51 protein-coding genes and 4 tRNA genes (2 of these 55 only partly in view) are annotated in these 56,551 nt (G+C 69.8%); 16 read left to right on the top strand and 39 right to left on the bottom strand.

Annotated elements, in window-relative coordinates; all coding sequences use genetic code 11:
- Both AB0M30_RS08715 and AB0M30_RS08710 read right to left on the bottom strand, forming a co-directional pair.
- Positions 1-294 carry the start of a zinc ribbon domain-containing protein gene (locus AB0M30_RS08715; protein WP_233226161.1) on the bottom strand. 348 nt of this gene lie to the left of the window's left edge, so the window shows 294 of its 642 coding nt (coding positions 1-294); the start codon lies at positions 292-294; its stop codon lies beyond the left edge, outside the window.
- A gap of 61 nt (positions 295-355) precedes the next feature.
- On the bottom strand, positions 356-1,534 hold the full coding sequence (locus AB0M30_RS08710) for an MFS transporter (RefSeq protein ID WP_364581628.1): 1,179 nt from the start codon (positions 1,532-1,534) through the stop codon (positions 356-358).
- Positions 1,535-1,629: 95 nt separating this feature from the next.
- On the opposite strand from AB0M30_RS08710, the gene AB0M30_RS08705 reads away from it, so the two are divergent.
- Together AB0M30_RS08705 and AB0M30_RS08700 are read left to right on the top strand one after the other, a co-directional pair.
- Positions 1,630-2,130, top strand: coding sequence for an Lrp/AsnC family transcriptional regulator (locus AB0M30_RS08705; protein WP_013222590.1), 501 nt, complete (start codon positions 1,630-1,632; stop codon positions 2,128-2,130).
- Between the two features lie 46 nt (positions 2,131-2,176).
- Entirely contained in the window at positions 2,177-2,962 is a 786-nt protein-coding gene (locus AB0M30_RS08700; protein ID WP_364581625.1) for a M15 family metallopeptidase, read from the top strand.
- A gap of 54 nt (positions 2,963-3,016) precedes the next feature.
- Here AB0M30_RS08700 and AB0M30_RS08695 read toward each other — a convergent pair whose 3' ends face one another.
- The 16 genes from AB0M30_RS08695 to rplJ all read right to left on the bottom strand — a co-directional run bounded on the left by AB0M30_RS08695 (position 3,017) and on the right by rplJ (position 26,099).
- Complete coding sequence (locus AB0M30_RS08695) at positions 3,017-4,780, bottom strand: hypothetical protein (RefSeq protein ID WP_364581622.1); 1,764 nt, start codon at positions 4,778-4,780, stop codon at positions 3,017-3,019.
- A gap of 163 nt (positions 4,781-4,943) precedes the next feature.
- A complete protein-coding gene (locus tag AB0M30_RS08690; protein WP_364581620.1) occupies positions 4,944-8,855 on the bottom strand; it encodes a DNA-directed RNA polymerase subunit beta' in 3,912 nt (1,303 codons plus the stop codon).
- Positions 8,856-8,943: 88 nt separating this feature from the next.
- Positions 8,944-12,447, bottom strand: a complete 3,504-nt coding sequence (locus AB0M30_RS08685; protein ID WP_364581618.1) for a DNA-directed RNA polymerase subunit beta — start codon at positions 12,445-12,447, stop codon at positions 8,944-8,946.
- Between the two features lie 821 nt (positions 12,448-13,268).
- Positions 13,269-14,243 carry a hypothetical protein gene (locus AB0M30_RS08680; RefSeq protein WP_364581881.1) on the bottom strand — a complete coding sequence of 325 codons (975 nt, stop codon included), beginning with the start codon at positions 14,241-14,243 and terminating at the stop codon, positions 13,269-13,271.
- Between the two features lie 82 nt (positions 14,244-14,325).
- Positions 14,326-14,913 (bottom strand): hypothetical protein, encoded by a 588-nt coding sequence (locus AB0M30_RS08675; RefSeq protein WP_364581615.1) that lies wholly within the window; start codon positions 14,911-14,913, stop codon positions 14,326-14,328.
- 37 nt (positions 14,914-14,950) lie between these two features.
- Positions 14,951-16,216: an MlaD family protein gene (locus AB0M30_RS08670; protein ID WP_364581612.1), complete on the bottom strand. Its 1,266-nt coding sequence runs from the start codon at positions 16,214-16,216 to the stop codon at positions 14,951-14,953.
- Positions 16,216-17,388 (bottom strand): MCE family protein, encoded by a 1,173-nt coding sequence (locus AB0M30_RS08665; protein ID WP_364581610.1) that lies wholly within the window; start codon positions 17,386-17,388, stop codon positions 16,216-16,218. The genes AB0M30_RS08670 and AB0M30_RS08665 overlap by 1 nt, the downstream gene beginning before the upstream one ends.
- Positions 17,385-18,569: an MCE family protein gene (locus tag AB0M30_RS08660; protein ID WP_360177614.1), complete on the bottom strand. Its 1,185-nt coding sequence runs from the start codon at positions 18,567-18,569 to the stop codon at positions 17,385-17,387. The genes AB0M30_RS08665 and AB0M30_RS08660 overlap by 4 nt, the downstream gene beginning before the upstream one ends.
- Entirely contained in the window at positions 18,566-19,552 is a 987-nt protein-coding gene (locus AB0M30_RS08655; RefSeq protein WP_364581606.1) for an MCE family protein, read from the bottom strand. Before AB0M30_RS08655 ends, AB0M30_RS08660 begins: the two co-directional genes overlap by 4 nt.
- Positions 19,549-20,577 carry an MCE family protein gene (locus tag AB0M30_RS08650; protein WP_103342387.1) on the bottom strand — a complete coding sequence of 343 codons (1,029 nt, stop codon included), beginning with the start codon at positions 20,575-20,577 and terminating at the stop codon, positions 19,549-19,551. The genes AB0M30_RS08655 and AB0M30_RS08650 overlap by 4 nt, the downstream gene beginning before the upstream one ends.
- The gene (locus AB0M30_RS08645; protein WP_364581604.1) at positions 20,574-21,899 is read right to left on the bottom strand and encodes an MCE family protein; all 1,326 of its coding nucleotides are present in this window, start codon (positions 21,897-21,899) and stop codon (positions 20,574-20,576) included. Before AB0M30_RS08645 ends, AB0M30_RS08650 begins: the two co-directional genes overlap by 4 nt.
- Positions 21,896-22,732 carry an ABC transporter permease gene (locus tag AB0M30_RS08640; RefSeq protein WP_364581602.1) on the bottom strand — a complete coding sequence of 279 codons (837 nt, stop codon included), beginning with the start codon at positions 22,730-22,732 and terminating at the stop codon, positions 21,896-21,898. Before AB0M30_RS08640 ends, AB0M30_RS08645 begins: the two co-directional genes overlap by 4 nt.
- A 4-nt stretch (positions 22,733-22,736) precedes the next feature.
- Entirely contained in the window at positions 22,737-23,489 is a 753-nt protein-coding gene (locus AB0M30_RS08635; RefSeq protein ID WP_013222532.1) for an ABC transporter permease, read from the bottom strand.
- Positions 23,490-23,527: 38 nt separating this feature from the next.
- Entirely contained in the window at positions 23,528-24,706 is a 1,179-nt protein-coding gene (locus AB0M30_RS08630; RefSeq protein ID WP_103342385.1) for an ABC transporter ATP-binding protein, read from the bottom strand.
- A gap of 405 nt (positions 24,707-25,111) precedes the next feature.
- Positions 25,112-25,495 (bottom strand): 50S ribosomal protein L7/L12, encoded by a 384-nt coding sequence (gene rplL, locus AB0M30_RS08625; protein ID WP_103342384.1) that lies wholly within the window; start codon positions 25,493-25,495, stop codon positions 25,112-25,114.
- A 49-nt stretch (positions 25,496-25,544) separates the two neighbouring features.
- Positions 25,545-26,099, bottom strand: coding sequence for a 50S ribosomal protein L10 (rplJ, locus tag AB0M30_RS08620; RefSeq protein ID WP_103342383.1), 555 nt, complete (start codon positions 26,097-26,099; stop codon positions 25,545-25,547).
- Between the two features lie 309 nt (positions 26,100-26,408).
- On the opposite strand from rplJ, the gene AB0M30_RS08615 reads away from it, so the two are divergent.
- Positions 26,409-27,347, top strand: a complete 939-nt coding sequence (locus AB0M30_RS08615; protein ID WP_364581598.1) for a hypothetical protein — start codon at positions 26,409-26,411, stop codon at positions 27,345-27,347.
- Here AB0M30_RS08615 and AB0M30_RS08610 read toward each other — a convergent pair.
- The 6 genes from AB0M30_RS08610 to AB0M30_RS08585 all read right to left on the bottom strand — a co-directional run bounded on the left by AB0M30_RS08610 (position 27,344) and on the right by AB0M30_RS08585 (position 31,081).
- Positions 27,344-28,117: an alpha/beta hydrolase gene (locus tag AB0M30_RS08610; RefSeq protein WP_364581595.1), complete on the bottom strand. Its 774-nt coding sequence runs from the start codon at positions 28,115-28,117 to the stop codon at positions 27,344-27,346. The genes AB0M30_RS08615 and AB0M30_RS08610 overlap by 4 nt on opposite strands.
- Positions 28,118-28,187: 70 nt before the next feature.
- Positions 28,188-28,907: a 50S ribosomal protein L1 gene (gene rplA, locus AB0M30_RS08605; protein ID WP_086842353.1), complete on the bottom strand. Its 720-nt coding sequence runs from the start codon at positions 28,905-28,907 to the stop codon at positions 28,188-28,190.
- 200 nt (positions 28,908-29,107) lie between these two features.
- Positions 29,108-29,545, bottom strand: coding sequence for a 50S ribosomal protein L11 (rplK, locus tag AB0M30_RS08600; protein WP_003079266.1), 438 nt, complete (start codon positions 29,543-29,545; stop codon positions 29,108-29,110).
- Positions 29,546-29,619: 74 nt separating this feature from the next.
- Positions 29,620-30,468 (bottom strand): transcription termination/antitermination protein NusG, encoded by an 849-nt coding sequence (nusG, locus tag AB0M30_RS08595; protein WP_364581593.1) that lies wholly within the window; start codon positions 30,466-30,468, stop codon positions 29,620-29,622.
- Positions 30,469-30,541: 73 nt separating this feature from the next.
- Positions 30,542-30,982 (bottom strand): preprotein translocase subunit SecE, encoded by a 441-nt coding sequence (gene secE, locus AB0M30_RS08590; protein ID WP_103342379.1) that lies wholly within the window; start codon positions 30,980-30,982, stop codon positions 30,542-30,544.
- Positions 30,983-31,008: 26 nt separating this feature from the next.
- A tRNA-Trp gene (locus AB0M30_RS08585) sits at positions 31,009-31,081 on the bottom strand.
- Positions 31,082-31,287: 206 nt separating this feature from the next.
- On the opposite strand from AB0M30_RS08585, the gene AB0M30_RS08580 reads away from it, so the two are divergent.
- Genes AB0M30_RS08580 through AB0M30_RS08565 form a run of 4 tightly spaced genes read left to right on the top strand, consistent with a single transcriptional unit; the run spans position 31,288 to position 34,518 of the window.
- On the top strand, positions 31,288-32,214 hold the full coding sequence (locus AB0M30_RS08580; protein ID WP_364581591.1) for a TIGR03619 family F420-dependent LLM class oxidoreductase: 927 nt from the start codon (positions 31,288-31,290) through the stop codon (positions 32,212-32,214).
- Between the two features lie 59 nt (positions 32,215-32,273).
- Positions 32,274-32,624: a GntR family transcriptional regulator gene (locus AB0M30_RS08575; protein WP_103342377.1), complete on the top strand. Its 351-nt coding sequence runs from the start codon at positions 32,274-32,276 to the stop codon at positions 32,622-32,624.
- Positions 32,621-33,577, top strand: coding sequence for a hypothetical protein (locus AB0M30_RS08570; RefSeq protein WP_364581588.1), 957 nt, complete (start codon positions 32,621-32,623; stop codon positions 33,575-33,577). The genes AB0M30_RS08575 and AB0M30_RS08570 overlap by 4 nt, the downstream gene beginning before the upstream one ends.
- A 35-nt stretch (positions 33,578-33,612) precedes the next feature.
- The gene (locus AB0M30_RS08565; RefSeq protein WP_364581585.1) at positions 33,613-34,518 is read left to right on the top strand and encodes an SGNH/GDSL hydrolase family protein; all 906 of its coding nucleotides are present in this window, start codon (positions 33,613-33,615) and stop codon (positions 34,516-34,518) included.
- Between the two features lie 12 nt (positions 34,519-34,530).
- On the opposite strand, the gene AB0M30_RS08560 is transcribed toward AB0M30_RS08565, so the two are convergent.
- From AB0M30_RS08560 to AB0M30_RS08535, 6 genes are all read right to left on the bottom strand, one after another.
- Positions 34,531-34,977 carry a MaoC family dehydratase gene (locus AB0M30_RS08560; RefSeq protein WP_364581583.1) on the bottom strand — a complete coding sequence of 149 codons (447 nt, stop codon included), beginning with the start codon at positions 34,975-34,977 and terminating at the stop codon, positions 34,531-34,533.
- Complete coding sequence (locus AB0M30_RS08555) at positions 34,974-35,423, bottom strand: MaoC family dehydratase N-terminal domain-containing protein (protein WP_364581581.1); 450 nt, start codon at positions 35,421-35,423, stop codon at positions 34,974-34,976. The genes AB0M30_RS08560 and AB0M30_RS08555 overlap by 4 nt, the downstream gene beginning before the upstream one ends.
- An 82-nt stretch (positions 35,424-35,505) precedes the next feature.
- Positions 35,506-35,670, bottom strand: coding sequence for a 50S ribosomal protein L33 (rpmG, locus tag AB0M30_RS08550; RefSeq protein ID WP_005152047.1), 165 nt, complete (start codon positions 35,668-35,670; stop codon positions 35,506-35,508).
- A gap of 50 nt (positions 35,671-35,720) precedes the next feature.
- Positions 35,721-35,793 (bottom strand) — tRNA-Met (locus tag AB0M30_RS08545).
- A 50-nt stretch (positions 35,794-35,843) separates the two neighbouring features.
- Positions 35,844-35,916: transfer RNA gene (locus tag AB0M30_RS08540), tRNA-Thr, on the bottom strand.
- Positions 35,917-35,996: 80 nt separating this feature from the next.
- Positions 35,997-38,642 carry an EAL domain-containing protein gene (locus AB0M30_RS08535; RefSeq protein WP_364581579.1) on the bottom strand — a complete coding sequence of 882 codons (2,646 nt, stop codon included), beginning with the start codon at positions 38,640-38,642 and terminating at the stop codon, positions 35,997-35,999.
- Between the two features lie 236 nt (positions 38,643-38,878).
- On the opposite strand from AB0M30_RS08535, the gene AB0M30_RS08530 reads away from it, so the two are divergent.
- From AB0M30_RS08530 to lon, 3 genes are all read left to right on the top strand, one after another.
- Entirely contained in the window at positions 38,879-39,817 is a 939-nt protein-coding gene (locus tag AB0M30_RS08530) for a GNAT family N-acetyltransferase (RefSeq protein WP_364581578.1), read from the top strand.
- 71 nt (positions 39,818-39,888) lie between these two features.
- Positions 39,889-40,740: an SAM-dependent methyltransferase gene (locus AB0M30_RS08525; RefSeq protein WP_364581575.1), complete on the top strand. Its 852-nt coding sequence runs from the start codon at positions 39,889-39,891 to the stop codon at positions 40,738-40,740.
- Positions 40,741-40,840: 100 nt separating this feature from the next.
- Positions 40,841-43,282, top strand: coding sequence for an endopeptidase La (gene lon, locus AB0M30_RS08520; RefSeq protein ID WP_364581573.1), 2,442 nt, complete (start codon positions 40,841-40,843; stop codon positions 43,280-43,282).
- A gap of 59 nt (positions 43,283-43,341) precedes the next feature.
- Here the strand turns inward: lon and AB0M30_RS08515 are convergent, their stop codons facing one another.
- Positions 43,342-44,172 carry a class I SAM-dependent methyltransferase gene (locus AB0M30_RS08515; RefSeq protein WP_364581571.1) on the bottom strand — a complete coding sequence of 277 codons (831 nt, stop codon included), beginning with the start codon at positions 44,170-44,172 and terminating at the stop codon, positions 43,342-43,344.
- Positions 44,173-44,621: 449 nt separating this feature from the next.
- Positions 44,622-44,704: transfer RNA gene (locus AB0M30_RS08510), tRNA-Tyr, on the bottom strand.
- Positions 44,705-44,833: 129 nt separating this feature from the next.
- On the opposite strand from AB0M30_RS08510, the gene AB0M30_RS08505 reads away from it, so the two are divergent.
- Positions 44,834-45,325 carry a YajQ family cyclic di-GMP-binding protein gene (locus tag AB0M30_RS08505; RefSeq protein ID WP_103337374.1) on the top strand — a complete coding sequence of 164 codons (492 nt, stop codon included), beginning with the start codon at positions 44,834-44,836 and terminating at the stop codon, positions 45,323-45,325.
- Positions 45,326-45,424: 99 nt separating this feature from the next.
- Here the strand turns inward: AB0M30_RS08505 and AB0M30_RS08500 are convergent, their stop codons facing one another.
- A complete protein-coding gene (locus AB0M30_RS08500) occupies positions 45,425-46,093 on the bottom strand; it encodes a hypothetical protein (protein ID WP_364581568.1) in 669 nt (222 codons plus the stop codon).
- A 140-nt stretch (positions 46,094-46,233) separates the two neighbouring features.
- Between AB0M30_RS08500 and AB0M30_RS08495 the strand changes: the two genes are divergently transcribed.
- Positions 46,234-47,370: a sialidase family protein gene (locus tag AB0M30_RS08495; protein WP_364581565.1), complete on the top strand. Its 1,137-nt coding sequence runs from the start codon at positions 46,234-46,236 to the stop codon at positions 47,368-47,370.
- A 51-nt stretch (positions 47,371-47,421) separates the two neighbouring features.
- The gene (gene rfbA, locus AB0M30_RS08490; RefSeq protein WP_364581562.1) at positions 47,422-48,303 is read left to right on the top strand and encodes a glucose-1-phosphate thymidylyltransferase RfbA; all 882 of its coding nucleotides are present in this window, start codon (positions 47,422-47,424) and stop codon (positions 48,301-48,303) included.
- Between the two features lie 2 nt (positions 48,304-48,305).
- Here the strand turns inward: rfbA and AB0M30_RS08485 are convergent, their stop codons facing one another.
- From AB0M30_RS08485 to htpX, 5 genes are all read right to left on the bottom strand, one after another.
- On the bottom strand, positions 48,306-48,794 hold the full coding sequence (locus tag AB0M30_RS08485; protein ID WP_364581560.1) for a hypothetical protein: 489 nt from the start codon (positions 48,792-48,794) through the stop codon (positions 48,306-48,308).
- A gap of 131 nt (positions 48,795-48,925) precedes the next feature.
- A complete protein-coding gene (locus AB0M30_RS08480; protein WP_364581557.1) occupies positions 48,926-49,948 on the bottom strand; it encodes a helix-turn-helix domain-containing protein in 1,023 nt (340 codons plus the stop codon).
- 105 nt (positions 49,949-50,053) lie between these two features.
- Complete coding sequence (locus AB0M30_RS08475) at positions 50,054-51,364, bottom strand: NtaA/DmoA family FMN-dependent monooxygenase (protein ID WP_364581556.1); 1,311 nt, start codon at positions 51,362-51,364, stop codon at positions 50,054-50,056.
- Between the two features lies 1 nt (position 51,365).
- Complete coding sequence (locus AB0M30_RS08470) at positions 51,366-52,451, bottom strand: LLM class flavin-dependent oxidoreductase (protein WP_364581553.1); 1,086 nt, start codon at positions 52,449-52,451, stop codon at positions 51,366-51,368.
- 52 nt (positions 52,452-52,503) lie between these two features.
- Complete coding sequence (htpX, locus tag AB0M30_RS08465; protein ID WP_360177679.1) at positions 52,504-53,355, bottom strand: zinc metalloprotease HtpX; 852 nt, start codon at positions 53,353-53,355, stop codon at positions 52,504-52,506.
- A 136-nt stretch (positions 53,356-53,491) separates the two neighbouring features.
- On the opposite strand from htpX, the gene AB0M30_RS08460 reads away from it, so the two are divergent.
- The gene (locus AB0M30_RS08460; protein ID WP_364581550.1) at positions 53,492-54,460 is read left to right on the top strand and encodes a YncE family protein; all 969 of its coding nucleotides are present in this window, start codon (positions 53,492-53,494) and stop codon (positions 54,458-54,460) included.
- Between the two features lie 40 nt (positions 54,461-54,500).
- Positions 54,501-55,376, top strand: a complete 876-nt coding sequence (locus AB0M30_RS08455; protein ID WP_364581549.1) for an LLM class F420-dependent oxidoreductase — start codon at positions 54,501-54,503, stop codon at positions 55,374-55,376.
- A gap of 40 nt (positions 55,377-55,416) precedes the next feature.
- On the opposite strand, the gene AB0M30_RS08450 is transcribed toward AB0M30_RS08455, so the two are convergent.
- On the bottom strand, positions 55,417-55,785 hold the full coding sequence (locus AB0M30_RS08450; protein ID WP_364581547.1) for a YrdB family protein: 369 nt from the start codon (positions 55,783-55,785) through the stop codon (positions 55,417-55,419).
- 198 nt (positions 55,786-55,983) lie between these two features.
- On the opposite strand from AB0M30_RS08450, the gene AB0M30_RS08445 reads away from it, so the two are divergent.
- A protein-coding gene (locus AB0M30_RS08445) for a class I SAM-dependent methyltransferase (protein WP_364581545.1) crosses the window boundary here: on the top strand, positions 55,984-56,551 show its 5' end (the start). The gene runs 665 nt beyond the window's last position; 568 of the gene's 1,233 nt are visible here — the first part of the coding sequence; the start codon lies at positions 55,984-55,986; its stop codon lies beyond the right edge, outside the window.

Here is a 56,551-nt window from a genome sequence, read left to right as displayed (position 1 = left end):
CTGGCGGAAGCTCGGCGTGATCTCCTCGACCGCCGCCGCCAGGGCCTTGTCCTTGGCCGGTGAGTTCGTCGCGCGGTCGTAGCGCCACTGGTCGGCCGAATTGCTCAGGTCGCGCAGCGTGCCGCCGAAGAACGAGCCCACCGCGCGAAGCACGCTTCGGCCGGTCTCGACGTTGTCGCGCTGGAAGGCGGAGCGGAAGCCGTTGCCGCAACGCTCGCAACGGAATTCGAACTGGTACCCCTGCGTGTTCGAGAGGTCCGAGAAGTTGTCCGTGAAGGGCACAGAGTCAGCCACGGCCCATCTTCGCCGCCCGGCGGCCGCCGCGGTGACGAGAGATTTGCCGACAACGGCCCGGCTACCGGCCGTCACGGGCGGCGGAGAACGCCAGCGGGAGCAGGGCCAGCACGCCGCCGACCACCGCGACCAGCCCGTACCCGCCGCCGGCGAACAGCGCCCCCGACCCCAGCCCGGCCAGCGCGGACGCCGACCAGACGACCGCGTCGACGGTGCCCTGCACCCCCCGGCGCGTCTCCGGCGCGAGGTCCCGGCTGAGCTGCGCGCTGCCGCCGACGAACACCAGGTTCCAGCCGTAGCCCAGGAGGAACAGCGCGATCGGCAGGCCGGACGTGTGCGCCGTCGGCGCCGCGAGCGCGGTCGCCGCCGCCAGCGCGAGGACGCCGAGGCCCGCGTTGACGGCGACGTGCGGACCCCAGCGGTCGGCGATCCGCCCGGACAGCGGCGCCAGCGCGAACATCCCGAACAGGTGCGCGCTCAGCACCCAGCCGACGACGCCGAGGCCGTGCCCGTGCGCCTGCAGTTGCAACGGCGTCATCGTCATCACCGCGCCCATCGTGAGCTGCGCGACCACCATCGCGACCAGCGGCCGCGCGAACCCGGCCGGCCGCACCGGGCCGGGGACGGCCGCGGTGAGCTCCCGCGGCGGGGGCACGTGCCGCGGGAGGAACGCCGCCGCCAGCGCCGCGCCCGCCGTGGCCAGGACCGCCACCGCGGCCGGGCCGGACAGCGACGGCCAGCCGAAGCCGGCCGCGGCGTCGGCCGCCGGAGCCATCAGGGCCGGCCCGGCGAGCGCGCCGACGGTCCCGCCCCAGACGACGGTCGCGAGCGCGCGCCCCCGGCGGTCCTCCGGGTACAGGTCCGCGGCCAGGTACCGCGAGAGCTGCGCCCCGCCGTTGCCCAGCCCGACCAGCAGGATGCCCAGCAGCAGCGGCACGACCGACGTCGCCAGCGCGCCCGCGAACGCCACCAGCGCGCCGGCCGCGGCGAGGCCGTAGCCACCGGCCAGCACCCGGCGGCTGCCCTGGACCGGCAGCAGCCTCCCGGCGCCGAGCGCGCCCGCCGCGGTGCCGAGCACGTTCGCCACGCTCGGCAGCCCGCTCCAGACCGCGCCGCTGCCGGCGGCGACGATCAGCGTGGCCGCCGTGCCGAGGCCGGCCGTGGCCGTGTTGAGCAACGCGACACCGGTGAACAGTGCCCCCATCGACCGGGTCCGCCCGGTCACCGTCGAAGTCCCCATGAGCAGCAACGTTAGGGAAATCCGGCCGCGGTTCGAAGGGCCGATGCACGGGATTTCGCTCGCCCCGGGCGCGCATCGGAAGGAAGATGAGGCCCATGACCTTCCGTTCGGAAAAGGCGCTGGACGACGTCGACTGGCGGCTGCTGGACCTGCTGCAGGCCGACGGCCGGCTGTCGTTCAAGGAGCTCGGGCGGCGGATCAACCTGTCGGCGCCGGCGGTGGCCGAGCGGGTGCGGCGGCTGGAGGAGACCGGGGTGATCACCGGCTACCGCGCCCAGGTCGACGCGCGGCGCGCGGGCCAGCCGCTGCAGGCGTTCGTCGAGATGCGGTGCGCGCTGAGCAGCTGCCTGCTGAAGACGTCGAAGTCCGAGGACTACCCGGAGGTCGTCGAGATCCACCGGCTGAGCGGCGACCACTGCACGATGCTGAAGATCCGGGCGGCGTCGCTCGAGCACTTCGAGGGGCTGCTGGAACGGCTGGGCAAGCACGGCGAACTGCGGTCGTCGGTGGTGCTGTCGACGCAGTTCGAAGGACGGCCGGTGCAGCCGCCGTCGGACGACTTCCTGCGCGCGACGACCTCGGAAGGCTGGTCCTGACCCCGACGGCGGCTGCGCGCCCGGGGCGAGCTGATAGACGAGAGGGATGCCGATCTTCACTCGCCGGGTGCGCGCTCTCGCCGTCACCCTCGCCGCGACGGCCGGTCTCGCCGTCCCCTCCCCCGCGCAGGCCGGCACTTCCGGGGCCTTCGTCGCACTCTCCGACGTCGCACCGTCGATCCTGCAGGACATCCGCTACGACACGCGGCACAACTTCGTCGGCCGCCGCATCGACGGGTACCGCCGGCCCATGTGCATCCTCACCCGGCAGGCCGCCGAAGGCCTGCGGCAGGCGCAGGCCCAGCTGCTCAAGCGCGGTTACACGCTCAAGGTCTACGACTGCTACCGGCCGCAGCGCGCCGTCGACCACTTCGTGCGGTGGGCCAAGGACCTCGCCGACGAGAAGATGAAGGCCGAGTTCTACCCGAACGTCGCCAAGGACCGGCTCTTCGCCGACGGGTACATCGCCGAGAAGTCCGGGCACAGCCGCGGCAGCACGATGGACCTCACCCTCGTGCGGATCCCGCCGCGGTTCCAGCGCCCGTACATCCCGGGCGAGCCGCTCGAGGCGTGCTTCGCGCCGCGGGACCAGCGGTTCCCCGACAACACCGTCGACATGGGCACCGGCTACGACTGCTTCGACCCGCTCGCCCACACCGACAACCCGGCGATCACCGGCGTCGCCCGGCAGCACCGCGACCTGCTGCGTTCGACGATGGCCGCGGCGGGCTTCCGCAACCTGCCCGAGGAGTGGTGGCACTTCACGCTGAACGGCGAGCCGTTCCCGGACACCTACTTCGATTTCCCGGTGTCCCGGGGAAGCCTGCACTGACAAGGAAAAGCGCCCCGCGGTCCACTGTGGACCGCGGGGCGCTCTGCTCGTGGTTTACGCCGAGCGGCGTCGGCGGGCGCCGAACACCAGGCCGCCGCCGAGGGCGAGCGCCAGCAGCGCGAGCGCGCCGAGGCCGAACGCGTCGACGCCGGTGCTGGCCAGCCCGGAAGCGCCGCTCTGGCCACCGCCGGAGCCGCCGGCCGCGGCGGTGGTCGTCGAGGTCGGAGCGGCGGCGGTGCAGTCGGCCGGGTTGGTGGGCACCGTCGGGAGCGGCGCGTCGCCCTCCTCGGCATCGACCCGCTGCGCGCGGCGATTCTCCGGCCCGCCCCAGACGCTGATCCACATCGGGTTCTCGTACTTGATCTTCCAGCCCGCCGGAGGCAGCAGGTACAGGTGGAACTCCGGCCCGGGTGCGACATCGAGGAACTCGAAGTGGCCCTTCGCGTCGGTGGTCCGCTCACCGACGACCGGGCAGTGCTGGTCGGACACCAGCACGACCTTGACCCCGGCGAGCCCCTGCTTCACGGCGCCCTGGTCGTCGAAGACGCCGATGTTGCCCTCGACGACGGCCTTGCCGCCCGGGACAGCCGCCTGCGTGTAGGTATCCGCGTGGTTTTCGCCGTCGACCTCGGAGTAGCCGAAGTCGCAGGCGGCCATGACGAATCCGCGGTTGAACGCAGCCTGCGGGACGGCCTCGGACACGTCGATCACGCGGGTCTCCCCGGGAGCGATCGTCACCCCGTTTCCGGCGAGGTCGCCCCAGCCGGGGGTCCTGCCGCTGAGCATGTAGGGGTCGCCGATGCGGTTGCAGGCGGCCACGATGCCGACGAGCGGGATCGGCCCGGAGTTGGACAGGGTCACGGTGACGTGCGCGAGATCGCCGACCTTGTAACTGTCCTGGGTGAACTTCATCGACGCCGTGAGTGCGCCGTTGAGCGGTGGTGCGCCGCGGAGATCCAGCTTCGTGCCCGCACCGATGCGGACGGTGTGCCACGGGAACAGCCAGCCGTTGACCACGTCGCCGCCGAGGTAGTAGTCCGCGGCCGGGACCTTGAAGGTGAGGTTGCCGTTCTCGTCGCTCGTCGCGGTGTAGCTGACGTCGCCGTGGACGTACCGGAGGGTGAGCTTGATCCCGGCCAGCTGCTCGCCCTTGTCGAAGGCGCCGTTGCCGTTCTTGTCGCCGTACACGACACCCGACGCCTCGCCGGGGGCCTGGACGACCTTCCTCGGCTCGTCGAAGGTGCCGATGCCGAAGCGGGAGTCGTCGAACACGACGCCCTTCACGCGCAGGGTGTTCTTGCTGATGTCCCGGACGTGCCCGGTCACCGTCAGCTCGTAGGTCTGCCCCGGCTCGAGCTTGATCCCCCGCCCGAGGGTCAGGTCACCCCAGCCCGGGTCCCACGCGACATCCAGGTCGGTTGGATCGTAGATTTCCTGGGAAACCCAGACGCCGGTCGCCGTGACGGTGCCGGTGTTCGTCAGCTTGAACTTGAAAGTGACGTCCTCGTTGGACGCGTACTCATCCTTGAGGCCGGTGATCAAGACGTCGACCTTCGCGCGTGGCGCGGGCTCGGCCTGCGGCTGCGCCGCCGGCTTGTTCTCCGGCTGGGTGGAACTCGGCGCCGTGCTCGGCTCCGGTGCTTCCGAACCCGCCGGTGCCTCCGATGTGGACGGCGCTTCGGACGTCGCCGGTGCGGTGGCGGTCGGTGTCGGCTCGTCCGCGGCCGCCGGGCCGGCGAACACGCTGGTCAGCACGGCCGCGGCCGTCAGCGCGGCGAAACCGCGCGCGAGAGATCTCGCGCTTCTGGATATGTTCACGAACAGTCACCCCTGATTACCCGTTGGAAACGCGCAAAGCCCCCGAACCGCGTGAACCGGCTCACTCTAGCGAAAGTCCGGACAGGTGAACACCTGATGGGGTGACGAAAGGAGGAAAGGCCCCCGCCGGAAACCCGGCAGGGGCCTTTCCTGTGACTCAGCTTCAGCGGAAGTCGCGGCCGAAGTCGTAGTCGTCCAGCGGAACCGCGGCACCGGTACCCGTACCGAACACGTCCGGGGTGTAGTAGCCGTCGTCGTAGGACGGGATCGCGTACGCCGCGACCCGGGCCTCCTCGGTCGGCTGCACCTGGATGTTGCGGTACTTGTTGATGCCCGTACCGGCCGGGATCAGCTTACCGATGATCACGTTCTCCTTGAGGCCCACGAGCTTGTCCGAGCGGCCGTTGATCGCCGCGTCGGTCAGGACTCGCGTGGTCTCCTGGAACGACGCCGCCGACAGCCACGAGTCCGTGGTGAGCGACGCCTTCGTGATGCCCATCAGCACCGGACGGCCCGAAGCCGGCTCGCCGCCTTCGGCGACCGCGGCCCGGTTCGTCGCCTCGAACTTGGTCCGCTCGGGCAGCTCGCCCGGCAGGAAGTCCGTGGCCCCGGAGTCGATGATCGTCACCCGGCGCAGCATCTGCCGGACGATGACCTCGATGTGCTTGTCGTGGATCGACACACCCTGCGCCCGGTACACCTTCTGGACCTCGTCCACCAGGTGGATCTGCGCCTCGCGCGGCCCCATGACCCGCAGCACCTCGTGCGGGTCCGGGGTGCCCTCGAGCAGCTGCTGACCGACGTGCACGTGGTCACCGTCGCCCAGCGGGCCGTTCGGGGTGTTCGCGAGCCGCTGCCGCTTGGACAGCTTGTCGAAGACGATCTCCTCGCCCCCGTCGTCCGGGATGAGGGTGATCTTCCAGAACCGCTCGCTCTCCTCGATCCGCACGCGGCCGTCGACGTCGGCGATGGGCGCCTTGCCCTTCGGGACGCGGGCCTCGAACAGCTCCTGGACACGCGGCAGACCGGTCGTGATGTCGTCACCGGCCACACCACCCTGGTGGAACGTACGCATCGTCAGCTGCGTACCCGGCTCACCGATCGACTGGGCCGCGACGATACCCACGGCCTCGCCGACGTCGACCAGCAGACCGGTCGCCATCGAGCGGCCGTAGCAGGTCGCGCAGATGCCGACGACCGACTCGCAGGTCAGCACCGAGCGGACCTTGACCTTCGAGATGCCGCTGGAGATCAGCTTGTCGATGGCCGGGTCGCCGATGTCGTCAGCGGCGTTCAGCACGACGTTGCCCTTGGCGTCCACCGCGTCCGTCGCGAGGTTCCGCGCGTACACGGAGGTCTCGACGTGCTGGTCGCGCAGGACCTTGCCGTCGCCGATGTCCTCGCCGATCGGCATCATGATGCCGCGGGTGGTGCCGCAGTCGGTCTCGCGGACGATGACGTCCTGCGAGACGTCCACCAGACGCCGGGTCAGGTAACCCGAGTCGGCGGTCCGCAGCGCCGTGTCCGCCAGACCCTTACGGGCACCGTGCGTCGCGATGAAGTACTCCGCCACCGACAGGCCTTCACGGAAGTTGGCCTTGATCGGACGCGGGATGTACTCACCCTTCGGGTTCGACACCAGGCCACGCATGCCGGCCAGCGACCGGACCTGCGTCATGTTGCCCGCCGCGCCCGACTTCACGATCACCGCGATCGGGTTGTCGTCCGGCAGCGCCGTCTCCATGATCTTGTGGACCTCTTCGGTGGCCTGCGTCCACACCTTGACGAGCTCGTTGTTGCGCTCGGCGTGCGACAGCTGACCGCGCTGGTAGCGCTTCTCCACCTGGGACGCCTTGCCCTCGTACTCGTCGAGGATGGCGGCCTTGCCCACCGGGGTGAGCACGTCCGAGATGGCGACGGTGACGCCCGAGCGGGTCGCCCAGTAGAACCCGGCGTCCTTCAGGCGGTCCAGGGTCTGCGCGACCTGGGTCATCGAGTACCGCTCGGCGAGGTCGTTCACGATCGCGGCCTGCCGCTTCTTCGGCATCGGCTCGTTGATGAACGGGTAGTCCGCCGGCAGCAGCTCGTTGAACAGCACGCGGCCCAGGGTGGTCTCGGCCAGCCAGGCCTTGCCCGGCTCCCAGCCCTTCTCCGCGAGCCGCGCCTCGTCGGCCTTCGCCGGCTGACGGTCGGTGATGCGGATCTTGACCGGAGCGTGCAGGCTCAGCGCCTTGCGGTCGTAGGCCATGATCGCCTCGGCCGGCGACGAGTACGCGTTGCCCGCGCCCTCGGCCGTCTCGGTGAGGCGGGTCAGGTGGAACAGGCCCGTGACCATGTCCAGCCGCGGCATGGCGAGCGGACGGCCCGACGCCGGCGACAGGATGTTGTTCGCCGACAGCATCAGGATCCGGGCCTCGGCCTGCGCCTCGGCCGACAGCGGCAGGTGCACCGCCATCTGGTCACCGTCGAAGTCCGCGTTGAACGCCTCGCAGACCAGCGGGTGCAGCTGGATGGCCTTGCCTTCGACCAGCTGCGGCTCGAAGGCCTGGATGCCGAGGCGGTGCAGCGTCGGCGCGCGGTTCAGCATCACCGGGTGGCCGGTGATGACCTCTTCCAGCACGTCCCACACCTGCGGCCGCGAGCGCTCCACCATCCGCTTGGCGGACTTGATGTTCTGCGCGTGGTTCAGGTCGACCAGCCGCTTCATGACGAACGGCTTGAACAGCTCGAGCGCCATGTCCTTCGGCAGACCGCACTGGTGCAGCTTCAGCTGCGGGCCGACGATGATGACCGAACGGCCCGAGTAGTCGACGCGCTTGCCGAGCAGGTTCTGGCGGAACCGGCCCTGCTTGCCCTTGAGCAGGTCGGACAGCGACTTCAGCGGCCGGTTGCCCGGGCCGGTGACCGGACGCCCGCGGCGGCCGTTGTCGAACAGCGCGTCGACGGCCTCCTGCAGCATCCGCTTCTCGTTGTTGACGATGATCTCGGGCGCGCCGAGGTCGATCAGCCGCTTGAGGCGGTTGTTCCGGTTGATCACCCGGCGGTACAGGTCGTTCAGGTCGGAGGTCGCGAAGCGGCCACCGTCCAGCTGCACCATCGGGCGCAGGTCCGGCGGGATCACCGGGACGGCGTCGAGCACCATGCCGCGCGGGTCGTTGCCGGTGGCCTGGAAGGCCGCGACGACCTTGAGCCGCTTCAGCGCGCGGAGCTTCTTCTGCCCCTTGCCGTTGCGGATGGTGTCGCGCAGGTTGTCGGCCTCCGCGGAGACGTCGAACTCGGTGGCCAGCTTTTGGATGGCCTCCGCGCCCATGCCGCCGGTGAAGTACTCGCCGTAGCGGTCGACGAGCTCGCGGTAGAGCAGCTCGTCGGCGATCAGCTGGCGGGTGTCGAGCTTCGTGAAGGTCGTCCAGACCTCCTCGAGGCGGTCCAGCTCGCGGCCGGCGCGGTCGCGCAGCTGGCGCATCTCGCGCTCGCCGCCCTCCTTGACCTTGCGGCGGACGTCGGACTTGGCGCCCTCCGCCTCCAGCGCGGCCAAGTCGGCTTCGAGCTTCTGCGCGCGGGCCTCGATGTCGGCGTCACGCTTGGTCTCGAGGTTCTTGCGCTCGACGCCGATCTCGTTCTCGAGGGTCGGCAGGTCGTTGTGGCGCAGCTCCGTGTTCACGCCCGTGATGACGTAAGCAGCGAAGTAGATGATCTTCTCGAGGTCCTTCGGCGCCAGGTCCAGCAGGTAGCCGAGGCGCGAGGGAACACCCTTGAAGTACCAGATGTGGGTGACCGGGGCGGCCAGCTCGATGTGGCCCATCCGCTCGCGGCGCACCTTCGCGCGGGTCACCTCGACGCCGCAGCGCTCACAGATGATGCCCTTGAAGCGAACGCGCTTGTACTTGCCGCAGTAGCACTCCCAGTCCCGGGTCGGGCCGAAGATCTTCTCGCAGAAGAGGCCGTCCTTCTCGGGCTTGAGCGTCCGGTAGTTGATGGTCTCCGGCTTCTTGACCTCGCCGTAGGACCACTGACGGATGTCGTCGGCGGTGGCGAGGCCAATCCGGAGCTCATCGAAAAAGTTGACGTCCAGCACGTCTAGATCCCCTTGGGGTTGTTTCGGCTAGAGGGGGTTGGCGGGCGAGCCGGGGCCCACGGGAGGTAGGCCCCGGCTCAGCTCGCGATCAGTGCACGACGTCGTCCACCGAGGGCGACTCGTTGCGGGACAGGTTGATGCCGAGGTTGGCCGCGGCGCGCTCGAGGTCCTCGTCGTCGGAGTCGCGCATCTCGATCGAGGAGCCGTCGCTGGAGAGCACCTCGACGTTGAGGCACAGCGACTGGAGCTCCTTGAGGAGCACCTTGAACGACTCCGGGATGCCCGGCTCGGGGATGTTCTCCCCCTTGACGATGGCCTCGTACACCTTGACGCGGCCGACCACGTCGTCCGACTTGATCGTCAGCAGCTCCTGCAGCGTGTAGGCGGCGCCGTACGCCTGCATCGCCCAGCACTCCATCTCACCGAAGCGCTGGCCACCGAACTGCGCCTTACCACCCAGCGGCTGCTGCGTGATCATCGAGTACGGACCGGTGGAGCGGGCGTGGATCTTGTCGTCGACCAGGTGGTGCAGCTTCAGGATGTACATGTAGCCGACCGCGACCGGGTACGGGTACGGCTCGCCGGAACGGCCGTCGAACAGGTTGGCCTTCCCGTTCTCCTTCACCATCCGCTCGCCGTCGCGGTTCGGCTTCGTGCTGCTGAGCAGACCGGTGAGCTCGTCTTCCTTGGCGCCGTCGAACACCGGGGTGGCGGTGTTCGTGCCGGGCTCGACGTCACGGAGCTCGGGCGACAGGTTCTTCGCCCAGTCCGGGTTGCCCTCGATCGTCCAGCCCTGCGAAGCCAGCCAGCCCAGGTGCAGCTCGAGGATCTGGCCGATGTTCATCCGTCGCGGGACACCGTGGGTGTTCAGGATGATGTCGACCGGGGTGCCGTCCTCCATGAACGGCATGTCCTCGACCGGCAGGATCTTGCCGATGACACCCTTGTTCCCGTGCCGGCCGGCGAGCTTGTCGCCCGGCTGGATCTTGCGCTTCTGGGCCACGTAGACGCGGACCAGCTCGTTGACACCCGGGGGCAGCTCGTCGTCGTCCTCGCGCGAGAACACGCGGATGCCGATGACCTTGCCGGTCTCGCCGTGCGGCACCTTCAGGGAGGTGTCGCGGACCTCGCGGGCCTTCTCGCCGAAGATCGCGCGGAGCAGGCGCTCCTCCGGGGTCAGCTCGGTCTCGCCCTTCGGCGTGACCTTGCCGACCAGGATGTCGCCGTCGCGGACCTCGGCACCGATCCGGATGATGCCGCGCTCGTCGAGGTCGGCCAGGACCTCTTCGGAGACGTTCGGGATGTCCCGGGTGATCTCCTCGGCGCCCAGCTTCGTGTCGCGGGCGTCGATCTCGTGCTCCTCGATGTGGATCGACGTCAGCACGTCGTCCTGCACCAGGCGCTCCGAGAGGATGATCGCGTCCTCGTAGTTGTGGCCCTCCCACGGCATGACCGCGACCAGCAGGTTCTTGCCGAGCGCCACCTCACCGTTTTCGGTGGACGGGCCGTCGGCGATGACCTGGCCGGCTTCGATCCGGTCGCCCTCGTTGACGATCGGGCGGTGGTTGAAGCAGGTGCCGTGGTTCGAGCGGCGGAACTTGTAGAGGCTGTAGCTCTTCCGCGTGCCGTCGTCGTGCATGACCGTGATCAGGTCCGCCGACAGCTCCTCCACCACGCCCGACTGCTCGGCGACCAGCATGTCGCCGGAGTCGATCGCGGCCCGCAGCTCCACGCCGGTGCCGACGTACGGCGCCTGGCTGCGCAGCAGCGGCACGGCCTGACGCTGCATGTTCGCGCCCATCAGCGCGCGGTTCGCGTCGTCGTGCTCGAGGAACGGGATCATCGCCGTCGCGATCGAGACCATCTGCCGCGGCGAGACGTCCATGTAGTCGACGTCGAGCGGGTCGATCAGCTCGACCTCGCCGCCCTTCCGGCGGACCAGGACGCGGTCTTCGATGAAGGTGCCGTCGTCGGAGATCGGCGCGTTGGCCTGGGCCTTGACGAACCGGTCTTCTTCGTCCGCGGTCAGGTAGTCGATCTGGTCGGTGACCCGGCCCTCGACGACCTTGCGGTACGGCGTCTCGATGAAGCCGAACGGGTTGACCCGCGCGTACGAGCAGAGCGAGCCGATCAGGCCGATGTTCGGGCCTTCCGGCGTCTCGATCGGGCACATCCGGCCGTAGTGCGACGGGTGGACGTCGCGGACCTCCATGCCGGCGCGCTCACGCGACAGACCACCCGGGCCCAGCGCGTTGAGGCGGCGCTTGTGGGTCAGGCCGTCAATCGGGTTCGTCTGCTGCATGAACTGCGACAGCTGCGAGGTGCCGAAGAACTCCTTGATCGCCGCGCCGATCGGGCGGATGTTGATCAGGGTCTGCGGGGTGATCGCCTCGACGTCCTGCGTGGTCATGCGCTCGCGGACGACGCGCTCGGTGCGCGACAGGCCGACCCGGATCTGGTTCTGGATCAGCTCGCCGACGGTCCGGATCCGGCGGTTGCCGAAGTGGTCGATGTCGTCGGTCTCGACCGGGATCTCGGTGTTGTTCGCCGCGGTCATCTTGTCCTCGCCGGCGTGCAGCCGGACCAGGTACTCGATGATCGTGACGATGTCCTCTTCGGTCAGCGTGCCGTTCTCGATCGGGGTCGAGAGGCCCAGCTTCTTGTTGACCTTGTACCGGCCGACCTTGGCCAGGTCGTAGCGCTTCGCCTTGAAGAACAGGTTCTCCAGCAGGGTCTGCGCGCTCTCCTTCGTGGGCGGTTCGCCCGGGCGGAGCTTGCGGTAGATGTCGAGCAGCGCCTCGTCGGTGCCGGCGGTGTGGTCCTTCTCGAGGGTGGCGAGCAGCGTCTCCGAGAAGGAGAAGCGCTCGCGGATCGCCTCGGTGGTCCAGCCGAGCGCCTTCAGCAGCACGGTGACCGGCTGGCGGCGCTTGCGGTCGATGCGGACGCCGACGGTGTCGCGCTTGTCGACGTCGAACTCCAGCCAGGCACCGCGGCTCGGGATGACGCGGACGCTGAAGACGTCCTTGTCGCTCGTCTTGTCGATGTCCTTGGAGTAGTAGACGCCCGGCGAGCGGACCAGCTGGGACACCACGACACGCTCGGTGCCGTTGATGACGAAGGTGCCCTTGTCGGTCATCACCGGGAAGTCGCCCAGGAAGACCGTCTGGCTCTTGATCTCGCCCGTGTTGTTGTTGACGAACTCCGCCGTGACGAACAGCGGGGCCGCGTACGTCATGTCCTTGTCCTTGCACTCCTCGATCGAGGCCTTGACCTCGTCGAAGCGCGGAGCGGAGAAGGACAGGGACATCGAACCGGAGAAGTCTTCGATCGGGGAGATCTCGTTGAGGACCTCTTCGAGGCCGCCGACCGGGTTCTCTTCACCTTCCTCGACACGGCGCTGGAACCACGCTTCGTCCCCGGTGAACCACTGGAACGACTGGATCTGGACGTCGAGCAGGTTGGGGGTGTTCAGGGGTTCGCGAATCTTTGCGAAGGAAACCCGCTTGGGCGCGCCGGGGATTCCCGTGGCCTCCGAGCGAGATTCAGCCGAGGTGGTCGCAGCAGTGGCCTGGTTCGCGGGAGAGACTGCCAAGATGCGTCCTTCCGGGGACAATGAGCGGTGACGGCCGCCATAGCAACAGCTATGAGCGACTGTCAAGGGTGCCGTGTGCCCACTATCCTAACTACCGGCTCCGGGCAGCCTGAAAGAGGGCAGCGCAAAGAGACAGTCTAGCCCGAACGTCGCGGTCTGTCCAGGGGGCGCTCCCGATGGGGCCCAGCCTGCTTCGCAACGTCTTCAGGTATGCCTCCGGGCGAGCCGGAGGTCCCTCCCGCAAGGGCCCCGGTTTCGCCGTTGGGAGTAAGCGTGACCCCACCGGAGCTTCCAGTCAAGATGCCACACGGGGGTCCCGCCGGTTGGCGCAGCGTGGAAGAGGGTCAGCGGAGCGTGAGCGGCCGAATATCATTCCAGCTACCCGCCGGTAACGCCACCTTGCGGGGCTCTACCTGGGGTTTCATGGGGTTCGAGGGGTATGGCGCAGGCCACTCGGGCTGAGTGGATCCGGGCGTGTCGGGAGCGGAGATTTCGCGGATCGGGGACGGATCGGGGGCTTCGGAGGTCCGGTTCGGAGGCGCGAGAGAGCGCTTACGGCCGTCCGCGGCGGTGTGAACGCGTGAGGCTCGCGGGGCCGCACCCACCCCGCCCACGCCTCACCCGCGGCGGCGTGAGTGCATGAGGCTCTCGCGGCGGCACCCACCCCGCCCCTCGCGCCACCCATGGCGGCGCGAGCACGCCACAACGCGCGGCGAGCCCTCCAGGGCCCGCGCGGCGTACCGCAGCGGCGTGACCACCCTTCGTGCCCGCACGACTACCCGGACCCGCCGTGCGAGAGACGCGGAGACCGCCCGGTGGACCTACTTGGACGGCGAGGGGGACGCCGGCGCCGACGAGGGTGCCTGCGACGCCGCCGGGACCTTTGGGGCGTTGTAGGTGTCCATGTCGGTGATCTTCCACTTGTCGCCCTGGAGCTGGGCGTTCAGGTGGAGCTGGGCCGTGCCCGCCGTCGTCTTCTTCGTGTCCGTGCGGGTCGAGGTCTGGTCGACGAAGACCATCACCTTCGCCAGGTCGCCGTTGAGCATGATCACCGCCGCGCGCGTCACCTTGCACGTCACGATCATCTTCTGGGCCGGCGCCAGCCGCTTCACCTCGCCCATCAGCGAGTTGTACTTGTTCTTGACGTCGTCGTTGGCGAGCAGGTCGTTCGCCGCGTCCTCGGTCTTCTTGATGTTGTTGAAGTCGTAGGAGAACAGCGCCTCGGCCGCCTTCGACACCGCGTCCTTGACCTGCGCGGTCTTCGCGACGTCCAGCAGGGCCGTGTTGCTCGTCGCCGAGGAGACCTGCACCTCTTCGGACTTGAACCAGAACGCCAGCCCGCCCAGGACCAGCGCGACCAGCACCAGCGCACCCGCCACGAGGTAGGGCCTCGGCACCTTCGAGCCCGCGGGCTTCTCCGGCTCCGGAGCCGCGTCCGAGACCGGGACCTCGGATTCCTCGGTCGGCTTCGCGATCCCGGTGTCCCGCTTCTTCCGCCGCGGCGCCGGCCGCGCCGGGGCTTCCTCCTCGTCGGCCGCGGGCTCACCGGTGAGCGCGTCGACCTGCGGCTCCTCTTCGGCACCGGTGCCGGTCTCGACCGGCGCGAACACCTGCGTGTCCTCGGCGGGCGCCAGGTCGTCGAGCCGCCCGCTGGTGGACTCCACCGGCTCGGCGGCCGGCCGGGGTGCCGGACGCGGTGCCGGCCGCGGACGCGGCTTCGCGGGCGGCACGGCGGGCAGCTGACCGGTCCGCTCGGCGGCGGTCTCGTCCGTCGGGGGCTTGCGCAGCCCGGCCACGCGGGGACGCCGCGACGGCGACGGGGTGCTGCGCGGCGGCTGGCGGCGGGAGGGGGGCACTACGGGCTCCTTCTGGGTAACGCTACTGGCCGGCCGCGACGAGCGGGACGCTGTCGATGCCGGACAGCTTCCAATCATCGCCCACCCGGGTCATCGAGACTTCGAGGCGCAACGGCTTCGCGCTGCTCTTGTCCCCTTGGGTGACGGTGGTGGCGATCGCGGCGAGGAAGCTGGCCTTGCCTTCGTGGTCGTCCAGCTCCTCGACGGCGACGTCCTGCACGTCCGTCGTGACCTTCGTCTTGGCGTCGGAGAGCGCCTTGCGGAACGTCGGCGCCGACTGGTCGATCTGCTGCGCCATCTTGTCGTCCGACACGGCCTTCTGCCGGGCGAAGAAGCCGTCGAGGTCGTTGTAGTCGACCTCGGTGTAGGCCTTCAGCGCGTTGGTGCCCGCCTTGACCACGGCATCGCGCGACGCCGCCAGGCCGGCGTTGTCGTCGTTCGCGGCCACCCACCACTGGACGCCGAAGATCGCCGCCGCGATGAGGCCGGCCAGTGCCAGTGCCGCGGCGCCGAGCACCAGGGTCCGCGAGGGATCCTTCGACGGCACCCCGGAAGACTCTGCGGAGGGCTCCTCCTCCACTGCCGTGGCGGCCGGCTCGTCCGTGCTCATGACACTCCAGGGTAGGTAACGGTCGTCAAAATCGGCGTCAGGTCAGGCCGAGCAGCGAGCCCAGGCTGGTGAGGCTGACGCCGGGGCTGCCGACGATGCCCGGCACACCCCGGGTGTTCCGCTCCTCGGCCAGCTCTTCGGCCGGCCGGTTCGCGTTGGCCGAGACGTCGCTGTCCGACGGCGCGACCGGCACCCCGCCGTAGGGCGCGTTCTGCGCCCCGCGGACGTTGATCGGGCTGCCCTTCGGTTCGGCACAGTACGCGTCTTCCTTCGCCGGCTTCGCGGAAAGGTCGTTCCCGGTGCGGAACTTCGAATACGGGAGGTACCCCTTGGTGCAGGCCGGCGGGTTGAACAGGTTGAGCACCAGGCCGAGATGCGCGGTGCCGTCGCCGGGCGCCACGCTGCTCGCCGCCCCGGCCAGCGCCGGGTAGGTGACCAGGCCCTGCTCGATCCCGTCGAGGCGGGTCACCGTCAGGTTGGCCGTGGTGAGCAGGTTCGCCGTCAGCGCGCCCAGGCCCGGGCCGGACTCCTGCAGCACCTGGCTGATCTGCGACGCCACCTGCGGCGTGACGCCGATGAGCTTGCGCAGGTCGCCGTCGGAGTTCTTCAGCGTGCCGGTGAGCTCGTTGAGGCTCTTGCTGAACGAGGCGAAGTTCGCCGCCTCGGCGTTCTGCGTGTCCAGCACCTGGCCGCCGGCGTCCAGCAGCTGGATCGTCTGCGGCAGGTACTGCTGCGCCGTCGTGGTGAAGCTGCGCGCGGTGTCCAGCAGCTTCTGCAGGTCGCCGCCGGTGCCGCGGAAGGCGTCGTAGGACTCGTCGACGACCGTGCGCAGCGAGTCCACCGGGACCGACGCGGCGAGCGAGTCGAGGTCGCCGATCAGCCGGTCGGTGCTCACCGGGGTGGTCGTCTTCGACGCCGGGATGACCGAGCCCGACGCCAGGTACGGGCCCTTGTCGGCCTTCGGCTTGAGGTCGACGTACTGCTCGCCGACCGCCGACCGGTTGGCGACGACGGCGTCGAGGTCCGCGGGCACCTTCGGCGCCGACGGGTCGATGTTCAGGTCGGCCTCGAGCCCGGTCTGGGTGAGCCGCATTTCGCCGACCCGGCCGATGTTGTAGCCGCGGTAGGTCACCTCGGCGTTGGTGAAGATGCCGCCCGACTCGTTGAGCTGCAGCTTCACCGTGTAGCCGTCGTTGCCGAACACGCTGCCGAGCCCGGCGAACCGGATCAGCGCGTAGACGATCGCGACGACCGAGATCACCACGAAGGCGATCAGCTGGATCTTCGTCCGGCGGATCAGCATCAGCCCGCACCTCCCGGCAGGAGCCCGAAGAGGTTGCCCAGGCCCGGCTTCGACTGCTGTTGCCCGGTGCCGGGGATCGGCAGCGGCGGCGGCTGGTTGGCCGGTGTGCCCTGGACCCCGCCGGTCAGGCCGGCCAGCGGCAGCTGCCCCGACAGGGCGTTCTGCCGGCTGTTGCCCAGGTTCTCGACGACGGTCTTCAGGTTCAGGTCCACCTTCGCGAACAGGTTGAAGTAGTCGCCCTTGACGCCGTTGACGGCCTGGTCGCTGAACGGGAACGTCAGCAGGATCTCCAGCGCCTTCGGCAGGTCGTTGCCCGCCTCGCCGAGCTTCTGCAGCGTCGGCGTCAGCGCCTTGAGGTCGGCGACGAGGTCCTTCTGCGACTTGTTGACCGTGTCGGTGGCGACGCCGGAGAGGTTGTCCAGCGCCTGCAGCATGGTGACCAGCTGGCCGCGCTGCTGCTCCAGCACGCCGAGCCCGGGCCCGAGGTTGTCGACCGCGCCGACCAGCTTGTCCTTCTGGTCGTTGAGGGTCGAGGAGAGCCGGTTCAGCCCGTCGATGGCCCGGGTGATGTTCTTCGACTGCCGGTCGAGGTTCGTCACCAGCTGGTTCGCGTTGTCCAGCAACGCCTTGATGTCCGGCTCGCGGCCGGACGTGGCGTTGTTGAGCTCCTTGGTGATGGTGTTCAGCTGGTCGACGCCCCCGCCGTTGAGCAGCAGGGACAGCGCCCCGAGCAGCTCTTCGACCTCGACGCTGCGGTTCGTGCGGGCCAGCGGGATGGTCGCGTTGTCGGCGAGCTTGCCGTGGGCCTGGTCGGCGCCGGGCGAGGCCAGTTCGACGTACTTCTCACCGAGCAGGCTGGACTGCTTGACGTTGGCGATCGCGTTGGCCGGCAGCTTGATGCCGCCGTTGACCCGCAGCGTGACCAGCGCGTGCCAGCCGTCCTTGGTGAGCCCGACGTTCTCGACCCGGCCGACCGGCACCTCGTCGACCTTCACCCCGGCCTGCGGGGTCAGGTCGAGCACGTCCCGGAACTCGACGTTCACCGTGTACGGGTGGTCGCCGAGGTCGGCGCCACCGGGCAGCGGCAGGTCGTAGATGCCCTTGAAGGCACAGCCGGACAAAGCGAGCGCGGACACGGTCGCCAGCGCTCCGACGGTCAGGAGCTTCTTCACTGGCCACCTCCGTAAAGCTGCCCGGCGATGGGCAGCGGCAGCGGCGGCAGCTGACCGGACTGCAGGGCCTGCACGGTCTGCGCCACGGACGGCAGCGGGATCACCTTGTCGACCACGCCGGCGATGCTCTCGCAGGCGTTGCCGAGCACGTCCGGGATGCTGTTGGTGCCGACCTGCTTGAGCAGCCGGCAGATCATCACCAGCGGCGGCTGGGTCAGCTCGTTGAGGTTCGGCCGGGCGTCGAGCGTGCCCGCCGCGCCGTTGTAGGTGTTGACCAGGTTGCTCAGGCCGACCGGGGCGACGTCCAGGATCTCGGCGAGCGAGCTGCGCTGGTCGACGAGCACCTTGGTGATGCCGGCCAGCTTGTCCACATTGGACTTCAGCCGGTCGTGGTTCTGGTCGATGAACGCCTGCACCGCGGTGAGCGTCGTGCCCAGCTGCTGCACGGTCGCGGCCAGGTTGTCCTTTTCGGACGCCAGGTAGCCGCTGACGTCGGCGAGCCGGCCCTCGAAGGTGCGGACCTGCTTGTCGGAGTCGGCCAGCGTCTGCGAGAACTTGCCGAGGTTCTCCACGGTGGAGAACAGGTCGTCCTTGTTGCCCGACAGCGTGCCGGCCGCCTGGCCGAGCTTGGTGATCGTGTCGTGCAGGGCCTGGCCGTTGCCGTCGACGTTGGCCGCCGCGGTGTTCAGCAGGTTCGACAGCGACCCGGACTTGTTGGCGCCGTTCGGGCCGAGGGTCTCGCTGACCCGGGCCAGGCTGGACGCGAGCTGGTCGACCTCGAGGGGCACCTCGGTGCGGTCGAGGCCGATGACCGCGCCGTCGGAGATGCGCGGGCCGCCGGTGTAGGCCGGGGCCAGCTGGACGTAGCGGTCCGACACCAGCGACGGCGCCACGATGAGCGCCTTCGCGTCGGCCGGGACGGCGACCGAGCGGTCGTACTCGAAGTCGACCTTCACCTGGTTGCCCATGGGCTGGATCTTGGTGACCGTGCCCATGTCGACGCCGAGCATCCGCACGCTGTTGCCCTCGTACAGGCCGACGGCGCCGGCGAAGTACGCGGTCAGGTGGTTGCGGCCGGCGTCCTTGAGGGTCCACCAGATCCCGCCGGCGACGACGAGCGCGAGCACGATCGCGATGGTGAAGCCCCGGGTCAGGGCCATTCCGAAGCGGGTGTCACTCATTTCGTGTAGCACCCCTCTTCGTTGATCGGACCGAACGACGGCAGCAGCAGGCCGCAGATGTAGTTGTCGAACCACCGGCCGTTGCCGATGGTGTTGGTGAAGACGCGGATGAAGGGCGCGAACTTCTTGAGCCCCTCGGCCAGCGAGTCCTGGTTGCGCTGCAGCATCGACGTCAGCTGGTCGAGCTGGGTCAGCACCGGGTCGAGCTGCTTGTCGTTGTCGTCGATCAGGCCCTGCAGCTGCGTGGCCAGCTGGCGGGAGCCGTCCAGCAGCGCGGTGATCGCGTCCTCCCGCTTGGCCAGCTCGGCGAGCAGGTCGTTGCCGTCGGTCAGCAGCTTCTGCACCTCGGCGTCGCGGTCGACCAGCGTCTGCGACACCTCGCGGGTGTTGGCCAGCAGGTTCGACAGCTGCTGGTCACGCGAGGCGATCGTGTCCGACAGCTTCGACAGCCCCGACAGCGCGCCCTTCACGTCCTCCGGTGTGTTGGCGAAGGTCTGCGAGATCGTGTCGAAGCTCTGCGCCAGCTGCTTGGTGTCGATGTTGTCGACGGTCTGGGACAGCCCGCGGAAGGCGTCGAGCACGTCGTAGGGCGCCATCGTGCGGTCCCGCGGGATGCCGGTGCCCGGGTTCAGCGCGCCCTCGCCCTGCGGGTCCAGCGACAGGTACTTCTGCCCGAGCAGCGTCTTGATCTTGATCGCGGCACTGGTCCGGTCGCCCAGCCAGGCGTCCTTGACCTTGAACGACACCTTCACCGACGCGCCGTCGAGCGCGATGTCGCTGACCTTGCCGACCTTGACGCCGGCGATCCGGACGTCGTTGTCCTTCTGCAGCCCGGACGCCTCGCTGAACTCGGCGCTGTAGGTGGTGCCGCCGCCGATCACCGGCAGGTCGTCGGAGTTGAGCGCGGCGGTGAAGGCGAGCGCCAGCACGACGATCCCGACCAGCGCGATCGGCACGGGGTTGCGCTTCTGGAAGGACTTCATCCCTGGCACCTCGCCCGGTTCGCCGGAATCAGGGGCAGGGCGACGTCGTTGATCAGTGGCGGCAAGCTCACGCTCCCGGAGAACTCACAGGCGTAGAAGTTGAACCAGGAGCCGTAGTCCGCGGTGCGGGTCAGCGTGCTCACCTTGGTCGGCAGGAACTGGATGAAGTGCTCCAGCTCCGGCTCGTTCTTGTTCAGCGCGCTCGTCAGGTTCCCGAGCGCGCTGATGTCGTTCTTCAGCGGCTCGCGGACCTCGCCGAGCAGCCCGGACGTCGTCTGGGCCAGGTTGCCGAGGCTCTCGATCGCGTCGCCGATCGGCTTGCGGTCGGCGGCCAGCCCGGACACCAGCTGCTGCAGCTTCACGATCAGGTCGTTGAGCTGCGGGGTGTGCGCGTTGACCGTGTCGAGCACCGAGTTGAGGTTGTCGATGACCTCGCCGATCACCTGGTCCTTGTCGGCGATCGTGGTGGCCAGCGACGCCGTGTGCGACAGCAGGCTCTCCACGGTGCCGCCCTCGCCCTGCAGGACCTGGATGACCTCGTAGGACAGCTTGTTGACGTCCTCGGGGTTGAGCGCGGTGAACAGCGGCTTGAAGCCGTTGAACAGCTCGGTCAGGTCCAGCGCCGGCGTGGTCCGCTCCAGCGGGATGGTGCCGCCGGGCTGCAGGGTCTTGCCGGCGCTGTCGTCGCCCTCGCCGAGCGAGACGTACCGCTGGCCGACCAGGTTGCGGAACTTGATCTGCGCGGTCACCCCGGCGGGCAGCGTGCGGCCGGCGTCGACCTCGAACTCGACCTCGGCCTGGCGCTTGTCGACGATGTGCACGTCCTTGACCTGCCCGACCCGGACGCCGGCGATGCGGACGTCGTCGTTGGGCAGCAGCAGCGTCGCGTCGGTGAAGCGGGCCTTGTAGGCGTTGGTGCTGGTGGTGTTGATGTTGGCGATGCTGATCCCGAGGATCGTCGTGAACAGCACGGTGACCACCACGAAGATGCCGAGCTTGATCAGCGGCGCGAGCAGGCCCCTCACTTGACCGTCACCTCCGCACCCCGGTACAGCGGGCCGACGAGCAGCGAGCTCCAGCCCGGGACGTCGGCCGCGCTCATGCCCAGCTGCGGGCCGAGCAGGTCGGCCAGGAAGCCCTGCTCCGCCGTCGAATACGCCAGATCACCACCGCTGCCGCCGTTGCCGGCCGCGTCGGCCTTGAACTTGGCCGGGTTGAGGCCCTCGCCGACGCTCTTCGGCGCGGCCTGGTGCAGCGTGCCGTCCTTGAACGCGCCGTCCGGCGGCTCGGACGGGAACGGCTTCGGGATGTCCTTGATGTCGTAGCAGCGCGGGCCGCGCTTGTCGTCGAACCGCGGCTCTTCCTTGCCCGCCTGGTAGGGCGCGCGCGGCACGATGATCTCGATGGTCGCGTGCAGGCCGGGCTGGTTGGTGCCCTTGCCCAGCGCCTGGTCGATCAGCGGCACGTTCTTGGCCATCTGGGAGATCACGCAGGGGTACTCCGGCGCGTACTTCGCCAGCAGTTCGGCCGTCGGCCGGGCGGTGTCGACGAGGGAGATGATGTTGTCCTTGTTGTTCTGCAGGAACGTCTGCAGGTCCACCGAGGCCTGGGTCAGGGTGCCGTAGAGGTTCGACAGGTTCTGCCGCTCGTCGACCACGGTCCGGGTCGTCGTGCTCAGGTTGTCCAGGCTCTGCACCAGGTCCGGGGCCGCGTCCTTCAGGTGGTCGGAGAACTCCGCGAGCGCCTTGAGGTTGTGCTGCAGCTCCGGCTCGTGGGGGTTCAGCTCGCCGATGTAGGTGCCCAGTTGCGAGAGCGTGTCGCCGAGCTGGTCGCCGCGGCCGGACAGCGCCGTCGAGATCGCCGTGAGCGTCGCCGACAGCTTCTGCGGCTGCACCGCCTGCAGCACCGGCATCAGGTGGGAGAACGCCTGCTCCAGCTCGACCGCGCTCGACGTGCGGTCCTGCGGGATGACGTCCCCGCTGGCCAGGGTCTTCGCCGACGGGTCCTTCGGGATCTCCAGCGAGACGAACCGCTCGCCGAAGAGCGTCTTGGGCAGGAACCGCGCCGAGACGTTCTCCGGGATGAGCTTGGCGGACTCCGGCTGGAGCGCCAGGGTCAGCTCGGCGCCGTGGTCGGTGGCGACGATGTCCTGCACCGAGCCGACGATCAGCCCGCGCACCTTGACGTCGGACTGCTTGATCAGCTGGTTGCCGATCTTGTCGGCCTGCAGCTTGACCGTGACGACGGGTGTGAACGCCTTGTCGTAGAGCGCGATGGACAGCGCCACCCCGCCGACCATCACGGCGATGAGCAGCAGGCCGAGCAGCCTGCGTCGGAGCGTCCTCATCCCGCGATCCTTACCGTGACGTCGGTTCCCCAGATGGCGAACCCGATGAAGAAGTTCATGATCGACACCGTGACGATGGACAGCCGCACCGCCTTGCCGACCGCGACGCCGACACCGGCCGGGCCGCCGGTCGCCCGGTACCCGAAGTAGCAGTGCGACAGGATGATCAGGACGCTGAACAGCAGCACCTTGATGAACGAATAGAGCACGTCCTGCGGTGGCAGGAACAGGTCGAAGTAGTGGTCGTAGGTGCCGGCCGACTGGTGGTAGATGTAGATGACGACCAGTCTCGACGCGAGGTACGAGCTCAGCAGGCCGATGATGTAGAGCGGGATGACCGCGACGAACCCGGCGATGATCCGCGTCGTGACCAGGTACGGCAGGCTCGGCACGCCCATGACTTCCAGCGCGTCGATCTCCTCGGAGATCCGCATCGCGCCGAGCTGGGCGGTGAACCCGGCGCCGACGGTGGCGCTCAGGGCGAGCCCGGCGACCAGCGGGGCGATCTCGCGGGTGTTGAAGAAGGCGGTGAGGAAGCCGGTGAAGGCCGACGTGCCGATCGAGTTCAGCGCCGAGTAGCCCTGGAGGCCGACGAGCACACCGGTGAACAGCGTCAGGCCGACCATCACGCCGACCGTGCCGCCGATGACCGCCAGCGAGCCGGAGCCGAAGCTGACCTCGGCCAGCAGCCGGAGCACCTCTTTGGTGTAGCGGCGCAGCGTCCGCGGCGTCCACAGCAGCGCGCGGCCGTAGAACGACATCTGGTCACCCAAGGTGTCCAGCGTCTGGAGGGGTCGATTGGCGACGCGTTTCGCGCCCTGGAGGAACGTCATAGCGCTAGTCCAGCTTTCCGGGCACGATCTGCAGGTAGATCAGGGTGATCACGAAGTTCACGACGAACAGCAGCAGGAACGTGATGACCACCGACTGGTTCACCGCGTCCCCGACGCCCTTCGGGCCGCCGGAGGGGTTCAAGCCCCGGTAGGACGCGACGACGGCGGCGATGAACCCGAAGATCAGCGCCTTGAGCTCACCGACCCAGAGGTCGGGCAGCTGCGCGAGGGCGGAGAAGCTGGCCAGGTAGGCACCCGGCGTCCCGCCCTGCAGCACGACGTTGAAGAAGTAGCCGCCGAGCACGCCGATGACGCTGACCATGCCGTTGAGCAGGAGGGCGACCAGCATCATGGCCAGGGTGCGCGGCACGATCAGCCGCTGGACCGCGGAGACGCCGAGCACCTCCATGGCGGCGATCTCTTCGCGGATGGTCCGCGCGCCGATGTCGGCGCAGACGGCGGAGCCGCCCGCGCCCGCCACCAGCAGCGCGGTGACCAGCGGACTGGCCTGCTGCACGGTGGCGAGCACGGAGCCCGCGCCGGTGTAGGACTGCGCGCCCAGCTGGCGGGCGAGCGACCCGAACTGCAGCGAGATGACGGCGCCGAACGGGATGGCCACCAGGGCCGTCGGCAGGATCGTCACGCTCGCGATGAACCACGACTGCTGGATGAACTCCCGCAGCTGGAACGGGCGCTGGAACAGGCCGCGGACGATGTCCAGGCCGAGAGCGAACAGGTTCCCGGTCTCGCGGAGCATGCCGATCCCGGGAATCTTCGCCTGTGTTGCGGGAGAGCTCACCGGCCACCTGGCCCGTTGTTCGGTGGCATTCGGTGCGTGCCGGTTCTCGGCGGCTGGCCGCCGCCCGGGATGCGTGCCACCTGTTCGGCGGGCAGCTGCCCGTGGTGCTGGTTCGGGACACCGCCGTCACCCTGCGGGCGCGCGCCGACCTGCTGCGGCTGCCCGCGGTGCGGGCGCACGCCGTAGTGGCGCTGCTCTTCCGGGCTCAGCGACTCGATGATGCTTTCCTGCGCGGCCGGCGGCAGCCGGTGCATGATCTCCATGACCCGGTCCTTGCGGCGGACGGCACCCATCCGGGTGGGCACGCCCGGCGTCGGCTGCATCTGCGGCGGCACGCCGGAGACGTCCTCGACCCCGCCCGCGTGGTGGCCGGCTTCGAACATCGCCTGCTCGGCGGCCATCTGGGCGCTGTCCTTTTCCTCGGACATGCCGATCGGGCCCTGCATCTTGCCGTTGAGGAACTGCTTGACGACCGGCTCTTCGCTGGTCAGCAGCACCTCGCGCGGGCCGAACATGACCAGTTCCTTGCGGAAGAGCATGCCCAGGTTGTCCGGCACCGTGCGGGCCAGGTTGATGTTGTGGGTGACGATCAGGAACGTCGCGTCGATCTGCGCGTTGACGTCGAGGAACAGCTGCGAGATGTAGGTGGTGCGGACCGGGTCGAGGCCCGAGTCCGGCTCGTCGACCAGGATGATCTCCGGGTCGAGCACCAGCGCGCGGGCCAGGCCGGCGCGCTTGCGCATCCCGCCGGAGATCTCGCCCGGCAGCTTCTTGTCGGCGCCGTTCAGACCGGTCATGTCGAGCTTTTCGAGCACGATCCGGCGGATTTCCGTCTCGGACTTCTTCGTGTGCTCGCGCAGCGGGAAGGCGACGTTGTCGTAGAGGTTCATCGAGCCGAACAGCGCGCCGTCCTGGAAGAGGACACCGAAGAGCTTCCGGATCTCGTACAGCTTGTGCTCGGAGCAGGTGACGATGTCCACCCCGTTGATCATGCAGCGGCCGCGGTCGGGCTTGAGCAGCCCGATCATCGACTTCAGGAAGACCGACTTGCCGGTCCCCGATGGGCCGAGCATGGCCGACACTTCGCCCGGGGGGAGCGTCAACGTGACGTCCCGCCAGATGGCCTGCTTACCGAAGGACTTCGTCAGACCTTCGATGACCACCTCGGCACCCATCGCACCTCCAGGAGCTGTTCCGCGTCATTGCGCCCGCTGCCACACCCTGCCACCCACGCCGGCGGCGAGTGTGGGCCCGTGGCGCCCACGAACCCGCGTCAACCAGGTGCAACGAGCTGAGTGCGAACAGGTTACTCACCAGTTTTCTTTTCTGGCCAGCCCCGGGTTCATCGTCACCCCGCCGTGATCGCCAACTGGCAGCACGGTAGCCCAAACGGGGCAATGGCGCAGGTCCGGGCGGCCCCCGATCCACGATTTAGGGACCCCGGGGCGATCCGGACACCGCTCCTAGGGGTTGCGGCGGGCTCGCAGCTCAGGAAGTCGTAGACGCGGAAAGGGGCGGGCATCCGCAGTGGATGCCCGCCCCTTTCTCGAGGTGGTGCAGAGGCGCTTGCGCGCCCGGAATCACTTGATGGAGATCTTGGCGCCCGCAGCCTCGAGCTTCTCCTTGGCGGCCTCGGCGGCCTCCTTGTCGACCTTCTCGAGGAGGGCCTTGGGAGCGGCCTCGACCAGCTCCTTGGCCTCCTTCAGGCCCAGGCCCGAGACGACCTCGCGGACGACCTTGATGACCTGGATCTTCTTGTCACCGGCGCCCTCGAGGACGACGTCGAACTCGTCCTGCTCCTCGACCGGGGCGGCAGCGGCGGCGGCCGGGCCGGCGGCGACGGCGACCGGCGCGGCGGCGGTCACGTCGAAGACCTCTTCGAATTCCTTCACGAACTCGGACAGCTCGAGGAGGGTCAGCTCCTTGAAGGCGTCGATCAGCTCGGTGGTGCTCAGCTTCGCCATGATGGCTTCCTCTCAGAAAAACGAACTAGACGTTCGGGGTGGGGGTAGATCAGCTCTCGGCGGGTGCTTCGGCTGCTTCGGTACCGGCGGCGTTGCGCTGCTTCTCCTCCAGCGCGGCAGCCAGGCGGGCGACCTGGGACGCCGGCGCCTGGAACAGCGCGGCGGCCTGGGACAGCTTCGCCTTGAACGCGCCCGCCGCCTTGGCGAGCAGGACCTCACGGCTGTCGAGATCGGCGATCCGGTTGATCTCGTCCACGGACAGCGCACGGCCGTCCATGTAGCCGCCCTTGATCACAAGCGCGTTGTTGTCCTTCGCGAAGTCGCGAAGCGCCTTGGCGGCGTCGACCGCTTCACCCTCGACGAAGGCGATGGCGGTCGCGCCGACGAACAGGTCCTCGAGCCCCTGGACGCCAGCGTCCTCGGCGGCACGCTTGACGAGGGTGTTCTTCGCGACCCGGTACTTGGCACTGGTGCCGAGAGCGCGGCGCAGCTGGGACAGCTGGGACACGGAGAGGCCGGTGTACTGGGTAACGACGGTGGCCGAGCTGGTGCGGAAGCTCTCCGCGATCTCGGCGACGGCCGCCACCTTGTCGGGCTTCGCCATGGTCGCCTCCTCTCTTGGCTAGTGTTTCCACTGGCGTTCGAGGAGCCCCGAAACGACGAAACGCCCTCGCGCAGACAGGCGCGGGGCGTCATTCCGGCACAATGCCGGAGCCTCGTTCCTCCTGCGCGGGCCGCCCGGCGAGTGCGGGACCTTCGTTCCCCGTGTTGGGCGGGGAAAACCAGCGGTCTTCGGTAGAACCGAGGTCAAGTGTACGTGATGGGTTCGGAGGGGTGTGCGCACCCCCCGCGCTGACCTGCGTTTAGGACGCCTGGGGGTTCCCTGCGGTCGCTTGGAGGGCATCATGGTGACGTGGCGGAGCAGCGCGATGACGGAAAGCCGGGCTCGGAGATCGAACCCGCGGGCTCCAACGCGCCCACCGCGGGACAAGGCCGGCCGCCGCTCCCCCAGCCGTCCGGCGCGGGCGCGCAGCCGCCGGTGGACCCCGCGGAGGTGGAGCAGTTCCGCCAGTTCCAGCAGTTCCAGGACTACCTGCGCTTCAGCCAGGCCCAGCAGGGCAACCAGCCGGCCCCCGCGCCCGACACGGGCGTCGTCCAGGCGCCGCCGTCCCAGCCGGTTCCGCAGCAAGGTGGCCGGCCACCCGTGATCCCGCCGGACTATCAGCTGATCCCGGTCGAGCGCCGCCGCGCGCCGAAGTGGGTCACCTGGCTCGGCAAGAAGGTCCTGGCCTGGGTGCTGGCCTTCATCCTGCTCGCGGTCGCCGGCACGTGGCTGTACAACCACTTCTTCCCCAACGACGCGGGCAAGACCTCCGCCCAGCTCGCGCAGGAAGGCGGCGGGACGTACCACACGAACCACGTGTTCTCGACGAATCCGTACGAGGCGGTGCGGATGGTCTACCACAACGTCGCCCAGGGCCGGGTCGACGACGCCTGCGGCCGGTTCCGGAACGAGGGCCAGCTCGACATCCAGACCCGGTTCGCGCAGGACATCGCCCAGACGTTCCGCCAGAACGCCGCCCAGACCGACTGCAAGAAGGCCATCGAATTCCTCGCCACCCAGGTGACGAACAAGAACGACTACGCCGAATCCCTGCCGTCCAGCGTCTCGGCGCCCCTGCCCGGCGACACCGTGACGATCGATTCGTGCACCTTCCCCGTCACGGGTGGTCCGGCACTGGGTGTGTTCACGGTGTCGAAGGTCGAAAAGGGACAGTGGCTCATCACGGGCCACGAGATCGGGCCGGCGAAGTGCAGCAGCGCTCCGACCGCGACGCCGACCAGCCGCTAGCGCGGTTGCGGAGCCGACAGGAAAGACACCAGGGCCTCCGCGAACGCCGGTGACATCACCGCCGTCATATGGTCGCCCGGGATGCGGACCAGTCTTGCTCCCGCGATCGCCGCCGCCAGGCGCTCCGGCTCGGCGGCCAGCTGGTCCTGCTCTCCCGCCAGGACCAAGGTCGGCACCCCGATCGCCGAGAGGTTCAGGCGCCCCTCCCGTGACGCCGAAGCCACCGCCGCCAGCGCTCGGCGATCGCCGCCCACCGCGTCGGCCAGCAGGCGGAACGGCACCCCCGATGGCGGCACCAAGGACGGGTCCTCCGCCAGCAGCGCCGAAGCGATGTCCGCCGGCTTGACCACCCGCAGGTCCACGCCGCCGAAGTCGACGATGCCCGAGCCCACGCCGCCCGTGGCGACGCAGCGGATGCGCTTGTCCGCCGCCGTCACCGTCAGCGCGATGATCGCGCCCATCGAGTAGCCGACCATCGAGACCTCGTCGAGGGCCAGCTCGTCGAGCAGCGCCGAGACGTCCCGCGCCATCGCGTCCTCGGTGTAGCGGGACTCGTCGTGCGGCTTCTCGGAACGGCCGTGGCCGCGGGCATCCAGGGAAATCACCGTGAAGCCGGCCGAGCGCAGGGCCGCGACGGCCCCCGTGGAAATCCAGTTCGCGTTCGTGTCCGCGGCGAAACCGTGCTGCAGCAGCACCGGGCGGTGGGCGCCGTCGCCCTCCCACACCGTGTAGTGCAACCGGAGCCCGTCGAACGACGCGAAAGTCGGCATGCTGTCAATAAGACACGAAGAAAGGGCGCCCCCGCAGCAAGCGGGGACGCCCTTTCTGGTGATCTCAGACTCAGACCGCAGCTTCCTCGGAGAGGAGGTTGCGGGTCCGCAGCGGGTCGACCGGGATGCCCGGGCCCATCGTGGTGGTGAAGGTGACCTTCTTCAGGTAGCGGCCCTTCGCCGACGACGGCTTGGCGCGGAGGATCTCGTCCAGCGCCGCCGCGTAGTTCTCGACCAGCTTCTCGGTGTCGAAGGAAGCCTTGCCGATCACCAGGTGCAGGTTGGCCTGCTTGTCGACGCGGAAGTTGATCTTACCGCCCTTGATGTCCTTCACGGCCTTCTCGACCGCGGGGGTCACCGTGCCGGTCTTCGGGTTCGGCATCAGGCCACGCGGGCCGAGGATGCGGGCGATGCGGCCCACCTTGGCCATCTGGTCCGGCGTCGCGATCGCGGCGTCGAAGTCGAGCCAGCCACCCTGGATGCGCTCGATCAGTTCGTCGGTGCCGACCGCGTCCGCACCGGCGGCTTCGGCCTCGGCGGCCTTGTCGCCGACGGCGAAGACGATGACGCGGGCGGTCTTACCGGTGCCGTGCGGCAGGTTCACGGTGCCGCGGACCATCTGGTCGGCCTTGCGGGGGTCCACACCGAGACGCATCGCGACCTCGACGGTCGCGTCCATCTTGGTCTTGGAGGTCTCCTTCGCCAGCTTCGCAGCCTCGAGCGGCGCGTACAGCCGCGCCTTGTCGATGAGCTCCGCAGCCTGGCGGTAAGCCTTGCTGTGCTTGGTCATGCTTCTGTCCTTAACTTCGAATATGGATCAGTGTGGTGACGAGCCAGCACGCGGCTCTCCCACGGTGTTGTCTGCCTCGACTCCGTCGAGGCGGCGAGATCGCCCTCAAGCCGCTTCCTGCCCGCTCGATTTCGCTCGGCCCTGGGGGCCGATCGAAATCGCTCGGTCAGAAACCGGCGCGATCTCGCGTGCTGCAAACGTCAGGCGTCGACGACCGTGATGCCCATCGACCGAGCAGTGCCGGCGATGATCTTCGCGGCCTGGTCGATGTCGTGCGCGTTGAGGTCGGTCTCCTTGGTCTTGGCGATCTCGCGGACCTGGTCCCAGGTGACCTTGGCGACCTTGGTCTTGTGCGGCTCGCCGGAGCCCTTCTCGACACCAGCCGCCTTGAGCAGCAGGCGCGCGGCCGGCGGCGTCTTCAGCTTGAAGTCGAACGACCGGTCCTCGTACACGGAGATCTCGACCGGGACGACGTCCCCGCGCTGCGACTCGGTCGCGGCGTTGTAGGCCTTGCAGAACTCCATGATGTTGACGCCGTGCTGACCCAGCGCGGGGCCGACCGGCGGCGCGGGGTTGGCCGCACCCGCCTTGATCTGCAGCTTGATGATCGCCGCAAGCTTCTTCTTCTTGGGTGGCATTTCTTTTCCTGTCCTGTACTACGTTCCCCGCGTACCTGCCGTGGACACGGGGACTGCGGCCGAACGGGCGGCCGTCAGATCTTGGAGACCTGGTTGAACGACAGCTCGACCGGGGTCTCCCGGCCGAAGATCGACACCAGGACCTTCAGCTTCTGCCCGTCGATGTTGACCTCGGAGATCGTCGCCGGCAGCGTCGCGAACGGGCCGTCCATGACCGTGACCGATTCGCCGATCTCGAAGTCGACCTCGACGGCCGGGCCACCGAGCGGGGCCGCGGTCGCGGTGGACTCGCCCTTGCCCGCCTTCGCGGGGGCTTCGCTCTCGACCTTCGGGGCGAGGAACTTCAGCACCTCGTCCACGGTCAGCGGCGACGGCCGCGAGGTGGCGCCGACGAACCCGGTGACACCGGGCGTGTTGCGCACCGCGCTCCACGAGGCGTCGTTCAGGTCCATCCGGACCAGGATGTAGCCGGGCAGCACCTTGCGCTGCACCTGCTTGCGCTGGCCGTTCTTGATCTCGGTGACCTCTTCGGTCGGGACCTCGATCTGGAAGATGTAGTCCTCGACGTCCAGGGTCTGGGTCCGGGTCTCGAGGTTGGTCTTCACCTTGTTCTCGTACCCGGCGTAGGAGTGCACGACGTACCACTCGCCGGGCGCGGCGAGCAGCTCGGAGCGCAGCTTGGCGACCGGGTCCTCGTCATCCGCGGCGGGCTCGGCTTCGGCCTCGTCGGCCGAGGCTTCGTCAGCGCCTTCGCCGGCGGAAGCGGCGTCGCCGGCACCGGATTCGGCGTCGTCGACCTCGGAGTCCGACACGTCGACGGGCTCGAGGTGTGCGGACTCCTCGTCACCGAGTGCCGCGTGCACCTGCTCGTCGGAAAGCTCGGTCAGGTCGTGACCGGCTGCTGTGCCGTTGTCGGAGGTCACGTTCCGTCCTCTCAGTTGATCATTGCGGGCCAAGGCCGGGACCTGGGCCCCCATCGGCGCGCGCCGGAGCGCGTCAGCCGAAGATCTTGCCGATGCCCCACTTGAATGCCAGGTCGAGCACGCTCACGAGGCCCACCATGAACACCACGAAGGCGAGCACGACCACGGTGTAGGTGACCATCTGCTTGCGGTTGGGCCAGATGACCTTGCGCAGCTCCGCCCAGACCTCGCGGATGAAGCGCACCAGCCGCGCGAACACGGAGGCCTTCTTCGGCTTCTGGTCCCGCTTCGGAGTCGGAGCGCCCTTCGCGTCCGGGGCGGTCTTCTCCCCCGACTTCCCGGCCGGACGGGTCTTGTCGTCCGCACGTGCCGCGGACTTCCCCGCCGGGCGAGCGGTCGCACGGCGCTCACGCCGGGCAGCGGCTGTGACGGGACGGGACGGGCTCTCGGGCTTCTGCCCGGTGCCGTCCTGATCCTGCTCGCCGCCGCTGGCGTCGCTGTCGCTCACGACCACTCCTCCGCTCCACCAGTTCCGTTACGCAGGGGTGACAGGACTTGAACCTGCAACCTGCGGTTTTGGAGACCGCTGCTCTGCCAATTGAGCTACACCCCTGTGGAGCCCCGATCGCTCGGAGCCCCGGAGGACGCATTCCATCGTCCCCACCATCCAGGCGGGGATGACCGTAGTGCGTTCCAAGTCCCGAAGTCTACGGCAAGCCTCGCGAGAGGCCGCAACCGCGCCCCCCGATCGACCACCGCACCCCGGCCGGCCTGCGGGAAACTCCCCGCCGGCCACCTGATCATGCCAGGATGTCCGCCATGACGACCACCCCCCGTCCGGCGGGGGCTCCGATGCGGCTCGGCCTGGCACTCCCCCAGTACGGCGCCCTCGCCGACCCCGCCGCCGTGGCGCGCTTCGCGACGGCCGCGGAAGACCTCGGGTTCACCTCGCTCTGGGTGGGCGACCGGATCCTGACCCCGCTCGAGCCGTCGGACCTCTACCCGGGCGGCGGGACGCCGGAGCACCCGTACCCCCGGGAGTTCGAGACCTTCGCCGACCCGTTCACGACGCTGGCGGCCGCGGCCGCCGTGACCCGCACGGCCCGCCTGGGGATGAGCGCGCTGACCGGCCCGGTCTATTCCCCGGTACTGCTCGCCCGGGCGCTGACCTCGCTCGACCTGGCCAGCTCGGGACGGCTCGACGTCGGCTTCGGGCTCGGCTGGCTGCGCGAGGAGTACTTCGCCACCGGGGTGCCGTGGACGGGCCGGGGCCGGCGGCTCGAAGACCTGCTCGACGCGCTCGAGGCGCTCTGGACCGGCGACCCCGTGGAGCACGAAGGCCCGCAGTGGCGGATCGCGCCGTCGACGGTCGGCCTGCGCCCGGCACAGGACCCACGCCCGCCGGTGCTGCTCGGCGGGTTCTCGCCGCCGGCGCTGGCCCGGGTGGGGCGCCGCGCGGACGGCTGGCTCGCCGGCTGGATGCCGAAGGAGTACCTGACCGGCCTCTGGTCGGTCGCGCTCGACGCGGCCCGGAAGGCCGGACGCGACCCGGACGCCCTGCGCCGCGTGCTGCGGATCAACCCGCGGGCGGGCACCGCCGTCGAGACGGCCGCCGACGTCCGCCCCTGCCTCGACGTGGCCCGCGAGCTGGGCATCACCGAGGTGCTCGTCGACCTGCACTACGTCGCGAAGAACGTCGACCACGCGCTGGACCTCGCCGGCGAGCTGATCACGAACGCGGACTGACCTCATTCGTGTGACGCAGGTCTCGCGCAGCGCCTCATTGTTCTATTATAGTTAGAACTATGCTCGTTCAAATCGATCCGAGCTCCACCGTCCCGCTCTTCGAACAGGTGGCCGCCTCGCTGCGCCGGTCCCTCGCCGACGGCCGCCCGGCGCCCGGGCAGCAGCTGCCACCGGCCCGGGAACTGGCCGCGGCCCTCGAGATCAACGTCCACACCGTGCTGCGGGCGTATGCGCTGCTTCGCGACGAAGGCCTCATCGACCTGCGGCGACGCCGGGGCGCCGTCGTCATCGGCGGCGCGTCCTCCCGGGCGCGGCTGGCCGAACTGGCCGAGGACCTGGTCCGCGAGGCGAAACGCGCGGGCGTCGGCCTGGACGAACTCACCGGGGTGTTGAAGGAGAAGTACTCATGACCAAGCTGATCCGGGTCCTGTTCGCCACCGCCGTGCTGCCCGGCGCCGCGCTCGCCGTCGCGGGCGCGCTCGAGAACGGGTGGGCGCACCGGCTGCCCGACCCCGTCGCGACGCACTGGCGCAGCGCGCCGGACGGTCACAACGCACTCGGGGCGTTCACCGGCCTGACCTTGGGGGTCGGCGCCGTCGCCGTCCTGCTCCTGGCCACGACGGCGGTCAACGCGCTGCGCCGCGGCCGGCCGCTGCCGCGCCCGACCGTCGGGGTGGGCGCCGGGTTCGCCGCCCTGCCGGCCGCGGTCCTGCTCTCGGTGCTCGTGGCGAACCTCGACGTCCCGGACTGGCACGCGGCCCGCAGCGGCGTCGTCGTCGTGCCCTTCATGCTGGGCGCGGCGGTCCTCGGGGTGGTGGCGGCCCTCGTCGGCGGCCTCCCGGCGCCGGCCCGGCAGACCTCGGGGCAGCGGCCGACCATCGGTCTCCGGCCCGGGGAGCGCGCGTTCTGGTCGGGTCGCGCGGTGAACCCGGGGATGCTCTGGGCGCTGGCGCTGATCCCGGTGGCGATCGCCCTCCTGCCCACCGGGCTCCCCTGGCAGACCGGCGTGTGGATCGCCCTGGTCGGCTTGGTGGTGACGGCGCTGACCTACCGGCTGTCGGCGACCGTGGACGCCAAGGGCGTCACGATCCGCTTCGGCCTCCTGGGCGTCCCGTGGCGGCACCTGGCCCTCGCCGCCATCCGCGAAGCGACCACGCGCGAGCTCACGACGTTCGGCGACGGCGGGCTCGGTCTCCGCTTCAACCCGGTCACCGGCACCACGGCGTACAAGGTCCGCGGCGGCCCGGCGCTGGCCCTCGCGCTCGAGAACGGCCGGACCGTGCTGGTCAGCGTGGACGACCCGGAGACGGGCGCCGGTCTGGTCAACGACCTGCTCGCCCAGCGGATCACCCGGATTGACTAGGTCGGCGGGGCGGCGGGTTCGGTAGAAACGAAGAAGTGGCGAAAAAGAGCGGTGGCGGTGGCTGCCTGGTGGTCGTGCTCGTGGTCGGGCTCCTGGCCTTCGGGTACTACAAGTGGCACCACGGCTCGTCGTCGGCGCCCCCGGAGGGCGTCGACACCGGGGGTGGCTCCGGCCGCTACGTCGCCCTCGGGGATTCGTACACGTCCTCGCCGCGGACCGGACGCCAGGCCGGGACCCCGGCCGGCTGCGACCGCTCGGACGACAACTACCCGCACCTCGTCTCGGCGAAGCTGAAGCCGGCCCAGTTCGCCGACGTCAGCTGCAGCGGCGCAACGACGGATCACCTGAGCCAGGCGCAGAAGACGGGGAACGGGACGAACCCGCCGCAGCTGGACGCGGTGACGGCGGAGACGACGCTGGTGACGCTGGGCATCGGCGGCAACGACATCGGCTTCATCGGGTACGCGTCGGGCTGCGCGACGACGCACCAGGACGCCGCACCGTGCCGGGACCGCCTGACCGCCGGCGGCCACGACCAGCTGGCCGAGCGCATCGACGCCACGGCCCCGAAGGTCGGCGCGCTCCTCGACCGGATCCACAAGACGGCCCCGAAGGCGAAGGTGGTGGTGGTCGGCTACCCGACGGTGCTCCCGGACGGCACCGGCTGCTGGCCGTCCCTGCCGTTCGGCGCGGGCGACATCGAGTACTTCCGCGGTGCGCTGGGCAAGCTGAACAAGATGCTGGAGGACCAGGCGGACGCGCACCGGGCGGGCTACGCGGACACGGCCACCCCCGGCAAGGGCCACGACGTGTGTTCGGCGTCGGACAAGCGCTGGGTGGAGGGCGTGCTGCCCGCCTCGCCGGCCATCCCCCTCCACCCGAACGCGCGGGGGGAGCAGGGCATGGCCGACGCGGTGCTGGCGGTGCTCAAGCTGCCGTAGCTGCAGCCCTGCTCAGCGGCGGACGAGGGCCTGCGGCTTCCCCAGCACCGTCTTGCCGTCGAACTTCACCACGAGGTCGATCCGCGCGATGCCGTCGTCCTTGACGTCCGCGACCTTGCCGGTGATCTCCACCAGCGCGCCCTCGGGCGTGTTCGGCACCACCACCGGGCGGGTGAACCGGGCGCTGAAGTCGATCAGCCGGGCGGGGTCGCCGAGCCAGTCCGTGACCACCCGGCCCGCCACCGCCATGGTCAGCATCCCGTGCGCGATCACGTCCGGCAGGCCGACGTCCTTCGCGAACTTCTCGTTCCAGTGGATCGGGTTGAAGTCCAGCGCCGCCCCGGCGTAGCGGACCAGCTGCTCGCGGGTGATGCGGACCTCGAGGGCGGGCAGTTCGTCGCCGGTGACATACGGGGCTGGGGCTCCGCCACCCGGACCCCCGTAAGAAGGTGTGTTCACGCGGTCTCCCCTCGGACCACCAGCTGCGCGCGGGTGGAGCAGACCTTCTGGCCCGCGGCGTCGGTGACGTCGGCGCGCAGGTTGATGAAGTCGTTGCCCGCGCGGGTCATGATGGCGTCGATGTGGGTCGTCACCTCGAGCACGTCGCCGGCGTACACCGGGCGCGTGTGGGTGAAGCCCTGGTCGCCGTGCACCATCCGCGAATAGTCGAGGCCGAGCTCGGGGTCGGCGACGATCGCGTTGATCGAGGCGAGGTTGATGATCGTGAGGAAGGTCGGCGGGGCGATCACGTCCGGGTGACCGGCTTCGCGGGCCGCCTCCGGATCGCGGTAGACCGGGTTCGCGTCGCCGATCGCGTCGGCGAACTCCCGGATCTTCTCCCGGCTCACTTCGTAACTGCTCTGCGGCGGATAGCTCCGCCCGGTGAACGACTGGTCCAAGGGCACGGCGACGAGGCTACCAACAGCGAGAAGCCGCCCGGAGCAACTCCGGGCGGCTTCTTCGAGCTGGTTTGAACGCGCTACGTCGTCAGCGAGTTTCCTTGTGCGTCCGGTGCGTACCGCAGTTCGGGCAGAACTTCTTCATCTCCAGGCGATCCGGGTTGTTGCGCCGGTTCTTCTTGGTGATGTAGTTGCGGTGCTTGCACTCTTCGCACGCCAGCGTGATCTTGGGTCGCACGTCGGTGGCAGCCACAGCGTTTCCTTCTCTCTCAGGTCCCGGGGGCCAGCCCCGTCGTTACCGCGTAGCGGTGGCCGGACTTGAACCGGCGACACAGCGATTATGAGCCGCTTGCTCTGCCAACTGAGCTACACCGCCCTTACATGACCCAAGCCGCGACACGCAGGCGTGACGCGGCTGAGGTCGTGAGCCCCTTTACGGAATCGAACCGTAGACCTTCTCCTTACCATGGAGACGCTCTGCCGACTGAGCTAAAGGGGCCTGGCCTCTCGCGAGGACTTGAAAAGATTAGCAAGGGGCTTCACCCGCCCGTGCAACCGGGGTCCCCTTAGCACAAAACCTCAGGTCAGGAGGGTCAACACGGTCTCGGAGTGGCGTCCAGGCGAGCGCGCGGTGCGGGCCTGAAGCCACGCCTCCAGCCGGTCCTCCGGCAGCGGCCGCGAGATCAGGTAGCCCTGGGCGACGTCACACCCCATCGCCTCGAGCTGGTCGCGGGCCACGTCCTCCTCGACGCCCTCGGCCACCACCGTCAGCCCGAGCGAGTGCCCGAGCTCGACGATCGACCGCACGACCGCGAGGTCGCCGAGGTCGGTGCCCATCCCGAGGACGAAGCTCTTGTCGATCTTGACCTGGTCGACCGGCAGCTGCCGCAGGTAGGCCAGCGACGAGTAGCCCGTCCCGAAGTCGTCCACGGCGAGGGTGATGCCCAGGGAGTGCAGCTCGCGCAGGATCGGCAGCGCCTTCTGCGGGTCGGACATCACGCCGGACTCGGTCAGCTCGAACGTCAGCAGCTCCGGCGGGATGCCGTAGTGCTCCAGCTCGCGGGCCACCTTGTTCGGGAAGTCCTCGTCGGCGAGGTTGCGCACCGACAGGTTGACCGCGACCGAGATCCGCAGGCCCTCGTCGAGCCACTTGCGGCACCGCTTGAGGGCCTCGCCGAGCACGAAGCCCGTCAGCACGCCGATCAAACCGGCCGCTTCGATGGCCGGGACGAACTCGTCCGGACCGAGCCGGCCGAACTCCGGGTGCACCCAGCGGACCAGCGCCTCGACGCCCTGCACCTGCCGGTTCGGCAGGGTGATCTTCGGCTGGTAATGGACGCTGACCTGGCCGTCCTCGAGGGGCTGCCGGAACTGCGTCACCATCTGGAAGCGGCGGAGGAAGATCTGGCCCATGCTCGGCACGTAACCGCGGACCTCTTCGCCGCCCTTGGTCGCGCGGACGGCGACGTCGGCGCGCTGCAGCAGGCCTTCGATGTCGACCACGTCGCCGGGCTCTTCGGCGGAGGTCGTCGCGTAGCCGATCATCGCGTTCGCCTCGACCGACAGCCGGTCGACCGGGTACGGCGCCGACAGCTCTTCGCGCAGCCGTTCCGCCGCCCGGTGGGCGTCCTCCGGCGGGAGGCCGACGAGCAGGGCCGCGAAGGACGCGCCTTCGAGCCGGGCGAGCGGGACGTCGGGGCCGAGCGCGTCGCGGATGCGGCGGCCGGCCGCGACGACCATCCGGTCGGCCCAGGCGTAGCCGAGCGCGTCGCTGACGGTCGAGAAGACGTCGAGGTCGATCCGCAGCACCACGGCGTTGGCGAAGTCCCGCAACGGTTCCTTCGCCACCTGCCGGAAGCCCGGCCGGTTGAGGTGCCCGGTGAGCGGGTCGTGGTAGGCGTCGTGGCGCAGCGTCGCCAGCAGGCGCCGGTTGTCCAGCGACGTCGCGAGGTGGCTGGCCATCGTGCCGAGCAGCTGGACGTCGTACTTGCCGAACCCGCGCCAGCGGGACAGCCGGTCGTGCGCCTCGACGACGCCGAGCAGCCGGTTCGCGCTGCGCAGCGGGACGACGAGCGCCTCCTGCGCGCCGCGGTCGAGCAGCGCCGCGCGGACGTCGGGGTTGGCCTCGGTGATCCGGAAGTGCCGGACGTGCGCGCCGGGCAGCCGCAGCAGCGGGTCGTCGGCGGCAGGGTCGGCGGCCGGCAGGTCGTCGCCCGCGACCACGACCCGCATGGTGTCCTTCGGCTCGAGCCGGAGCCGCAGCACGACGCGGCCGGCGGCGAGCTGGTCCTTGATGCGCTCGGCGATCGTCGCCCATTCGCGGACGTCGACGCCGCCGACGAGCTCGTCGGCGCGGCTGGCCGGGCGGGCCGCGGCCTGCTGTCCCGAGCGGGCCACCATCAGGCTGACGTCGGAGAGCGCCTCCATGTCCCGCTGCTCGCGCAGCAGGTCGGAGTACGCCCAGTACAGCGCGGTGAGGCCGAGGAAGACGGCGAGCACCAGCGGCCACGCCTGGGGCGTGCTGGAGATGACGAGGTAGCCGGAGAGGCCGACGGACGCGTTGACGAAGCCGACGACCAGGATCCGCCCGGTGAGCCGGACGGCGGTGCTGACCCGCATGCGGCGCCGCAGCACGCGGACCGCGGCCAGGGCGAGCAGCGTGCTCACCAGCGGCGCGGTCAGGGTGCCGGCCAGCGCCGCGAGCCACGGGATCTTGTCGCCGGTCCCGGCGCCGACGAGGTACTTCACCAGCCCGGCGACCGCGAAGGCGCCGGTGATCTCGAGCAGGAACGCGCCCGCGTTGTAGAGGACGCGCCCGGCGACCTTGCGGGCGAGCAGCGTGCCGATGCCGGCGATCAGGTGCGCGGCCAGCACGACCTCGAACGGCGCGATGAAGAACCCGATGACGAGCGGGATCTCGGTGAAGGAGATCGTCCACGAGATGCCGCTGCGGACGTCGACGTTGATGCCGAGCTGTTCGGCGAGCAGGAAGGCGACCGCGAGCACGGGCCCGATCCACAGCAGCCGGTCGTTCCACTCGAACGGCAGCCACGAGCCGACCGCGAACGCGGCGACGAGTCCGAGGCTCAGGACGGCGAAGGTGTAGACGCGGAAGCGGCGTTCGTCCGTGCGGGCTTCGGCGGAGACGGGTGGTGTCCCGGAAGCGGCTCCCGGCCCGGGCTGCGCCTGCGCGACGGCGTCACCGTGGGCGTTGGTGTCCGGCATCCGACCTTCCCTCCCGGCTTGTCCACCGGTGCTGATCCGTGACTTCGGGTGTGGACAGGGGCCATACCGTACCCCGTAGGGCGTACCCGCGTCCCTTTCGAGACAGTAGGAGATCACCCCAGGGTTAACAATGCCTCGAACGCGCTGACCTGCGTGGACCAAGGGGTGACGGGCCGGATGACTGAACTCGGCCGGTTCCGTGCCCACCGGGGGCCGGGTCGCGCTTCAATGGCTCCATGCACAGCGATGTGATTGCCACCGAGCACGCGGCACGGCTCGCGGCGGTGGACTCCCTGCTCCCCGGATCGACTCCCTTCGAGGCCACGGAAAACGCGGTGGTCCTGGAGGTGGCGACGGGCGACTCCGCGGCGTCCGCGCTGGCCTCCCGCGTCCAGGTCGACCGCGACGCCCCGAACGCGCCGTGGCGCGCGCTGACCGAACACCGGCTCGACCTCCAGCTGGCCGGCCCGCAGCCGGCGGCCGCGCTGGACGCCCTCCTCACCCGATGGGATGAACATCTGCGCGCCGTCGCCGAGCCGGGTGACACCGAGACGGCGGCGATCGTCCCGCGCGCGAGCCGGGACGCCGCCGGCGCGCGCGAAATGCTGCACCACGGCTTCGCGCCGCTGCGGGTGGTCGCGGTCCGCCCGGCGCAGCGGCTGGTCCCGGCGACCCCGCTGGGGACGCCCGGGGTCAAGATCCGCCGCGCCGAGCCCGGCGACCTCGAAACGGCGGTGGAGCTCGGCATGGAGCTGCACTCCTACGACGCCCAGTACGGCACGGTGAACTGGCGCACCGGTGTCGAGGAGATCCTGGCCAAGGACCTCGCCGAGCAGCTGAAGCGGCCGGAGCCGCCGCTGTGGATCGCCGAGCTGTACGGCCGTCCGCTCGGCATGGTCAGCGTCCAGCACCCGGGCGACACCGGCTGGATCAGCGGCCGCGTCGCCGCTTCCCGCGTGGGTTACCTGTCCTCACTGGCGGTGGCGGAGGCCGCGCGGTCGTCCGGCGTCGGCACCGCGCTGGCGACGCACGCCCACCAGGTCCTCGACGAGGAAGGCGCCGACGTCGTCCTGCTGCACCACGCCGCGGCGAACCCGCTGTCGACGCCGTTCTGGTACGCGCAGGGGTACCGCCCGCTGTGGACGTACTGGCAGCGTCGACCGGCTGTTCGGTGAACTACTGGTGGATTACCGCCGGTGCGCTGGGCTTATAGGCTGGCCCCCGCCGCCAGCGAGGGGAGCCTGAAGTGACCGACCAGCGGGATTCCGCGCCGAGAGCGCCCGAAGGCGTCGACACCGAGAAGCCGTCCGCGGCCCGGATCTACGACTGGTACCTGGGCGGTACCCAGAACTGGGCCGTGGACCGCGAGTTCGGTCGGCGCATGGAGCAGCAGTGGCCGCTGGTGCGCCCGGGGTCGAAGCAGAACCGCGAGTTCATGAACCGCGCGGTGCGGGCGGCGCTGCGGGCCGGGATCCGGCAGTTCATCGACCTCGGGTCGGGGGTGCCGACGGCCGGGAACGTGCACGAGGTCGTCGAGGCCGAGCTGCCCGAGGACCACGACGCGAAGGTCGTCTACGTCGACTACGAGCCGGTCGCCGTCGCCCACGCGACGCTGATCCTCGAGGAGGAAATCGCGACCGACTGGGCCGGCATCGTCCAGGCCGACATGCGAGACGCGAAGTCCGTGCTGCGCGCCTCGGAAACGCAGCGCCTCATCGACTTCTCCCGGCCCGTCTGCCTGATCATGGCGGCGGTGCTGCACTTCGTCGGACCCGACGACGATCCGGACGGCCTGCTGGCGGCGTACCGGGACGCCCTCGCGCCCGGCAGCTGGCTGGCGATTTCGCAGATGAGCGAAGGCGACGGCGACGGCCCGTACCTGGACGGGCTGCGCTGGTTCGTCGAGCAGTACCGGAAGACGAGCAACCCGGTCTGGCTGCGCAACCGCGAGGAGATCGAGCCGCTCTTCGGGGACTGGCCGCTGCTGGAACCGGGCATCGTGCACCTGCCGGACTGGCGGCCGGACCGGAAAATCAACGCGCTCGAGGCGGAGGCCCGCCCCTTCGCGTGGTGCGCGGTGGCGGAGAAGCCCGCCTGACCTGCGGTTTCCTCGATCGCTGTGGGCGAACGCACCATCGGAAACAAACACACCCATCGGAGAGTTGAGCAAAGCAGACTCAACTACCCGAGGAGTGCACATGTCCGACACCCGCCTCCTGCCCGTGCTCCCGCTCGATGACGACGTCGTGCTGCCGGGCATGGTCGTCCCGCTCGACCTCACCGACACCGAGACGCGGGCCGCGGTGGAGTCCGCCCAGGCCAAGACGCCGAGCCAGGCGTCCTTCCCCGGCATCCGCTCGTCCGCCGCCACCAAGGCGGAGGTCCTGATCGTCCCGCGCGTCCACGGCGAGTACGCCGAGTTCGGCACCGTCGCCACGGTCGAGCGCATCGGCCGCGTGCCCGGCGGCAAGGCCGCCGTCCTGCTGCGCGGCACGGCCCGCGCGGTCGTCGGCCGGATCGCCGACGGCCCCGGCGCCGCCCGCTGGGTGCACGCCGAGGACGCCCCCGAGACCACCGACGAAAAGGCCGCGCAGCTCGCGGCCGAGTACAAGGCCGTCGTCATCTCGATCCTCCAGCAGCGCGGCGGCTGGCAGCTGATCGACGCCGTCCAGCAGGTCGAGGACGCCTCCGCGATCGCCGACCTGTCCGGCAACGCGCCCTACCTGTCCACCGAGCAGAAGCTCGAGCTGCTGTCCGCTTTGGACGTCGCTGCCCGCCTGGAGAAGGCCCTCGAGTGGAGCAAGGAGTACCTGGCCGAGCTCGAGGTGACCGACACGATCCGCAAGGACGTCACCGAAGGCATGGAGAAGCAGCAGAAGGAATTCCTGCTGCGCCGCCAGCTCGAGGCGATCCGCAAGGAGCTCGGCGAGCTCGACGGCACCGCGCAGGACGACGACTACCGCGCCCGCGTCGAGGCCGCCGAACTGCCGGACGCCGTCAAGAAGGCCGCACTGGCCGAAGTGGACAAGCTGGACCGCGCGTCCGAGCAGTCCCCGGAAGGCGGCTGGATCCGCACCTGGCTGGACACCGTCCTGGAGCTGCCCTGGAACGAGCGCACCGAGGACGTCTACGACATCGCGGCCGCGCGGGCGGTGCTGGACGCCGACCACGCCGGTCTCGACGACGTGAAGGAACGCATCATCGAGTACCTGGCCGTCCGGAAGCGCCGCGCCGAGGCACGCTTTACCGCCGAGGCGCCATCCAACACAGCGGAGTCGGGTCTCCGCCCGGTCGGAGGGCGGCACTCCGGCGCGGTGCTCGCCCTCGCGGGCCCTCCCGGGGTCGGCAAGACGTCGCTGGGTGAATCCGTCGCCAAGGCCATGGGCCGCAAGTTCGTCCGCGTCGCGCTGGGCGGCATCCGCGACGAGGCGGAGATCCGCGGGCACCGCCGCACCTACGTCGGCGCGCTGCCCGGCCGGATCGTCCGCGCCATCAAGGAAGCCGGCTCGATGAACCCGGTCGTGCTGCTCGACGAGATCGACAAGGTGGGCGCCGACTACCGCGGCGACCCGACCGCGGCGCTGCTCGAAGTGCTGGACCCGGAGCAGAACCACACGTTCCGCGACCACTACCTCGAGGTCGAGCTGGACCTGTCCGACGTCGTGTTCCTGGCGACGGCCAACGCGCTCGAGACCATCCCCGGCCCGCTGCTGGACCGCATGGAGCTCGTCACGCTGGACGGCTACACCGAGCACGAGAAGGTCACCATCGCCCGCGACCACCTGCTCCCCCGGGAGCTGGAGCGCGCGGGCCTGAGCGTTGCGGACGTCGTCCTGACGGACGCCGCGTTCAGCCGGATCGCCGCCGAGTACACCCGCGAGGCGGGCGTGCGCGACGCGAACCGGACGATCGCGAAGGTGCTGCGGAAGATCGCGACCAAGGTGGCGCTGGACGAGGTCTCGCTGCCGCTGACCGTGGACGCTCCTTCCCTGGAGACCTACCTGGGCCGCCCGCGGCACATCCCGGAGTCGTCGCTCCCGGCGTCGACGCAGCGCACGGCGACCCCGGGCGTGGCGACGGGCCTGGCGGTGACCGGCGCGGGCGGCGACGTCCTGTACATCGAGGCGTCGCTGGCGGACCAGGAGTCCGGCGCGTCCGGGCTGCAGCTGACCGGCCAGCTCGGCGACGTGATGAAGGAGTCGGTGCAGATCGCGCTGTCCTACCTCAGGTCGCACGGCGCGGAGCTGGAGCTGCCGGTGGGTGACCTGAAGAACCGCGGCATCCACGTCCACGTGCCGGCGGGCGCGGTCCCGAAGGACGGCCCTTCCGCCGGTGTCACGATGACGACGGCGCTGGCGTCGCTGCTCTCGGGCCGGGTGGTCCGGGCGGACGTGGCGATGACGGGCGAGGTGTCCCTGACCGGCCGCGTGCTCCCGATCGGCGGCGTCAAGCAGAAGCTGCTGGCGGCCCACCGGGCGGGGATGAAGACGGTGATCATCCCCCAGCGCAACGAGCCGGACCTGGACGACGTCCCGGCCGAGGTGCTGGCCCAGCTGGACGTCCACGCGGTGGCGAACGTCCGCGAGGTCCTCGACCTCGCCCTGACCCCGGCTTCGACGCCGGTTTCCCAGGCGGCGTAACCCCGAGCGCCGCCACGACGGCCGGTTTCCCTCTCCCCCAAGGGAAACCGGCCGTTGCCCTACTCTCCGACCTTCCGGGCGGCGACCAGGTAGCCCGTGCCCAGCCAGCGCTTCGCCCCGCGCGCGATCGTCGCTTCCGGACGCTTCCGCCACGAGCGGTCCCGGCGGCGGACCAGCCGGTCGACCGGCGGCACCGACGCGGTGACGTCGTAGGCGATGGCCTCCCCCGGCTGCAGACCGGCGCGCCACAGCAATTCCCGCAGGCGCCGCGGGGTCAGCGCGACGATCCCGGTGCGGCGGGCACCGTGCCGTCTCGACGGCGGAACGCCGACGACGCGTTCCAGCGCGCCGAGCGTGCGGCGGGCGGGCCAGAAGACGCCCCATTCGAAGAGCCGGTACGGGCTCTTGGGGTTGAGCATCGTCGTCACGACGAGCCCGCCGGGCCGGGTGACCCGGGCGACTTCGCGCAGAGCCTGCGCGGCCTCGGCGTACTCGAGGACGCCCATCGCGAGGACGACGTCGAACTGCCGGTCGGCGAACGGCATCTCCTCGATGTCGCCCACGGCGAGCTGCACGCCGGCGCCGGCGCGCGCCGCGACGGCGTCGATCATGGCCGGCGACTGGTCGCACGCGGTGAGGCGGAAGTCGCCGGGCCGGGTGTCGAGCAGGTGCCGCACCATCATCCCCGGCCCGCAGCCGACGTCGAGCAGGTCGCCACCGGGGCAGCCGGCCAGCACCTGGTCGATGGCGTAGCGCCGCGAATGGTGGTAGCGCGCGGTGGGGCCCCATCCGGCGTGGTCGTCCGCGTAGCCGGCGACGAGCGCGGGTTCGGCGTACTGCACCCGCACCAGCTCCTCGCGGACCGGTCGCGACGTCACGGGAATGGACATGTGTTCCTCCAGCGGCTCGGTGAAATTTCCGGCACCCCCATGCCGGGTCGAGTCGCTCAAGAAATGCGTTACGCGCATTCCGAAAACAGGTCGAAAGGCGGAGTCAGCCTTCCACCGAATCGCCGATCCAAGTCCTCCGACGTGCAGTTTTACCGGATAACTCGGCGATTTCGCCCATCCGACACATAGCGGCCACCAGCCAGGATGCGGCAGCTTGAAGACGAGAGAATCAATTCTCGTTCACCGGGAATGCAAGCGATGCCAGCTCTCGAATTGACCACACCGAATCGGGGAAGGGTTTAGCCCGTCCGGACGGCCCGGCACACCGGACGCGCTCAGGTTCCGGCCGGGCGGGTCAATCCGCACCGCGAGCCGCCGCGGCTGACACCGCACTAGCCCGCACATGCGAGGAGCCCCGTGATCAGGTGATCACGGGGCTCCTCGCTGGGTGGCGGGTGAGGGATTCGAACCCCCGTAGGCGTAAGCCAACTGGTTTACAGCCAGTCCCCTTTGGCCACTCGGGTAACCCGCCCAGGCCGGTCTCACCGGCCGGGGGAAAGCTTACCCAAGGGGTCGGAGCAGGGGTCAACCGGGATACCCCTCCCCCCGTGGGGGCTAGGCTGGGTGGTCCCTGACAAGCGAGTACGAGGTGTGAGGACACGTGGCGGATCCCTCTTTCGACGTCGTGAGCAAGGTCGACCGCCAGGAGGTGGACAACGCGCTCAACCAGGCGAGCAAGGAGCTGGGCACGCGGTTCGACTTCCGCGGCACCGGCACGACGATCAACTGGGCCGGCGAGGAGGCTCTCACGATCGAATCCGAGACCGAGGAGCGCGCGCTGGCCGCGGTCGAGGTGTTCAAGGAGAAGCTGATCAAGCGCAGCATCTCCCTGAAGGCCTTCGAAGCCGGCGAGCCGGCCCTGTCGGGCAAGATCTACAAGATCTCCGGCAAGATCCTGCAGGGCATCGCCTCGGACAAGGCGAAGCAGATCGCCAAGTTCATCCGCGACGAAGGCCCCAAGGGCGTCCAGGCCCAGATCCAGGGCGACCAGCTGCGGGTGTCGGGCAAGAAGAAGGACCAGCTGCAGGATGTCATCGCCCTGCTGAAGGGCAAGGACTTCGAGATCGCGCTGCAGTTCACGAATTACCGGTGACTTACCCGCGTTGACCTGCGGGTATCCGGTTTCGGGTGCCCGTGGGTACGACGTCGGTACCACCGAGCGCGGAGTCGAGTGACCCGCCGCGGGTGCCGCTCAGGACGGCGTCAGCGTCCAGCTCGCTTCGTAGCCCTCCACCTGCAGGTACGCCGGCCCGTGGACGTCGCGCTCCACCTGCAGGTCGCCGATCTGGTTGAGGAGGAGGTCGCGGTCCTTCGGGGACATCACCCACAGCGCGACGTTCCCCCGGGTCTTCGCCGTGAAGCGGATCCGCGTCACCCCCGCCGGGAGCTTCAGGACCGACTCGCTCTTGCCCGCCGCTTCCTTGCCGCTCTCCGCCGTCGGGATGCTTCGGTAGTCCGAGATCGTGGCCGTCCATGGGGCGTTCGCGTGGACCGTCACCCGCTTCACCGGGCGGTCCGGCTCCGTGTTCATCCACTTCGTGCCCTTGTACGCGCCGATGGCGTTGACCAGGCCGTGCTCGCCGCCGTCGGTGTCGACGATCACGTTGGACGTGCACTTCGGGCACTCGAACGTCAAGAAGCCCAGCTGGTCCGCCGGCCACGACGTCTGGAACTCGCCGCTCTCCGAGCCCGTGTGCGTCTCGGTCGGCACCTCGCGCGGTACCGGCGCTGCCGACGAAGTCGGCGTACGAGGAGGCAGAGCGGGCGCCGATTTCGTCACGATCTCGCCGTAGCCGGTCGCCGGCGCGCACGCCGATGCCATCACCAAGAGCAGCAGCACGCCGCCCAGCCGGAGCTTCATCTTTCCCCCTCGGGGCCACGCGGCCCTCCCGTGATCTTTCGACACGCAGAGCACGAGCGTTACCCGAACGCGTGAATGCGGCCCGTGGCCGCCGCCCGCGCGTGTTGTAATCGCGCCATCACCGTGTGGAGGGGGGCGAGTTGCGCCGTTCGCTGGTCTTCGTGCTGACGCTCGCCGCCGTCGCCTCGCTGCTGACGCCGGCCGGCGCGGCCGAGCGCAAGCTGCTCCTCCCCGGCTTCGGCGCCTACGCGCGCCTGATCCGCCTCGAACACTCCGCCGTCGGCCGCGGGCACATCGTCGCCACGCTGACCAGCGAAGACGCCGACGGCAAGTTCACGCCCGTGCTGGAGAGCACCGACGAAGGCGAGTCGTTCCACGAGATCGGGGCCATCCACGACCCCGATGGCCAGGCCGGCATGTGCTGCGGCACCGTCTACGAACTGCCGGAACGCGTCGGCAAGCTCCGCGCGGGCACCCTGCTGTGGGCCGCTTCCTACCGGCAGGACGCCGGGCCGCAGCGCCGCATCGGGATCCGCGTCTGGGCCAGCAAGGACGGCGGCCGTTCCTGGAGCTTCCTGTCCGAGGCCGCGCGGTCGCACAACATCGACGGCATCTGGGAGCCCGAGTTCACCGTCGACGCCGGCGGCACGCTCTGGCTCCACTTCGCCGACGAGACGCAGGCGCCGAAGTACGCGCAGGTGCTCAACCGGGTCGCATCGACCGACGGGGTGAGCTGGGGCACCAAGCAGCTCACCATGGCGATCCCGCCCGACCGCGTCCGGCCGGGCATGCCGATCATCCGGCGGCTGCCCGACGGCCGCTACTACTTCGCCTACGAGATCTGCAACTTCCGCGACCGCTACTGCGACCCGTACTTCAAGATCTCCGCCGACGGCGCCAACTGGGGCGACCCGGCCGACCCCGGCACCCGCGTCGAGACCGCCACCGGCAACTACTTCCAGCACGCGCAGACGATCACCCTGTTCCCCGGCGGCCCGAACGGGGTGCGGATCGTCATGGTCGGGCAGATCTACACCGACGCGAAGGGCGTGCCGCAGCCGCAGAACGGCCAGGTGCTGCTCGCGAACGACGACTTCGGCAGCGGCCACTGGTACGAACTGCCCGCCCCGGTGCACGTCACCGGCATCTCCAACAACTTCTGCCCCAACTACTCCTCGACGCTGCTGCCGGTCGACGACGGCCGGAACGTGCTGGAGATCGCCACCGAGAACAACGCCGGCTGCAAGGCCTACTTCGGCAAACGATCCGCCTTCTAGCGGCAGCCCGTAGGGTGGGGAAGTCTCAGCCACGGAAAAGGGAGGCCGTTCATGAAGGGCATCGTGCTGGCCGGAGGCAGCGGGACACGTCTGCACCCGATCACCCAGGCGGTGTCCAAGCAGCTGCTGCCGGTCTACGACAAACCGATGGTCTACTACCCGATCTCGGTGCTGATGCTCGCCGGGATCCGCGAGATCCTCGTCATCTCCACCCCCACCGACCTGCCGATGTTCCGCAGGTTGCTGGGCAACGGCGACCAGTTCGGCCTCTCGTTCTCCTACGCCGAGCAGGCGAGCCCGAACGGGCTGGCCGAGGCCTTCGTGATCGGCGCGGACTTCATCGGCGACGACGACGTGGCGCTGGTCCTCGGCGACAACATCTTCTACGGCCAGGGCTTCTCCAGCCGCCTGCAGCAGGCCGTGCGCGAGCTCGACGGCTGCGTGCTGTTCGGCTACCCGGTCAAGGACCCCGAGCGCTACGGCGTCGGCGAGGTCGACGAGGCAGGCAAACTCCGCACCATCGAAGAAAAGCCGCTGAAGCCGCGCTCCAACAAGGCGATCACCGGCCTGTACTTCTACGACAACCACGTCGTCGACATCGCCCGCGGGCTGAAGCCGTCGAGGCGCGGTGAGCTCGAGATCACCGACGTCAACCTGACCTACGTGCGCGAGGACCGCGCCACGCTGGTCGAGCTCAGCCGCGGCTTCGCCTGGCTCGACACCGGCACGCACGACTCGCTGCTCGAAGCCGGCCAGTTCGTGCAGGTGCTGGAGCACCGCACCGGCGTGCGCATCGCGTGTCTCGAGGAGATCGCGCTGCGCATGGGCTTCATCGACGCCGACGAGTGCTACGCGCTCGGCGAGAAGCTGGCGAAGTCCGGCTACGGCGACTACGTGAAGGCAGTCGCCGTAGCGGCGGGAGCTTCGGCCTAGCGTTACGGGTAGACCCGCAACGCCGAGGTCTTGTCGTTCATGCTGCCGAGCCCGTAGCACGTGTAGCAGGTGATGCTGGCGCCGCCGGGGCCGGGCAGGTCGTACAGGATGCCGTGGCTGCAGGTCCCGACCGCCTCCCAGGAGGACAGGACGTTGTTCTGGACGATGGTGCTCCACGTCCAGACCCGGCCACCCGAGCAGCCGGGACTCGCCACGTCGAACCACCAGCAGGTGTTCTCGAAGTTGCTGTCCTTGCACCCGTAGCCGACGTGCACGTTGGCGGCCACCGAGTCCGGTGCGGCCAAGGCAGCGGGCCGGCACTCGGTCCGCGTCGCCGTGACGACGTTGACGTTTCCTCTCGTTTCGAACGCCGTCGCCTGGATCGCACAAGCCTGGCGGGCCGAACTGGCCGCCCCCGGACCGGCCGTGGTCGTCGCGGAGGCGGGTGCCACCAGCCCCACCGCCAGCAGCAGACCAGCGACCAAGCTCAAGAGCACAGCAAGCGGCCGACTTTTCACCATGGACTTCTCCCCGTCGTCGAGGTGTCGGAACCGGACGGCTCGATCCTCGCCGCGTTGCCGGTTTCCACCACACCTTTCGACCAGGTTCGAGGTCTGCGGGCTCACCACTGCCGGACCGGTGTCGGACGGCCGTTCAGCAACGCGACACCCATGTCCGTGAGGTGGTGCACCACCGAGGCACCGTGGCGACTGCTGGTGATGAGCCCGGCGTCGCGCAGGATTTTCGTGTGGTAGCTGATCGTCTGGGCCGAAATCCGCAGTTTTCCGGCGATGGCCCCGGTGGCGAGCGCGTCATTCCCGGCGAGGTCGAGAATCCGCGCTCTGGTGTCGCCGAGCAGGTCGCTGAGCGTTTCCGCGCTCGCCGTGCACCGGTCGCTCCCGGACAGCCACCGGGGATCGTGCCGGATCGGCAGGACCAGCACCGGCGGGAGATCGGGGTCGAACAGCGTCACCGGGCGGCGGACGCAGTAGAAGGACGGGATGAGCAGAAGTCCCCGGCCACCGAGGTGCACGTCGCGGTCGTGGGGGTACCGGGTCAGCAGCAGCGGTGGCTGCCAGTCGCAGCCGGAACCCAGCGACCGCAGCAGCGCCTCGCTGCCCCGGGTGGCCGCGATGCGCGCGTACTCGTGGCGCACCTCGGCCAGCCGTAGGTCGATCAGCTGCCGGAACGGGGCGATCGCGGCGTCGTAGTAGGCCCGCAACGCCCGGCAGACGTGCGCGACAGCGTCCTTGTCACCGGTGGCGAGCGATCGCACTCGCGGCGGCAGTACCCGCGTGTGGGCCAGCCGGGCGAACTGGACCGGAAACTGCGTTCTGGGAGTGCACCGCACCGCGTCGATGCCGACGGCGATCTCCCCCGTTCCGGTCACCGGGGTGAGGAAATCCGGGAAGTAGCGGGCCTTGGGGTTGACGACGTTGAGAAAGGCGACGACCACTTTCAGCTCGGGCGACAGGAACCCGGCCAGCCGCCGTCGCCAGGGGTCGAACACCAGATCCGGTTCCCCGGATTGCAGCAAGTGCAGGCTCAGCACCACTTCCCACATCCAGTCCGTGGCGGTGGCGAGCCGCAGCCTGCCCTGATCTTCTGACGTGAAATGAATGCGCAGCAACCCCTCGCTGTTCACCGGCTCCCCCTGAGCGATCCCGGCGCGACCCCCGTCGGCGCCTTGGCGTGAAGTGCACCGTCCAGTGGTGGGATCGCATCCGGGCAGCGAAGTGCTACTCAGCGCCTAGAAGAGCTGCTCGCGCAGTGTCGGTCCGGCGTACTCGGTGCGAAAGACCCCACGTTCCTGCAGGTGGGGCACGACTTTGTCGACGAACTCGTCGAGCCCGCCCGGGGTCAGGTGCGGCACGAGCACGAACCCGTCGGCCGCGTCCGACTGGACGTACTCGTCGATCGCGCCGGCCACCGTCGACGGCGTGCCGACGAACTGCTGGCGCGCGGTGACCTCGATCACCAGCTCGCGGATCGAGAGCTTCTTCTCCTCCGCGATGGCCCGCCACCGGCGCGCCGTTTCCAGCGGGTCCTTCTCGTGGCGGACGCGGCCCCAGGTCAGCGGCTCGGCGTCCGGGTCGGGGTCGACCTCGGGCAGCGGCCCGTCGACGTCGTACTCCGCCAGGTCGCGGCTCCACACCTGCTCGAGGAACTGGATCGCGGTGGCCGGGCGCACCTGCTGGAGCCGGATCTCGCGGGCGTTCTCCTCGGCTTCGGCGTCGGTGTCGCCGAGGACGAACGTCGCGGCCGGCATGATCAGCAGCTCGCCGTGCTCGCGGCCGTACGCGGCCAGGCGGCGCTTGACGTCGTGGAAGAACGCCTGGCCGTCTTCGAGGGTGCCGTGCCTGCTGAAGATGACGTCCGCGGCCTTCGCGGCGAACTCGCGGCCTTCGTCGGAGTCGCCGGCCTGGATGACGATCGGCTGTCCCTGCGGCGTCCGCGGCAAGGTGAACTCGCCGGCGATGTCGAACTGGGCTCCACTGTGGACGAATTTGCCCGGGTCGCGGGCGAAGACGCCGTTCTCCTTGTCCCCCACCAGGGTTCCGGGCGCCCAGCTGTCCCAAAGCTCGCGCACGGTGGCCAGGAACTCCTCGGCCCGCGCGTACCGGTCCTCCCGCTTGAGGAAACCGCCGCGCCGGAAGTTCTGCCCGGTGAAGGCGTCCGGTGACGTCACGACGTTCCACGCCGCGCGCCCGCCGGAGAGGTGGTCGATGCTCGCGACCTGGCGGGCCACCTCGTAGGGCTCGTTGAACGTCGACGACAGCGTCCCGGCCAGGCCGAGGTGCGTCGTGACGGCGGACAGCGCGGCCAGCACGGTGGTCGTGTTGGGCCGGCCGACGACGTCGGAGTCGAGGATCTTTCCCGCGTGCTCGCGCAGCCGCAGGCCTTCGGCGAGGAAGAGGAAGTCGAACTTGCCGCGCTCGGCCGTGCGGGCCAGGTGCTCGAACGACGCGAAGTCGATCTGGCTGCCCGAGGCCGGGTCGCTCCACACCGTCGTGTTGTTCACGCCGGGGAAGTGCGCGGCGAGCTTGATCTGCTTGGTCATCTCACGCCCCCTGGTACTGGTTGACGGCGACGCCGAGGCCGAGGTGCTCGCGCAGGGTGGTCCCCGCGTAGCCGCTCCGGAACGCGCCCGCGGCACGCAGGGCGGGCACGGCCTCGCCGGCGAGCAGGTCGAGGTCGTCGGGCAGGACGGCGGGCCGCAGGTGGAACCCGGCCACGCCGGTCTCGGCCGCCCAGCGCGGCAGCTCGGCGGCCAGCTGCGCGGGCGTGCCGGCGAACGACAGGCCCGCGGGTTCGAACGGGACCAGGGCGTCGAGCTCGCGCTGCCGGTCGCGGGCCCCCTGCCCGGTCTCGGCCAGCACGATCGACACCGTCGCCAGCACCTTCGCGCCCGGGAACCGGGCGGCCGTGGCGCGGACCGCGTCCAGGTGGTCCGCCCTGGTCACGACCACGTCGGCGGCGCTCGCGTGCGGCGAGTCGCCGTAGACCGCGGTCACCGGGTGGCCCTGCGGCGGCCGCGGGGTGATCGACGGTCCCTTCACGCTGAAGAACCGGCCCTCGAAGTCGACGTAGTGCAGCTTGTCGCGGTCGATGAACCGGCCGGTCGCCGCGTCGCGGACGATCGCGTCGTCCTCCCAGCTGTCCCACAGCCGGGTGCTGACGTCGAGGACCTCGGCCGTCTCGGCGTCGCCGTCCGCCGGCGAAGGAACCGGGCGGCGGCCGAAGTGCGCGGCTTCGGCGGCCGTCAGCGACGGCACGGCGAGGACGCCGGCACGGCCCCGGCTCGCGTAGTCCAGCGTCGCGACCGACGTCGAGACGTGGAACGGCTCGGTGTGCGTGGTGGTGACGGTCGGGACCAGGCCGATCCGGCTGGTCACCGGCGCGATCGCGGACAGCGTGAGCAGCGCGTCGAGCCGGCCGCGAACGACCCCTTCACCGCCGGGCTGCAGCGCGAGCGAGTCGTCGAGGGTGACGAAGTCGAACGAAGCCGCTTCGGCGAGCTTCGCGTACTTCAGGTAGTGGCCGGCGGTGAACAGGGCGGCGGGCTCGACCGCGGAAATCCGCCACGCGGCCGGGTGGTACCCGGCCCCGTCGATGGCGACGCCCAGGTGCAGCTGTGCGGAAACCATGCCTGCGCAACTCCGGCCGCGGGCCCGGGATTCCCGCTCCCACCAGCTGGGATCAGAACGGGCGGCGGGCCAGCTCTTCGAGCCGGGCGATGCGGTCGGCGATCGGCGGGTGGGTCGAGAACAGCTTGCTCAGGCCTTCGCCGGGGCGGAACGGGTTCGCGATCATCAGGTGCGACTGCGACACGAGCTGCGGCTCGGCGACCAGCGGCCGCGCCCGCGTACCGGCGTCCAGCTTCCGCAGCGCCGAGGCCAGGCCCAGCGGGTCACCGGTCAACTCGGCCCCGGACGCGTCGGCCTGGTACTCCCGCGATCGGCTGACACCCATCCGGATGATGGCCGCGGCGATCGGCCCGACGAAGATCAGCAGCAGGCTGAGCAGGGGATTGCCGTCGCGGTTGTTGCTGCCGAAGAACAGCGCGATGTTCGCGAGCACGCTGATCACGCTGGCCAGCGCGCCGGCCACGCACGAGATCAGGATGTCGCGGTTGTAGACGTGCGAGAGCTCGTGGCCGAGCACCGCCCGCAGCTCGCGCTCGTCGAGCAGGTCGAGGATGCCGGTGGTGCAGCACACCGCCGCGTGCCGCGGGCTGCGGCCGGTCGCGAACGCGTTGGGCGCGACCGTCGGGCTGATGTACAGCTGCGGCATCGGCTGCCGGGCGACCTGCGCGAGCTCGCGCACGATCCGGTACATCGCGGGCTGCTCGACCTCCGACACCGGCCGCGCCCGCATCGCGCGCAACGCCAGCTTGTCGGAGCTGAAGTAGGCGAACGCGTTCATCCCGAGGGCGATGACCAGGCCGATCAGCAGCGCACCCCGGCCGAAGAGCCCGCTGAGCGCGATGATGATCGCCGACAGCAGGCCGAGCAGCAATGCCGTCTTGAGTCCGTTCTGATGCCCGTGCACGCGCGCTCGCCTCCAACCGCTGTCCCGAGTGGGTTTACCCAGTGGAAACAACGCGATCGGGGGACGCGAAGTTCCTTCGGGTGGGGATGGCGCGGGTTACGCTCGGGCGGCGGGATGATCAGGAGCGGAGGCGCCGATGCGTGGTGGGCGGCTACCCCGGCGGACCCTGTTCGCGCTGGTCACGGCGGGTGCCGGGGCCTTCTTCCTGCCCGGGACGGCCCGCGCGGAGGACGTCCGGTCCCTCGACCTCGGCGGCGACCCGGCCGCGGTCGCGGTGAACCCGGTCACCGGGCTCGGGTACGTCACCGACGCCCAGGCCGGGACGGTGTCCGTGGTGGAGCCGCGCAGCGCGTCGGTCGTCGACGTGATCCACGTCGGCGGCGAGCCCGGCGACGTCGCGGCCGACCCGGAGGCCGGCCGGATCTACGTCGCGAACCCCCCGGCGGGCACCGTGGTGGTGCTCGACAGCCGGACCCACGACCTGGTGAGCGTGATCGGCGCGGGAGCCGGTGCCTCGGCGCTGGCGGTCGACGAGGAGGCCAACCGCGTCTACGCGGCCAGCGGCACCACCGGGACGCTCGCCGTGCTCGACGGCGTCAGCTGCACGCTGGCCGCGCTCGTGCCGAGCCCGCAGCAGGGGTTCGCCGGCATCGGCGTCGACCCCGGCCGCAAGCTGGCCTACTGCGCGAGCACCGCCACCGACTCGATCGAGGTGTTCTCGATCGACAGCGGGAAGTTCGTCGCTTCGGTGAAGGTCGGGCGCAACCCGACCGGGGTCGCGGTGCACCACGCGAGCGGCACGGTCTACGTCGCGAACTCCGGCATCCACCACATGTCCATTGTGGACGCCGTCACGCGCACCGAGCGCAAGACCGTGTTGCTGCGCAGCGAATCCTCCGCGCTAGCCGTGCACCAGGGCACGAACACGGTGTTCACCAACGGCGGCCAGAACGGGCTCACCCGCGTCGACGGCACGGCGGGCACGCTGAGCGGCGAGCTGTCGCTGGGCGTCAACCCCGGTGACGTCGCCGTCGACCAGCGGACGCGCACGGTGTGGGTCACCGATCCCCTGCACGGCCGGGTCTTCCTGGTCCGCGATTTCTGACCGGGCAGCTGGGGCAACTCCAGGTATACGGTCGGAAATCATGAAACTCGGACTGCAGATCCCCGACTTCACCTGGCCGAACGGGGCGTCCGCGCTGGGCGCCGACCTGGCCGCCGTCGTCCGCGCGGGCGACCAGGCGGGCTTCGACTCCATCGCCGTGATGGACCACTTCTTCCAGATCGGCGCCGTCGGCCCCGTCGAGAACGACATGCTCGAGGCGTACACGACCCTCGGCTTCATCGCCGCGCACACCGAGCGCGCCAAGCTGCTCACCGTGGTCACCGGCGTCCTCTACCGCCACCCCGGCCTGCTGGCCAAGGCCGTCACGACGCTGGACGTGCTCTCCGGCGGCCGCGCGATCCTCGGCATCGGCGCGGGCTGGAACGAGGAGGAGTCCCGCGGGCTGGGGTTCCCGTTCCCGTCCGTGGCCGAGCGCTTCGAGCTGCTGGAGGAGAACCTCCAGTACGTGCTGCAGATGTGGACCGACGGCGACGCGCCGTTCAAGAGCAAGCACTTCGACGCCGGACGGCTGCTCAACGTGCCCCAGGCCCTGCAGAAGCCGCGTCCGCTGATCATGATCGGGGGCGGCGGCGAGAAGAAGACCCTGAAGCTCGTCGCGAAGTACGCCGACGCGTGCAACCTCTTCAACGGGCCGGACCTGGAGCGCAAGCTCGACGTGCTGCGGCAGCACTGCGAGAACGAGGGCCGCGACTACGACTCGATCACCAAGACCGTCTACCACATCCTCGACGTCGGCGAGAACGGTGAGAAGTCCGACGAGCTGCTGGCCGAGCTGGAGCGGCTGAACGGGCTGGGCATCCAGGTCGCGCTCGGGATGGTGCCGCACGTGCACCGCCCGGCGGTCCTCGAGAAGTTCGCCACCGAGGTCGTCCCGGCCGCCGAAAAGCTCGTCTGAGCTGCTGCCGGAGCCCTCTCCGCCGGGTGGCGGGGAGAGCTCAGCCGTCTTTGGCGACCACCCGGGTCAGGGCCGCGACGCCGATCCCGGCCGCCGCCACGGCGATGCCCGCGACCAGCCAGCCGACCAGGGCGAGCACCACGCCAGTGACCGCGAAGAGAGCGAATTCCAGCAGGAAGCGGGCCGGTTCCGGGAGGCGGCGGCGCGCCCGCGGCGCGATGAACAGACCCCACAGCGCGGCCGCCGCCACCGGCAGCAGGACGGCATCGACGATGGCCAGCGCGACGCCGCTGCCGAGCTGGGTACCCGCCAGGGCCAGGCCGCCCAGGAGCGCCAGCTCGGTCAGGAAGCGGACCGTCAGCACCACGCCCGCGAACCCGCTCAGGCGGGGAGTCGGCTGGGAAGTCATCCGGCCAGCCTAGGAGCAGGTCCACTGTGGACGTTACGGGTTCGGTCGGGTACGGTTCGTGATTCCCGCCACAGTTAGGCCATTCAGGTTGCGGTTCCGAATCGGTCCACCAGCGGCTCCCGCGTCGCTGTAACGACCTTCCGGCGCCGGTCGACGTGTTAAACGCACATCGCGACCGCGAGCCAAGGAGCCTGGTAGATGACCACATGTCGACTCTGCGGTTCGACAAACACGGCCAGTGTCGTCGACCTCGGCGCGACTCCCCCGTGTGAGCGATTTTTGCCGGCGGAGCAGCTCGACGAGCCGGAAGCCACCTTCCCGCTCCACCTGAAGGTCTGCACCGACTGCTGGCTCGCGCAGATCCCGCCGCTGATCGACCCCGACGACACCTTCACCGAGTACGCGTACTTCTCGTCGTTCTCGACGTCGTGGGTCGAGCACGCGAAGCGGTTCGTCGACGGCGCGGTCGAGCGGCTCGGGCTGGGTGAGAAGTCGTTCGTCGTCGAGGTGGCGAGCAACGACGGGTACCTGCTCAAGCACGTCGTCGGGCACGGGATCCGGTGTCTGGGCGTGGAACCTTCGGTGAACGTCGGGCAAGCGGCGCGGGACGCCGGGGTGCCCACGCTGACCGCGTTCCTCTCCGAGGAAACCGGCCTGAAGGTGCGCGAGGAAAACGGGCCGGCCGATCTGGTGGCCGCGAACAACGTCTACGCGCACATCCCCGACGTCCTCGGCTTCACCAAGGGGCTGCGGGCGCTCGTCGCCG

It is taken from the genome of Amycolatopsis sp. NPDC051716 (assembly GCF_040681595.1).
Classification (GTDB): Bacteria; Actinomycetota; Actinomycetes; order Mycobacteriales; family Pseudonocardiaceae; genus Amycolatopsis.
This window is presented reverse-complemented; position numbering and strand designations above follow the sequence as displayed.

What these genes read in the sequence shown, in the direction of transcription:
- rplK (WP_003079266.1), bottom strand. Translation starts at nt 29,545, where the DNA reads ATGCCACCCAAGAAGAAGAAGCTTGCGGCGATCATCAAGCTGCAGATC.
- AB0M30_RS08630 (WP_103342385.1), bottom strand. Translation starts at nt 24,706, where the DNA reads ATGGGTGCCGAGGTGGTCATCGAAGGTCTGACGAAGTCCTTCGGTAAG.
- AB0M30_RS08635 (WP_013222532.1), bottom strand. Translation starts at nt 23,489, where the DNA reads ATGCTCCGCGAGACCGGGAACCTGTTCGCTCTCGGCCTGGACATCGTC.
- AB0M30_RS08455 (WP_364581549.1), top strand. Translation starts at nt 54,501, where the DNA reads ATGAAACTCGGACTGCAGATCCCCGACTTCACCTGGCCGAACGGGGCG.
- AB0M30_RS08475 (WP_364581556.1), bottom strand. Translation starts at nt 51,364, where the DNA reads ATGACCAAGCAGATCAAGCTCGCCGCGCACTTCCCCGGCGTGAACAAC.
- rplJ (WP_103342383.1), bottom strand. Translation starts at nt 26,099, where the DNA reads ATGGCGAAGCCCGACAAGGTGGCGGCCGTCGCCGAGATCGCGGAGAGC.
- AB0M30_RS08610 (WP_364581595.1), bottom strand. Translation starts at nt 28,117, where the DNA reads ATGCCGACTTTCGCGTCGTTCGACGGGCTCCGGTTGCACTACACGGTG.
- AB0M30_RS08645 (WP_364581604.1), bottom strand. Translation starts at nt 21,899, where the DNA reads ATGAGGACGCTCCGACGCAGGCTGCTCGGCCTGCTGCTCATCGCCGTG.
- AB0M30_RS08655 (WP_364581606.1), bottom strand. Translation starts at nt 19,552, where the DNA reads ATGAAGTCCTTCCAGAAGCGCAACCCCGTGCCGATCGCGCTGGTCGGG.
- AB0M30_RS08700 (WP_364581625.1), top strand. Translation starts at nt 2,177, where the DNA reads ATGCCGATCTTCACTCGCCGGGTGCGCGCTCTCGCCGTCACCCTCGCC.
- AB0M30_RS08530 (WP_364581578.1), top strand. Translation starts at nt 38,879, where the DNA reads ATGCACAGCGATGTGATTGCCACCGAGCACGCGGCACGGCTCGCGGCG.
- AB0M30_RS08705 (WP_013222590.1), top strand. Translation starts at nt 1,630, where the DNA reads ATGACCTTCCGTTCGGAAAAGGCGCTGGACGACGTCGACTGGCGGCTG.
- rfbA (WP_364581562.1), top strand. Translation starts at nt 47,422, where the DNA reads ATGAAGGGCATCGTGCTGGCCGGAGGCAGCGGGACACGTCTGCACCCG.
- lon (WP_364581573.1), top strand. Translation starts at nt 40,841, where the DNA reads ATGTCCGACACCCGCCTCCTGCCCGTGCTCCCGCTCGATGACGACGTC.
- AB0M30_RS08675 (WP_364581615.1), bottom strand. Translation starts at nt 14,913, where the DNA reads ATGAGCACGGACGAGCCGGCCGCCACGGCAGTGGAGGAGGAGCCCTCC.
- AB0M30_RS08500 (WP_364581568.1), bottom strand. Translation starts at nt 46,093, where the DNA reads ATGAAGCTCCGGCTGGGCGGCGTGCTGCTGCTCTTGGTGATGGCATCG.
- AB0M30_RS08660 (WP_360177614.1), bottom strand. Translation starts at nt 18,569, where the DNA reads ATGAGTGACACCCGCTTCGGAATGGCCCTGACCCGGGGCTTCACCATC.
- AB0M30_RS08535 (WP_364581579.1), bottom strand. Translation starts at nt 38,642, where the DNA reads ATGCCGGACACCAACGCCCACGGTGACGCCGTCGCGCAGGCGCAGCCC.
- AB0M30_RS08450 (WP_364581547.1), bottom strand. Translation starts at nt 55,785, where the DNA reads ATGACTTCCCAGCCGACTCCCCGCCTGAGCGGGTTCGCGGGCGTGGTG.
- AB0M30_RS08710 (WP_364581628.1), bottom strand. Translation starts at nt 1,534, where the DNA reads ATGGGGACTTCGACGGTGACCGGGCGGACCCGGTCGATGGGGGCACTG.
- AB0M30_RS08575 (WP_103342377.1), top strand. Translation starts at nt 32,274, where the DNA reads ATGCTCGTTCAAATCGATCCGAGCTCCACCGTCCCGCTCTTCGAACAG.
- AB0M30_RS08570 (WP_364581588.1), top strand. Translation starts at nt 32,621, where the DNA reads ATGACCAAGCTGATCCGGGTCCTGTTCGCCACCGCCGTGCTGCCCGGC.
- AB0M30_RS08460 (WP_364581550.1), top strand. Translation starts at nt 53,492, where the DNA reads ATGCGTGGTGGGCGGCTACCCCGGCGGACCCTGTTCGCGCTGGTCACG.
- AB0M30_RS08640 (WP_364581602.1), bottom strand. Translation starts at nt 22,732, where the DNA reads ATGACGTTCCTCCAGGGCGCGAAACGCGTCGCCAATCGACCCCTCCAG.
- rplL (WP_103342384.1), bottom strand. Translation starts at nt 25,495, where the DNA reads ATGGCGAAGCTGAGCACCACCGAGCTGATCGACGCCTTCAAGGAGCTG.
- AB0M30_RS08515 (WP_364581571.1), bottom strand. Translation starts at nt 44,172, where the DNA reads ATGTCCATTCCCGTGACGTCGCGACCGGTCCGCGAGGAGCTGGTGCGG.
- AB0M30_RS08670 (WP_364581612.1), bottom strand. Translation starts at nt 16,216, where the DNA reads ATGCTGATCCGCCGGACGAAGATCCAGCTGATCGCCTTCGTGGTGATC.
- AB0M30_RS08580 (WP_364581591.1), top strand. Translation starts at nt 31,288, where the DNA reads ATGACGACCACCCCCCGTCCGGCGGGGGCTCCGATGCGGCTCGGCCTG.
- rplA (WP_086842353.1), bottom strand. Translation starts at nt 28,907, where the DNA reads ATGACCAAGCACAGCAAGGCTTACCGCCAGGCTGCGGAGCTCATCGAC.
- AB0M30_RS08470 (WP_364581553.1), bottom strand. Translation starts at nt 52,451, where the DNA reads ATGGTTTCCGCACAGCTGCACCTGGGCGTCGCCATCGACGGGGCCGGG.